This is a genomic window from Streptomyces sp. JW3 (genome assembly GCF_052216785.1).
Taxonomy (GTDB): Bacteria; Actinomycetota; Actinomycetes; order Streptomycetales; family Streptomycetaceae; genus Streptomyces.
On the sequence record NZ_JBQOUX010000061.1, the window covers coordinates 1 to 47,966 of the forward strand.

General features: G+C 73.4%; 46 protein-coding genes and 1 riboswitch. Of the genes, 28 read left to right on the forward strand and 18 right to left on the reverse strand.

The window, feature by feature from the left end; genetic code table 11:
- Positions 1–58 precede the first annotated feature (58 nt).
- Positions 59–346 carry a GlsB/YeaQ/YmgE family stress response membrane protein gene (locus ACTT8P_RS23440; protein WP_442833678.1) on the reverse strand — a complete coding sequence of 96 codons (288 nt, stop codon included), beginning with the start codon at positions 344–346 and terminating at the stop codon, positions 59–61.
- Positions 347–605: 259 nt separating this feature from the next.
- On the opposite strand from ACTT8P_RS23440, the gene ACTT8P_RS23445 reads away from it, so the two are divergent.
- Positions 606–1,004 carry a DUF3099 domain-containing protein gene (locus tag ACTT8P_RS23445; protein WP_442833679.1) on the forward strand — a complete coding sequence of 133 codons (399 nt, stop codon included), beginning with the start codon at positions 606–608 and terminating at the stop codon, positions 1,002–1,004.
- Positions 1,005–1,262: 258 nt separating this feature from the next.
- Positions 1,263–1,478 (forward strand): hypothetical protein, encoded by a 216-nt coding sequence (locus ACTT8P_RS23450; RefSeq protein WP_442833680.1) that lies wholly within the window; start codon positions 1,263–1,265, stop codon positions 1,476–1,478.
- Positions 1,479–1,484: 6 nt separating this feature from the next.
- On the opposite strand, the gene moaA is transcribed toward ACTT8P_RS23450, so the two are convergent.
- The 3 genes from moaA to ACTT8P_RS23465 all read right to left on the reverse strand — a co-directional run bounded on the left by moaA (position 1,485) and on the right by ACTT8P_RS23465 (position 4,612).
- Positions 1,485–2,474: a GTP 3',8-cyclase MoaA gene (moaA, locus tag ACTT8P_RS23455; RefSeq protein ID WP_442833720.1), complete on the reverse strand. Its 990-nt coding sequence runs from the start codon at positions 2,472–2,474 to the stop codon at positions 1,485–1,487.
- Between the two features lie 159 nt (positions 2,475–2,633).
- Positions 2,634–4,259, reverse strand: a complete 1,626-nt coding sequence (locus tag ACTT8P_RS23460) for a solute symporter family protein (RefSeq protein WP_442833681.1) — start codon at positions 4,257–4,259, stop codon at positions 2,634–2,636.
- The gene (locus tag ACTT8P_RS23465; RefSeq protein WP_442833682.1) at positions 4,256–4,612 is read right to left on the reverse strand and encodes a DUF485 domain-containing protein; all 357 of its coding nucleotides are present in this window, start codon (positions 4,610–4,612) and stop codon (positions 4,256–4,258) included. The genes ACTT8P_RS23460 and ACTT8P_RS23465 overlap by 4 nt, the downstream gene beginning before the upstream one ends.
- A gap of 291 nt (positions 4,613–4,903) precedes the next feature.
- Between ACTT8P_RS23465 and ACTT8P_RS23470 the strand changes: the two genes are divergently transcribed.
- From ACTT8P_RS23470 to ACTT8P_RS23500, 7 genes are all read left to right on the forward strand, one after another.
- Entirely contained in the window at positions 4,904–6,421 is a 1,518-nt protein-coding gene (locus ACTT8P_RS23470; protein WP_442833683.1) for a S8 family peptidase, read from the forward strand.
- A gap of 86 nt (positions 6,422–6,507) precedes the next feature.
- The gene (locus ACTT8P_RS23475) at positions 6,508–7,602 is read left to right on the forward strand and encodes a CopD family protein (RefSeq protein WP_442833684.1); all 1,095 of its coding nucleotides are present in this window, start codon (positions 6,508–6,510) and stop codon (positions 7,600–7,602) included.
- 250 nt (positions 7,603–7,852) lie between these two features.
- Positions 7,853–8,842 carry a DEDDh family exonuclease gene (locus tag ACTT8P_RS23480; protein WP_442833685.1) on the forward strand — a complete coding sequence of 330 codons (990 nt, stop codon included), beginning with the start codon at positions 7,853–7,855 and terminating at the stop codon, positions 8,840–8,842.
- 193 nt (positions 8,843–9,035) lie between these two features.
- Positions 9,036–9,269, forward strand: coding sequence for a hypothetical protein (locus ACTT8P_RS23485; RefSeq protein WP_442833686.1), 234 nt, complete (start codon positions 9,036–9,038; stop codon positions 9,267–9,269).
- Between the two features lie 42 nt (positions 9,270–9,311).
- On the forward strand, positions 9,312–10,106 hold the full coding sequence (locus tag ACTT8P_RS23490; protein ID WP_442833687.1) for an SURF1 family cytochrome oxidase biogenesis protein: 795 nt from the start codon (positions 9,312–9,314) through the stop codon (positions 10,104–10,106).
- Positions 10,107–10,164: 58 nt separating this feature from the next.
- Positions 10,165–11,949, forward strand: a complete 1,785-nt coding sequence (locus ACTT8P_RS23495; protein WP_442833688.1) for a glycoside hydrolase family 15 protein — start codon at positions 10,165–10,167, stop codon at positions 11,947–11,949.
- Between the two features lie 4 nt (positions 11,950–11,953).
- On the forward strand, positions 11,954–12,709 hold the full coding sequence (locus ACTT8P_RS23500) for an SDR family oxidoreductase (RefSeq protein WP_442833689.1): 756 nt from the start codon (positions 11,954–11,956) through the stop codon (positions 12,707–12,709).
- A gap of 13 nt (positions 12,710–12,722) precedes the next feature.
- Here the strand turns inward: ACTT8P_RS23500 and amaP are convergent, their stop codons facing one another.
- Genes amaP through ACTT8P_RS23525 form a run of 5 tightly spaced genes read right to left on the reverse strand, consistent with a single transcriptional unit; the run spans position 12,723 to position 15,056 of the window.
- Positions 12,723–13,301, reverse strand: a complete 579-nt coding sequence (gene amaP / locus ACTT8P_RS23505; protein ID WP_442833690.1) for an alkaline shock response membrane anchor protein AmaP — start codon at positions 13,299–13,301, stop codon at positions 12,723–12,725.
- Positions 13,302–13,308: 7 nt separating this feature from the next.
- Positions 13,309–13,953 carry a DUF6286 domain-containing protein gene (locus ACTT8P_RS23510; RefSeq protein WP_442833691.1) on the reverse strand — a complete coding sequence of 215 codons (645 nt, stop codon included), beginning with the start codon at positions 13,951–13,953 and terminating at the stop codon, positions 13,309–13,311.
- Positions 13,950–14,351 carry a hypothetical protein gene (locus tag ACTT8P_RS23515; protein WP_442833692.1) on the reverse strand — a complete coding sequence of 134 codons (402 nt, stop codon included), beginning with the start codon at positions 14,349–14,351 and terminating at the stop codon, positions 13,950–13,952. Before ACTT8P_RS23515 ends, ACTT8P_RS23510 begins: the two co-directional genes overlap by 4 nt.
- A complete protein-coding gene (locus ACTT8P_RS23520) occupies positions 14,348–14,533 on the reverse strand; it encodes a hypothetical protein (RefSeq protein ID WP_361172276.1) in 186 nt (61 codons plus the stop codon). Before ACTT8P_RS23520 ends, ACTT8P_RS23515 begins: the two co-directional genes overlap by 4 nt.
- Positions 14,534–14,570: 37 nt before the next feature.
- Positions 14,571–15,056, reverse strand: a complete 486-nt coding sequence (locus ACTT8P_RS23525; protein ID WP_442833693.1) for an Asp23/Gls24 family envelope stress response protein — start codon at positions 15,054–15,056, stop codon at positions 14,571–14,573.
- 87 nt (positions 15,057–15,143) lie between these two features.
- Between ACTT8P_RS23525 and ACTT8P_RS23530 the strand changes: the two genes are divergently transcribed.
- Positions 15,144–15,875, forward strand: a complete 732-nt coding sequence (locus ACTT8P_RS23530) for a nucleopolyhedrovirus P10 family protein (protein ID WP_442833694.1) — start codon at positions 15,144–15,146, stop codon at positions 15,873–15,875.
- Between the two features lie 109 nt (positions 15,876–15,984).
- Here ACTT8P_RS23530 and ACTT8P_RS23535 read toward each other — a convergent pair whose 3' ends face one another.
- From ACTT8P_RS23535 to ACTT8P_RS23560, 6 genes are all read right to left on the reverse strand, one after another.
- Positions 15,985–16,776, reverse strand: a complete 792-nt coding sequence (locus ACTT8P_RS23535) for an enoyl-CoA hydratase/isomerase family protein (protein ID WP_442833695.1) — start codon at positions 16,774–16,776, stop codon at positions 15,985–15,987.
- Between the two features lie 146 nt (positions 16,777–16,922).
- Positions 16,923–17,144 (reverse strand): helix-turn-helix domain-containing protein, encoded by a 222-nt coding sequence (locus ACTT8P_RS23540; protein ID WP_018567695.1) that lies wholly within the window; start codon positions 17,142–17,144, stop codon positions 16,923–16,925.
- Positions 17,145–17,516: 372 nt separating this feature from the next.
- On the reverse strand, positions 17,517–19,115 hold the full coding sequence (locus ACTT8P_RS23545; protein WP_442833696.1) for an ABC-F family ATP-binding cassette domain-containing protein: 1,599 nt from the start codon (positions 19,113–19,115) through the stop codon (positions 17,517–17,519).
- Between the two features lie 180 nt (positions 19,116–19,295).
- Positions 19,296–20,699, reverse strand: coding sequence for a hypothetical protein (locus ACTT8P_RS23550; protein WP_442833697.1), 1,404 nt, complete (start codon positions 20,697–20,699; stop codon positions 19,296–19,298).
- A gap of 110 nt (positions 20,700–20,809) precedes the next feature.
- The gene (locus tag ACTT8P_RS23555; protein ID WP_442833698.1) at positions 20,810–21,928 is read right to left on the reverse strand and encodes an alpha/beta hydrolase family protein; all 1,119 of its coding nucleotides are present in this window, start codon (positions 21,926–21,928) and stop codon (positions 20,810–20,812) included.
- A 93-nt stretch (positions 21,929–22,021) separates the two neighbouring features.
- Positions 22,022–22,696 (reverse strand): class II aldolase/adducin family protein, encoded by a 675-nt coding sequence (locus ACTT8P_RS23560; RefSeq protein ID WP_442833699.1) that lies wholly within the window; start codon positions 22,694–22,696, stop codon positions 22,022–22,024.
- 201 nt (positions 22,697–22,897) lie between these two features.
- Between ACTT8P_RS23560 and ACTT8P_RS23565 the strand changes: the two genes are divergently transcribed.
- From ACTT8P_RS23565 to cobI, 9 genes are all read left to right on the forward strand, one after another.
- Complete coding sequence (locus ACTT8P_RS23565) at positions 22,898–24,196, forward strand: anion permease (protein ID WP_442833700.1); 1,299 nt, start codon at positions 22,898–22,900, stop codon at positions 24,194–24,196.
- A 32-nt stretch (positions 24,197–24,228) separates the two neighbouring features.
- Positions 24,229–24,450, forward strand: coding sequence for a hypothetical protein (locus ACTT8P_RS23570; protein ID WP_442833701.1), 222 nt, complete (start codon positions 24,229–24,231; stop codon positions 24,448–24,450).
- A gap of 334 nt (positions 24,451–24,784) precedes the next feature.
- Positions 24,785–24,924, forward strand: a riboswitch (cobalamin riboswitch).
- Positions 24,925–25,030: 106 nt separating this feature from the next.
- Positions 25,031–26,020: a cobalamin biosynthesis protein gene (locus ACTT8P_RS23575; RefSeq protein WP_442833702.1), complete on the forward strand. Its 990-nt coding sequence runs from the start codon at positions 25,031–25,033 to the stop codon at positions 26,018–26,020.
- The gene (locus ACTT8P_RS23580) at positions 26,017–27,549 is read left to right on the forward strand and encodes a cobyric acid synthase (protein WP_442833703.1); all 1,533 of its coding nucleotides are present in this window, start codon (positions 26,017–26,019) and stop codon (positions 27,547–27,549) included. Before ACTT8P_RS23575 ends, ACTT8P_RS23580 begins: the two co-directional genes overlap by 4 nt.
- Positions 27,546–31,202 carry a cobaltochelatase subunit CobN gene (gene cobN / locus ACTT8P_RS23585; RefSeq protein WP_442833704.1) on the forward strand — a complete coding sequence of 1,219 codons (3,657 nt, stop codon included), beginning with the start codon at positions 27,546–27,548 and terminating at the stop codon, positions 31,200–31,202. The genes ACTT8P_RS23580 and cobN overlap by 4 nt, the downstream gene beginning before the upstream one ends.
- The gene (locus ACTT8P_RS23590) at positions 31,199–33,211 is read left to right on the forward strand and encodes a putative cobaltochelatase (RefSeq protein WP_442833705.1); all 2,013 of its coding nucleotides are present in this window, start codon (positions 31,199–31,201) and stop codon (positions 33,209–33,211) included. Before cobN ends, ACTT8P_RS23590 begins: the two co-directional genes overlap by 4 nt.
- Complete coding sequence (cobO, locus tag ACTT8P_RS23595; protein WP_442833706.1) at positions 33,211–33,810, forward strand: cob(I)yrinic acid a,c-diamide adenosyltransferase; 600 nt, start codon at positions 33,211–33,213, stop codon at positions 33,808–33,810. Before ACTT8P_RS23590 ends, cobO begins: the two co-directional genes overlap by 1 nt.
- The gene (locus ACTT8P_RS23600) at positions 33,807–35,195 is read left to right on the forward strand and encodes a cobyrinate a,c-diamide synthase (RefSeq protein WP_442833707.1); all 1,389 of its coding nucleotides are present in this window, start codon (positions 33,807–33,809) and stop codon (positions 35,193–35,195) included. The genes cobO and ACTT8P_RS23600 overlap by 4 nt, the downstream gene beginning before the upstream one ends.
- Complete coding sequence (gene cobI / locus ACTT8P_RS23605; protein ID WP_442833708.1) at positions 35,180–35,935, forward strand: precorrin-2 C(20)-methyltransferase; 756 nt, start codon at positions 35,180–35,182, stop codon at positions 35,933–35,935. Before ACTT8P_RS23600 ends, cobI begins: the two co-directional genes overlap by 16 nt.
- A 14-nt stretch (positions 35,936–35,949) precedes the next feature.
- Here the strand turns inward: cobI and ACTT8P_RS23610 are convergent, their stop codons facing one another.
- Positions 35,950–36,675, reverse strand: a complete 726-nt coding sequence (locus ACTT8P_RS23610) for a ZIP family metal transporter (RefSeq protein ID WP_442833709.1) — start codon at positions 36,673–36,675, stop codon at positions 35,950–35,952.
- 86 nt (positions 36,676–36,761) lie between these two features.
- Here ACTT8P_RS23610 and cobM point away from each other — a divergent pair, with 86 nt between their 5' ends.
- The 4 genes from cobM to cobC are packed head-to-tail and all read left to right on the forward strand — an operon-like array spanning position 36,762 to position 41,335.
- Positions 36,762–37,619, forward strand: a complete 858-nt coding sequence (gene cobM, locus ACTT8P_RS23615; protein WP_442833710.1) for a precorrin-4 C(11)-methyltransferase — start codon at positions 36,762–36,764, stop codon at positions 37,617–37,619.
- Positions 37,616–39,307 carry a precorrin-3B C(17)-methyltransferase gene (cobJ, locus tag ACTT8P_RS23620; RefSeq protein WP_442833711.1) on the forward strand — a complete coding sequence of 564 codons (1,692 nt, stop codon included), beginning with the start codon at positions 37,616–37,618 and terminating at the stop codon, positions 39,305–39,307. Before cobM ends, cobJ begins: the two co-directional genes overlap by 4 nt.
- A gap of 35 nt (positions 39,308–39,342) precedes the next feature.
- Positions 39,343–40,248 carry a sirohydrochlorin chelatase gene (locus tag ACTT8P_RS23625; RefSeq protein WP_442833712.1) on the forward strand — a complete coding sequence of 302 codons (906 nt, stop codon included), beginning with the start codon at positions 39,343–39,345 and terminating at the stop codon, positions 40,246–40,248.
- Entirely contained in the window at positions 40,238–41,335 is a 1,098-nt protein-coding gene (cobC, locus tag ACTT8P_RS23630) for an Rv2231c family pyridoxal phosphate-dependent protein CobC (protein WP_442833713.1), read from the forward strand. The genes ACTT8P_RS23625 and cobC overlap by 11 nt, the downstream gene beginning before the upstream one ends.
- Before the next feature lie 136 nt (positions 41,336–41,471).
- On the opposite strand, the gene ACTT8P_RS23635 is transcribed toward cobC, so the two are convergent.
- On the reverse strand, positions 41,472–42,563 hold the full coding sequence (locus tag ACTT8P_RS23635; RefSeq protein WP_442833714.1) for an amidohydrolase family protein: 1,092 nt from the start codon (positions 42,561–42,563) through the stop codon (positions 41,472–41,474).
- 10 nt (positions 42,564–42,573) lie between these two features.
- Complete coding sequence (locus ACTT8P_RS23640) at positions 42,574–43,122, reverse strand: hypothetical protein (protein WP_442833715.1); 549 nt, start codon at positions 43,120–43,122, stop codon at positions 42,574–42,576.
- A 149-nt stretch (positions 43,123–43,271) separates the two neighbouring features.
- Between ACTT8P_RS23640 and ACTT8P_RS23645 the strand changes: the two genes are divergently transcribed.
- The 5 genes from ACTT8P_RS23645 (at position 43,272) to thpD (ending at position 47,920) form a co-directional block, all read left to right on the forward strand.
- Positions 43,272–44,375: a pyridoxal-phosphate-dependent aminotransferase family protein gene (locus tag ACTT8P_RS23645; protein WP_442833721.1), complete on the forward strand. Its 1,104-nt coding sequence runs from the start codon at positions 43,272–43,274 to the stop codon at positions 44,373–44,375.
- Between the two features lie 316 nt (positions 44,376–44,691).
- Positions 44,692–45,204 carry a diaminobutyrate acetyltransferase gene (ectA, locus tag ACTT8P_RS23650; protein WP_442833716.1) on the forward strand — a complete coding sequence of 171 codons (513 nt, stop codon included), beginning with the start codon at positions 44,692–44,694 and terminating at the stop codon, positions 45,202–45,204.
- A 67-nt stretch (positions 45,205–45,271) separates the two neighbouring features.
- Positions 45,272–46,543 (forward strand): diaminobutyrate--2-oxoglutarate transaminase, encoded by a 1,272-nt coding sequence (gene ectB / locus ACTT8P_RS23655; protein WP_442833717.1) that lies wholly within the window; start codon positions 45,272–45,274, stop codon positions 46,541–46,543.
- Positions 46,544–46,603: 60 nt separating this feature from the next.
- Positions 46,604–47,002 carry an ectoine synthase gene (locus ACTT8P_RS23660; protein WP_442833718.1) on the forward strand — a complete coding sequence of 133 codons (399 nt, stop codon included), beginning with the start codon at positions 46,604–46,606 and terminating at the stop codon, positions 47,000–47,002.
- A 6-nt stretch (positions 47,003–47,008) separates the two neighbouring features.
- Positions 47,009–47,920, forward strand: coding sequence for an ectoine hydroxylase (gene thpD / locus ACTT8P_RS23665; protein ID WP_442833719.1), 912 nt, complete (start codon positions 47,009–47,011; stop codon positions 47,918–47,920).
- Positions 47,921–47,966 lie beyond the last annotated feature (46 nt).

A 47,966-nucleotide genomic window follows, 5' to 3' on the forward strand; every position in this document is an offset into this window, starting at 1 on the left:
CCCCGCGTCCTGCGGGGACCGCCCCTCGGATGTCCTGTGTCCTGTGCCGGGTGCCCGGTCAGGCGGTGTGCCGGCGCTGTTTCTTGTTGCCGCGCACCGCCATGTACACCATGTCTCCGACCCCGACGATGATGATCGCGGCGACCAGCTGGAAGAGATGCCGCCACCAGTCGATGCCGGAGGTGGCGTCGACGCCGGCCGCTCGGGCGACCGCGTTGCCGACGATGGCACCGAGCATGCCGAAGATCGTGGTCAGCCACAGAGGGCTGTGCTGCTTGCCCGGAATGATCGCCTTGGCGATCAGACCGAGCACGAATCCGACGATGATCGCCCACAACCAGCCCATGGCTGCCTCCTCGTCCGGCTCTACGTGAGCATTACCGCCACCCTGGGCCCCTACCGCGTACGGCGCACGGTGGGTACGTCCGAACGGGGGACGCACCCGGGCGCCGCGGCGCACTCCGATCGCTCCGGTGCGAGGTCCCCCGGTCTCGTGGGCGGCGCAGCCGCGGCGTACCGTAAGAGCTGTCCTTGGCCCGCCACCCCGAGCGGCCGCGGACGGGTACGGGCGGGGAGGCTCCGATGCGAGCGGGCGGTGGAATGTGATGCGGAAGCGGAGCGGCGGCGGCAAGGCCGAGGTGTTCCGGATCACCGGTGCCCGGACGGGTCTGGAGGAGGACGTTCGCGGCCGGCAGCGCCGGTACGTCATCTCGATGTCGGTCCGCACCCTGGCGGTGATCCTCGCGGCCACCCTGTGGAACGTGGAACGGCACGTCGCGATCGTGGCGCTGGTGCTCGGGGCGGTGCTGCCGTACGTCGCGGTGGTGATCGCCAACGCCGGGCGGGAGAACGCGCCGGGACTGCCGACGACGTTCGTGACCGCGCCGACGCCGCCGATGATCGAGCCGCCGGCCGCGTCGCGCGGCTTCGCGGAATCCGCCCCGGAAGATGCCGACACCGATCGGACCGCGGGTGTACGTCGACCATCGAGTGACTTTTCTTGATCGGAACTAGACGTTACCGAACGGAATCGATCGGCTCGGATGATGGTCAAGTCCTCGCCAAGCCGTCGAGAAGCTCGCTTCAATCATGTTGTTCCGGTCCCGAACGGCGGACCACCCGTGACATACTCGGTAAGCGCTCCGCATCCCCCGTCGGAGCGATGGACCGACGCCGGGCAGCTCCCCCCGTGGCTGCTCGGCGTCGCCTTTTTGCGCGGCTCGTCCGCGCGACCTGTTCCGCACGACTTGCGAGACGAACCTGTGAGTGACGAGACGACCCCGGTCTGCTCCGCCAAGGGCTGCCGCAGCGCCGCCGTGTGGGTGCTGGCGTGGAACAACCCGAAGCTGCACACCCCGGAGCGGCGCAAGACGTGGATCGCCTGTGACGAGCACCGGGAGCATCTGTCCCAGTTTTTGGGCGTACGGGGGTTCCTGAAGGACGTCGTCCCGCTCGCCGACTGGGAAGCCGGTGCTTGACCCGTCCTAACCCCCGATCGCCGACATCGGCCGGTCCGGCTGGACGAAGGTCGGGTCGTCCAGGCCGGCGCCCGCCTTCTTGCCCCACATGGCGAGCTTCCAGACGCGGGCTATCTCCTCGTCCGGCGCGCCGGAACGCAGGGCGGCCCGCAGGTCGGTCTCCTCGCGGGCGAACAGGCAGGTGCGGACCTGGCCGTCGGCGGTCAGCCGGGTGCGGTCGCAGGCGGCGCAGAACGGGCGGGTGACGGAGGCGATGACGCCGACGCGGTGCGGGCCGCCGTCGACCAGCCAGCGCTCGGCGGGGGCCGAGCCGCGCTCCTCGGCGCCCTCCTCGGTCAGCTCGAAGCGGGTGCGCAGCGAGGTGAGGATGTCGCCGGCGGTGACCATGCCCTCGCGCTTCCAGCCGTGCTGGGCGTCCAGCGGCATCTGCTCGATGAAGCGCAGCTCGTAGTCGTGTTCGACGGCCCAGGCGAGCAGGTCGGGGGCCTCGTCGTCGTTGAGCCCCGGCATCAGGACCGAGTTGACCTTGACCGGGGTGAGGCCGGCCTCGCGGGCGGCGTGCAGGCCGTCCAGGACGTCCTTGTGCCGGTCGCGGCGGGTGAGGGTCTTGAAGACGTCCGGGCGCAGGGTGTCCAGCGAGACGTTGACCCGGTCCAGGCCGGCCGCCTTCAGGGCCGCCGCCGTGCGCTTGAGGCCGATGCCGTTGGTGGTCAGGGACATCTGGGGGCGCGGGCCGAGGGCGGCGACGCGCTCCACGATGCCGGGCAGGCCGGGGCGGAGCAGCGGCTCGCCGCCGGTGAAGCGGACCTCCGTGACACCCAGGGAGGTGACCGCGATACCGATGAGTCGGACGATCTCGTCGTCCGTGAGCAGATCGGGTTTGGCCAGCCACTGCAAGCCCTCCTCGGGCATGCAGTACGTACACCGCAGGTTGCAGCGGTCGGTCAGCGAGACCCTCAGGTCGGTGGCCACTCGGCCGTAGGTGTCGATGAGCACGTGGGCCCCCTCCCTCGACGCGGATCGCATGGAGCTCTTGACTCCTCCGATACCTGCGAGCCTACGTGACCCCGCCGACATCGACAGCGGCCGGAAGCCACCAGGTACGCCCCGGCCCCGTCGTAGGGAGCTACGACGGGGCCGGGACGCCAGGGGGAATCAGTGGGCGCCGGTGCCGGTCAGGGACCGGACCTCCAGCTCCGCGTACTTGCCGGTGTCCGGCCCCTCCTTGGACAGGACGGTGCCGAGCCAGCCCATCAGGAAGCCGAACGGGATGGAGATGATGCCGGGGTTCTTCAGCGGGAACCAGGCGAAGTCGACGTCCGGGAACATCGAGGTGGCGTCGCCCGAGACCACCGGCGAGAACAGCACCAGGCCGACGGCGACCACCAGACCGCCGTAGATCGACCACAGCGCGCCCTGGGTGGTGAACCGTTTCCAGAACAGGCTGTAGAGGATGGTCGGCAGGTTGGCGCTGGCGGCGACCGCGAAGGCCAGGGCGACCAGGCCGGCCACGTTCAGGTCGCGGGCCAGGGCGCCGAGCGCGATGGAGACGATGCCGATGAAGACGGTCGCCCAGCGGGCCGCCCGCATCTCCTCCTTCTCGGTGGCCTGGCCCCGGCGGATGACGTTGGCGTAGATGTCGTGCGCGAAGGACGACGACGAGGCGAGGGTGAGACCGGCCACCACGGCGAGGATGGTCGCGAAGGCCACCGCCGAGATGGTGGCCAGCAGGATCGCGCCCCAGGCCGAGTCGACGCCGCCGACGTGCAGGGCGAGCAGCGGGGCCGCCGTGTTGCCGGACGGGTTGGAGTCGGTGATCTCCTTCTGCGAGATGAGCGCGGCGGCGCCGAAGCCGAGCGCGATGGTCATCAGGTAGAAGGCGCCGATGATGCCGATCGCCCAGTTCACGGACTTCCGGGCGGCCTTGGCGTTGGGCACCGTGTAGAAGCGGATCAGGATGTGCGGCAGCCCGGCGGTGCCGAGCACCAGGGCGATGCCGAGCGAGATGAAGTCCAGCTTGGTGGTGCCGGTCGCGCCGTACTGGAGGCCGGGCTCCAGGAAGGCGGCGCCCTTGCCGCTGTTCTCGGCGGCGGTGCCGAGCAGGTCGGAGATGTTGAAGTCGAACTTCAGCAGCACCAGGAAGGTGATCAGGACGGTACCGCTGATCAGCAGCACCGCCTTGACCATCTGCACCCAGGTGGTGCCCTTCATGCCGCCGATGGTGACGTAGACGATCATCAGGACGCCGACCAGGGCGACGATGAGGACCTTGCCGGCGTCGGAGGTGATGCCGAGCAGCAGCGAGACCAGGACGCCGGCGCCCGCCATCTGGGCCAGCAGGTAGAAGATCGACACCACGATGGTGGAGGTGCCGGCGGCGGTGCGCACCGGCCGCTGGCGCATCCGGTAGGCGAGCACGTCGCCCATCGTGTACCGGCCGGAGTTCCGCAGCGGCTCGGCGACCAGCAGCAGCGCCACCAGCCAGGCGACCAGGAAGCCGATGGAGTACAGGAAGCCGTCGTAGCCGAAGATGGCGATGGCGCCGGCGATGCCCAGGAAGGACGCGGCGGACATGTAGTCGCCGGAGACCGCCAGGCCGTTCTGGAAGGCGCTGAACTGCCGGCCGCCCGCGTAGAAGTCGGCGGCGTCCTTGGTCTGCCGGCCGGCCCAGACGGTGATGACGAGCGTCGCGACCACGAAGACCGCGAACAGGGTGATGATCAGCGGCCGGTGCTCGCTGGCCTCGTTGGCCGCCAGGAAGACCTGTCCTGTGGTGCTCACGCGCCGCCCTCCATCCGGGACTTGATGGCCTCGGCCTTGGGGTCGAGCTGGGCGGCGGCGTGCCGCGAGTACCACCAGGCGATGAGGAACGTGGTGAGGAACTGGGCGAGGCCGAACACGAGGGCCACGTTGATGTTGCCGAAGAGCTTGGTGCCCATGAAGCCGCCCGCGTAGTTCGACAGCAGGACGTAGAGCAGGTACCAGGCGACGAAGCCGATGGTCAGCGGGAAGGCGAAGGAGCGGAAGGAACGGCGCAGTTCACCGAATTCCGCGCTCTGCTGCACCTCGGCGAACTCCTCCTGGGAGGGCAGCCGGTGTTGCTCTTGCGAGGGGGGCGGTGCGTCGGTGGCCACGGAGTCTCCTCGTACGACGGACATGACTGCTGTACCTAACGGTGCGGGGGCTGATCGTGCTGGTGCTCCCTGACCAACGACACGGAGCCGCCCGGGGCCCGGTTCACCGCCCGGACCACTTTCCGAAGTCACCCTCGGCCGGGACATTGCTGGCCAGCGGCCGGGGGAGATAACTTCAGCCTGCACACCCGACATGTACCTGCCCGGACGCCCTCGGCCGGGACGCTTCCCTCGGGGCACCCGCACGAACTGCACCGTCCGCACCACGGAAGAGACTGGAGAGTTCTGTACATGACCGTGTCTCACTCGCGTCACCACCGCGCGCTGGCGATCCCGGCGGGCCTGGCCGTGGCGACGGCCCTCGCGTTCCTGCCCAATGTGCAGGCGTCCGCCGCCGAGTCCCCGTCGGCCTCGGCCGACGCGACCTCGCTCAGCTATGTCGTCAACGTCAAGGCCGGCCAGGCTCCCTCGGCCGCCGTCAAGCGCGCGATAGCCGAGGCCGGCGGCACCGTCGTGACGTCGTACGACCGGATCGGCGTCGTCGTCGTGCACTCCTCGAACCCGGACTTCGCCGGGACCGTCCGCAAGGCGCGCGGTGTGCAGTCGGCCGGTGCCACCCGCACCGCGCCGCTGCCGTCGGCCGCCACCACCGACGTGGGCACGCCGAAGGTGCTCAGCGCCACCGAGGCGGCAGCCGCCGAGGCCGTCGCAGCGGGCCAGGACCCGCTGGAACCGCTCCAGTGGGACCTGCCCGCCATCAAGGCGGACAAGGCGCACGAGAAGTCGCTGGGCAGCAGCAAGGTCACCGTGGCCGTCATCGACACCGGCGTGGACGACACCCACCCGGACATCGCCCCGAACTTCGACCGCGCGGCCTCCGTCAACTGCGTGTCGGGCAAGCCGGACACCACCGACGGCGCCTGGCGGCCGACCGCCGAGGAGTCCCCGCACGGCACGCACGTCGCCGGTGAGATAGCCGCCGCGAAGAACGGCATCGGCATGACGGGCGTCGCGCCCGGCGTGAAGGTGTCCGGCATCAAGGTCTCCACGACCGCCGGCTTCTTCTACACCGAGGCCGTGGTCTGCGGCTTCATGTGGGCGGCCGAGCACGGCGTGGACGTCACCAACAACAGCTACTACACCGACCCGTGGTACTTCAACTGCAAGGACGACCCGGACCAGAAGGCGCTGGTCGAGGCCGTCAAGCGGGCCTCGTCGTATGCGGAGAAGAAGGGCGCGGTCAACGTCGCCGCGGCCGGCAACGAGAGCTACGACCTCGCCGCCGACGAGATCACCGACCCGGTCTCCCCCAACGACTCCACCCCCTCCGACCGGGTGATCGACCCGTCCGAGTGCTACGACATCCCGACCCAGCTGCCCGGCGTCGTCACCACCGCGGCGACCGGCGCCAAGGGCCTGAAGTCGTCCTTCTCCAACTACGGCAAGGGCGTCATCGACATCGCCGCGCCCGGCGGTGACTCGACGGCGTACCAGCCGCCGGCCGCGCCCGCCACCAGCGGCCTGATCCTGGGCACGCTGCCCGGCGGCAGGTGGGGCTACATGGCCGGTACGTCGATGGCGTCGCCGCACGTCGCGGGCGTCGCCGCGCTGATCAAGTCCACCCACCCGCACGCCTCGCCCGCGCTGGTGAAGGCGCTGCTGTACGCCGAGGCCGACGCCACCGCGTGCACCGACCCGTACGACATCGACGGCGACGGCAAGGTCGACGCGGTGTGCGAGGGGTCGAAGAACCGCAACGGCTTCTACGGCTGGGGCACGGCGGACGCGCTGGACGCGGTGACCAAGTAGGTACGAGGTCGAGGGGGGCGCGGGGACGTACCGCCGGTCGTCTGCTGGACTTGCCCGGTCGAAGGACGACTGGTGAAGATCCTGAGGTGACCTTGATACGACCCACGCCCCCGTCGGCCGGGGCCCGGGGGCGCCCGCGCCCGGGTCCCGGCACCGGCCGGGCCGTGGCCGTGCTCGCCCTGGTGGCGCTGGCCGCGCTGATCCCCCTGCTCGGCCCGTCCCCGGCGCTGCACGGCACCGGGGAGGCCGAGGCGCCCGGCACCGGCCCCATCGCCCTGCTGCGCGCGGTGCTGTTCGCGGCGCTCGCGGTCCCGCTGGGCGAACTGTTCGCCGGGCGGCAGGCCCGCTCCCTGCCGGGCGCCGCCCCGGTCGCGCCGCGCAGCTGGTCGGTGCCCGCGGCCGTCGTCGGTTTCGGCGCCGCGCTGGGACTGGCCTCGGTGGTGGCCACCGGCAACCTGGTGCCGGACGGCCTCGCCGACATCGACGTGGGCGGGCTCTACGCCACCCGGGACGGCAAGCTCGCGCTCCTGGAGGTCAACGCGTTCCTGGTGGCGGGGCTGTGCGCCGCCTCCGGCCGGCCGGGAACGCAGGTGTGGCCGCTGGCCGCGGTGGTGGTGGCGGAGGCCCTGCGCGCGCATCCCCCGACCGAGCAGAGTCCGCTGCTGGGCTCCGCTCTGACGCTGCTCCACCTCACCTGCGGCTGCTTGTGGGTGGGCGGTCTGCTGCATGTGCTGCGGGTGCTCGCCCGGTGGCGGGGCGCCGGGGCCTACGCCGGGGCGGGTGCCGCGACGGAAGGGGGAGCGGGCGCCGCGACGGATGGGGAAGCGGAGGCCGCGACGGAAGTGGGAGCGGGTGCCGCGCTGCTGGGGCGGTACGCGCGCGTGGCGGCCGTGCTGCTGGCCGTCATCACGGCGACGGGGGTGTGCAGTTCGCTGCGCCGGATGCCGGCGGGCTCGCTCCTCGGCCAGTTGACGGACACGGCCTACGGGCGGGTCCTGCTCGCCAAGGTGCTCCTGGTCGCGGCCGTCGCCGCCCTCGCCCTGTGCGCCCGCGTCCGGCTGGGCCGCGCGCCCGACCCACTGGCCGCCTGCTCCCCCGCCCGCGCGGAGGTCGCCGTCCTGGGCGTGGTGGTCGCGGTCTCCGGGCTGCTGACGGCGCTTCCGGTCCCGATCCGCTGGTGACGAGCCGTGCCGGGCGGACCGGGAACCGCCTTCCCGCGAACGCGGCAACCGTCACCGGCTCCCCGCGCGGCCCGCATCCGGCCGGCCCGTCGGCGGTCCGCTCACCCGCGCGGAGGTCGCCGTCTTCGCGCGGCGCTTCCCGTACGGGGCCGCCGGCGGCCGGGCGAAGGGCTGCGCCCGCGGCGGAAGTTGGCGGCGAGCGGGGGCTCGGGGACCGGACTGTCAGTCGTGGCCCGTATCCTCTGGGACCATGCTCGAAGACCAGACGACGGCGGTGTCCTCCCCCACGGCGTGGCCGGCCGCGTATCCGCAGGGATACGCGGTTGTTGACGTCGAGACCACCGGCCTGGCCCGCGACGACCGGATCATCTCGGCGGCCGTCTACCGGCTCGACGCGCGCGGCGAGGTCGAGGACCACTGGTACACGCTGGTCAATCCGGAGCGGGACCCGGGCCCGGTGTGGATACACGGCCTGACGAGCGAGGTGCTCGAAGGGGCGCCGCTCTTCCGGGACGTCGCCGAGGAGTTCGCGGCCCGCCTCGACGGCCGGGTGCTGGTCGCGCACAACGCGGTCTTCGACTGGCAGATGATCGCCCGCGAGTACGCCCGCGCGGAGCGCGAGGCCCCGGTGCGCCAGCGGCTGTGCACCATCGCGCTCGCCAAGGAGCTGGCGCTGCCGCTGCCCAACCACAAGCTGGAGTCGCTCGCCGCGCACTTCGGTGTGGTGCAGCGGCGGGCGCACCACGCGCTGGACGACGCGCGGGTGCTGGCCGAGGCGTTCCGGCCGAGCCTGCGCGCCGCGGCGGCCGGCCTGGTCCGGCTGCCGCTCCAGGAGTGCCGGCCGTTGACCGAGTGGGCGGACCGCCCCGCGCCCCGGATCGGCCACCAGGCGGGCGGCTCCGGCGGCTACCGGCCCACCAGTTGGCGTCCCGCCCGCAAACGGCCCGCCTGCCCCTATCCCAACCCGGGCCGGTACAAAGACGGCAAACCGCTCAAGCAGGGCATGCGGATCGCCTTCTCGGGTGACACGTCGGTCGAGCGGGAGCTGCTGGAGGACCGTGCGGCCGAGGCCGGTCTGCATGTCGCGACCAGCCTGTCCCGGCTGACCAGCCTGCTGGTCACCAACGACCCCGACTCGGGCACCTCCAAGGTGGTCAAGGCCCGGCAGTTCGGCACGCCGGTGGTGGACGAGGCGGCGTTCGGGCAACTGCTGCGGGACGTCGAGCCGGCCGACGGCTGACCCGTCTGACCCGTACCGACTCGTACTGACCCGTACCGACTCGTACTGATCCGTACCGACTCGTACTGATCCGCACTGACTCGTACAGGCGTGTGACGTCGCTCGGGTGAAAGCCGGACGAGACGGGTGAAAGCCGGGCGACTCGCCCGGCGTCCACTCGCCCGCGCCACCGCGACGGCTCACCCTGTGGCGCATGGCGACATGTGAAGTCTGCGGCAACAACTACGGCATGAGCTTCGAGGTGCACGCGCAGGGCGCGGTGCACGTCTTCGACTGCTTCTCCTGCGCGATCCACCGCATGGCCCCCATCTGCGAACACTGCCGGGTGCAGATCATCGGGCAGGGCGTGGAGGTCGACGGCCACTGGTACTGCGGCGCGCACTGCGCCCGCTCGGAAGGGAGGACGGGCGTCGTCGACAAGGTCTGACCCGGCTGCCGACGCCCCACGACCGAGTTGTACGGTCGTGGGGTGTACCGCTTCCTGTTGTCCCGGCAGTGGGTGATCCTCACGCTGGTCGCCCTGCTCCTCATCCCCACGATGATCAGGCTGGGCTTCTGGCAGCTGCACCGCTACGAGGAGCGCACCGCCCGCAACGACCTGGTCGCCGAGGCGCTCGGCGCCGACCCGGTGCCGGTGGAGCGGCTGACCGCCCCGGGCCAGAAGATCACCACCGACGAGCGGTACCGCACGGTGACCGCCAAGGGCCGCTTCGACACCGCCGACGAGGTCGTCGTCCGGCGCCGCACCAACGCCGACGACGAGGTCGGCTACCACGTGCTCACCCCGTTCGTCCTCGACGACGGCAAGGTGCTGCTGGTCAACCGGGGCTGGATCGCCGCGGACGGCCCCAGCCAGACCGAGTTCCCGAAGGTCCCCGCCCCGCCGTCCGGCGAGGTCACCGTCACCGGGCGGATGATGCCCGACGAGACGACCGAGGCCAGCGGCATCAAGGACCTCAAGGGCCTGCCCGACCGGCAGATCATGCTGATCAACAGTGAGCAGGAGGCCGAGCGGCTGGACGCGTCGGTGCTCGGCGGGTACGTCGTGCTGACCGCGCCGGAGCCGAAGGGCGGCACCCCGGAGCTGATCGGCAGGCCCGGCAACGAGGACGCGGCGCTGAACTTCGCGTACGCCATCCAGTGGTGGCTGTTCTCCGCGGCCGTCCCGGTCGGCTGGTGGTTCCTGGTCCGCCGCGAGGTGCGCGACCGCGCCCAGGCGACCGAGGACACCGAGGCCGAAGCGGCACAACCGGCGGCCGTGTAGCCCCACCGCGCCCCACCGCCGCTTGATTGCGGGGCACCCTCTTGGGAAGACGGTCCCCGTGCACCCCCGTATCGAGGACTACGCGATCATCGGTGACGAGCAGACCGCGGCGCTGGTCGCCGCGGACGGCTCGGTGGACTGGCTGTGCCTGCCCCGCTTCGACTCCGCCGCCTGCTTCGCCAAGCTGCTCGGCGACGAGGACAACGGCCACTGGCGCATCGCCCCCGAGGGCGCCGGGCGCTGCACCCGCCGCGCCTACCGCCCCGACACCCTGGTCCTGGACACCGAGTGGGAGACCGCGGCCGGCTCGGTCCGGGTCACCGACCTGATGCCGCAGCGCGACCGCGCCCCCGACCTGGTCCGGGTGGTCGAGGGGATCAGCGGCGAGGTGACCGTGCGCAGCACGCTGCGGCTGCGCTTCGACTACGGGTCCGTGGTGCCGTGGGTGCGCCGGTCCGACGGGCACCGGGTGGCCGTCGCCGGGCCGGACTCGGCGTGGCTGCGCAGCGAGCCCGAGGTGCGCACCTGGGGCGAGGACTACGGGACGCACTCCGAGTTCACCGTCAGGGCGGGCGAGAAGGTGGCGTTCGTCCTCACCTGGCACCCCTCGCACGAGCCCCGGCCGCCGCTGGTGGACCCGTACGAGGCGCTGGAGCACAGCGTCGCCGACTGGCGGTCCTGGGTCGCGCGCTGCCGCTACGACGGCCCCTACCGGGACGCGGTGGTCCGCTCCCTCATCACGCTGAAGGCGCTCACGTACAAGCCGACCGGCGGCATCGTGGCCGCCGCCACCACCTCGCTGCCGGAGGAGCCGGGCGGGGTGCGCAACTGGGACTACCGGCACTGCTGGCTGCGCGACTCCACGCTCACCCTGGGCGCGCTGCTTGCGGCGGGCTATGTGGACGAGGCCGAGGCATGGCGGAACTGGCTGCTGCGCGCGGTGGCCGGCTCCCCCGCGGATCTCCAGATCATGTACGGGCTGGCCGGTGAGCGCCGGCTGCCCGAGTCGGAGCTGCCCTGGCTGTCCGGTTTCGAGAACTCGACGCCGGTGCGGATCGGCAACGACGCGGTCAATCAGCTCCAGCTGGACGTGTACGGCGAGGTGATGGACACGCTGTCGCTGGCCCGGGCGGCGGGGATGCCGGCCGAGCGCCAGATGTGGCAGTTGCAGCGGGCCCTGCTGGACTTCCTGCGCACCGCGTGGCGCCGCCCCGACGAGGGGCTGTGGGAGGTGCGCGGCGGGCGCCGCCAGTTCGTGCACTCCAAGGTGATGGCATGGGTCGCGGCGGACCGCGCGGTGCGCACCCTGGAGGACGAGCCGGAGCTGGGCGGCGACCTGGACGGCTGGCGGGCGCTGCGCGACGAGATCCACCGGGAGGTGTGCGAGAAGGGCTACGACCCCGAGCGCAACACCTTCACCCAGTACTACGGCTCCCGGGAGCTGGACGCCGCGCTGCTGTTCATCCCCCGGGTCGGCTTCCTGCCGCCGGACGACCCCCGGGTGACCGGCACCATCGACGCGGTCTCCCGGGAGCTGACCCGCGACGGGCTGGTGCAGCGCTACAGCACCTCGGGCAGCACGGTGGACGGGCTGCCGGGCGACGAGGGCACCTTCCTGGTGTGCTCGTTCTGGCTGGCGGACGCGCTCCAGCTGACCGGCCGCACCAAGGAGGCGCGGGACCTGTTCGAGCGGTTGGTGGGGCTCGCCAACGACGTGGGGCTGCTGGCGGAGGAGTACGACCCGGTGGCCGGCCGGCAGCTCGGCAACTTCCCGCAGGCGTTCAGCCACATCGGCCTGGTGCACACCGCCCTCGCGCTGGCCGGGGACGAAGAGGCAGGATAGGCGCATGGATCTTGGACTGAGGGACCGGGTGTACGTCGTCACCGGGGCCACCCGGGGCCTGGGCAACGCCACCGCGCGGGCACTGGTCGCCGACGGGGCGAAGGTGGTCGTCAGCGGCCGGGACGAGAAGAGCGTCGCGGACGCGGCCACGGCTCTTGGACCGAACGCGGTCGGGGTGGCCGCCGACAACGCCGACCCGGCGACCGCGGAGCGGCTGATCGGCGCCGCGCGGGAGCGGTTCGGCCGGTTCGACGGCGTGCTGATCAGTGTGGGCGGGCCGCCGGCCGGGTTCGCCGCCGACATCACCGACGAGCAGTGGCAGGGCGCGTTCGAGTCGGTCTTCCTCGGCGCGGTGCGGCTGGCCCGGACGGCGGCGGCCGAACTGGGCCCCGGCGGCGTCATCGGCTTCGTGCTGTCCAGCTCGGTGCACGAGCCGGTGCCGGGCCTGACCGTCTCCAACGGGCTGCGGCCGGGGCTGGCCGGCTTCGCCAAGTCCCTCGCCGACGAGCTGGGCCCGCACGGCGTCCGGGTCGTGGGCGTGCTGCCGGGCCGCATCGACACCGACCGGGTCCGCGAGCTGGACGCCCGGTCCGCCGACCCGCAGGCCACCCGCACCGCCTCCGAGTCCCGTATCCCGCTGCGCCGCTACGGCGCCCCCGAGGAGTTCGGCCGCGCGGCCGCGTTCCTGCTCTCCCCGGCGGCGTCGTACGTCACGGGCGTCATGCTGCCGGTGGACGGCGGCTCACGGCACGGTTTCTGACCACGGGAACCGGTCAGCTCACCCGCTCCGCCCGGTGCCCCACGCCCTTGAGCCGGACCTCGGTCGGCAGCGCTTCGAGACCGGCCGAGGCACGGGCGTGCGCGAGGGCCCCGGTGGTGAGGCCGTCCAGGGCGGTGCCGGGGTCCACGTGCGGTTCCAGGCGGAGCCGTACCCGGGCCCTGGGGGCGCTGCGCCGCCCGGTGAGCCGTACGTCGGCGCGGGCCACGCCGTCCAGCCGGCCCGCGTCGGCGGCGCACGCGTCCTCCAGCGCCCGGCCGCGCAGCACCGCGCCCTCGCCGTCGCCGGTGTCGACGAGGATCTCGCCGAGCCGGCGCCGGCGCAGTACCGCGACCAGCCACCACAGGGCGAGCAGCAGCAGGACGGCGAGCGCGGCGATCAGCACCGGCCACCACCAGCCGGCGTCCCGCCACCGGGTCCGCTCGGCCTGGCTGAGCAGCACGTCGTGGCGCGAGTCGTGGATCCACCAGGAGGGCGCCTTCACCCCGAACCCGACGGCGAGCACCGAGCCGCCGAGCACCAGCAGTACCAGCCCGACGAGCGCGAGCAGCACCCGGTCGACAGTCCTGAGCACCGTTGCCTCACCCCTTCCGTCCGGGCCGCCGCACCTTCACCGACAGGCGGGGCGGCCGGGCCAGGCCCAGCCCCCGCACCGTGTCGCCGAGCGCGGTGTCCAGATCGGCGCGTACGTCGTCCAGTTCACGGAAGTGCGCCACCGCGCGCGCCTTGGCCTTCGACCGGCGGACGCGGACCTTCGCCGACTGCACCCCGGCGACCTCCATCGCCCGGTCGCGCAGCACCGTCGCGGCGGCGTCCCGGTGCAGTCCGGCCCGGACGTCGGGGTGCGTGCGGCGCATCGGCAGCACGGCGCGCAGACCGGGCGTGAGCGCGAGCAGCAGCAGCCAGAGGCCGAGGGCGGCGGCGAGGCCGGCGCCGACCAGCACCCAGGTGTCGTCCAGCGGGCGGCGGGCGAGCTGCCGGGCCAGTTCGCGGCGCCAGGCCATGCCGGGCCGGTCGGCGCGCACGGCCACGATGTCGTACAGGAAGAGCACGGCGAGGGCCAGGAGCAGCAGGGCGACGATGCCCGCGGGGACCCGCCGCGCCGACCAGAAGCGGTGCGCCCGGCCGCCGGCTTCGGGGGCCGGGGCCGGCGGCTCGTCGTCGTGGCTCTTCTCCAGGACCGGCAGCCGGGCCGTGCTGCCCTGGGGATCGGCTGGTTGGCTCATCGCGTCCTTCCCTGTGCCGCGCCGTACTCCGCCGCCGGGTGCAGCCGCTCGACCCGCACGGCGACCTCCGGCACCTTCATGCCCGTCAGCGTGGACACCCGCTCGGCGACCCGGTGCCGGACCCGGCCGCAGCGGGCGCCGACGTCGCAGGGGTAGTCGAGTTCGAGGTGGACCCGGACGCGGGCCACCTCGTGGCGCACCACGACGGTCGCGTGCGGGCGCTCGGCGTCCGGCGGCAGTTCGCCGACCGCCTCGCGCGCCGCCTGGGCGGCCACCTTGGCGACGACCCGGTCGGCGATCCGGGTGGCGCCGCGCTCGCCGGGCGGTACGGCGTCCTCGGGTGCGGCGGTGTCCTCGGCCGCGTGCGGCTCGGTGGCCGCGCCGCTCACGCCGGTCACCGCCGGCGGTCGTCGCGGCTGCGGAAGAAGTCGCCCAGCTCCATGTCGCCCTCCAGGAGCCGGCCGACCACGAAGCCGACGGCGCCCAGGGCGGCCACCAGCAGGAAGGCGCCGAATCCGCCGAAGTATCCGGCGAAGCCGAGCGCCATGCCGGCGATCATGCCGACCACGGCCATGTTCATGGTGCGCTCTCCTCAGTCCGGAGCTGTCGGGGCCCGCTCACTGGATGCGTGGCTCCGGCTGCTCCTCGTCCTCTTCGTCGGGCAGTTTGACGTCACTGACCGCGATGTTGACCTCGACGACCTCAAGGCCGGTCATCCGCTCCACCGCCGCCACGACGTTCTCCCGCACATCGCGGGCCACGTCGGCGATCGACACGCCGTACTCGACGACGATCTCCAGATCGAGCGCCGTCTGCTTCTCGCCGACCTCGGCCTTCACGCCGCGCGTCACGCCCGACTTGGAGCCGCCGGGCACCCGGTCGCGTACCGCGCCGAAGGTGCGTGACATGCCGCTGCCCATGGCGTGCACACCCGCCACGTCGCGTGCCGCCATTCCGGTGATCTTCTCCACCACGCCGTCCGCGATGGTGGTCCGGCCCCGGCTGCCGGGGTCGCCGCCGCCTCGCCTGACCGACTGTCCCTTGCCCAGGCCCTCGGTCCCGACGTCCTGCCCGGACCGGCCTCGCTCCGTGGTCTCACTCATCGCCGTACGTCCCTTTCGGTCGTCGTCCTGAGACCACGTTAAGTGTGGTGGCGCGCTCGCGCGCCGGGGATGCGGCAGGCTGGACGAATGACGACGGCCGACCGGTGGACACGGACAGTACGGGAGCAACTGGGACTGGGCAGGTTCCTGCCCCTGGGCGGTCCGCCGGACGGGGCCTGGATCGCCGAACGGGCGGCGCGCGAGGTGCTGCTGACCGCGGTGGCCGGCCTGCCGGGGGTACGCCTTGACCGGCTGCGGATCGCGGCGGCCGATCCGGACGCCGCGCCCGAGCCGGCCGTACCGGCGCCGCCGAGCGCGCTGCCGCCGGGGCCGCTGCGGGTGACGGCCGACCTGGCGGCGACCGCGGCGGAGCCGTTGCCGGCGGTGGCGGCGCGGGTGCGGGCCACGCTGGCACAGGCGGCGGCGCTGCGGCTCGGGCTGACGGTCGGCGAGGTGGATCTGCGGGTGGTGGCGCTGCTGGACACCGACCCGGAGCCGGCCGCGCCGGACTCCCGGCCCACGGAGGCCGCCGGGAGCGGGGCGGGTGGCGCGGACGGCGCGGATTCCGACGAGGGCCGGGCCGGGCGGGCCGTGCTGGCGGTGGCGGGGGTGACGCGGCTGACCGGCACGCTGGGGCGTCCCGTGCACTTCTCCGCGCCGGCGCAGGGGGCGGTGCTGCCCCGGCGGCATGTGCGGGTGGAGTGCGCGGTGGGCGCGGGGCACCGGACGGTGGAGGTGGCCCGGCGGGTGCGGGCCGCGGTGGCGGACGCGGTGCCGGATCATCCTTCGGTGGCGGTGCTGGTGACTGCCGTCGAGTGACCGCGGGGGCCGGTCGGGTCCGGTTTTCGGGTGCGGGTGCGTCGTGGCTGGTCGCGCAGTTCCCCGCGCCCCTTGAGGGACGTTCCCCCACCGTTCTTTCCGGGGGCCGTTACTCGCCGAGTCCGGCCAGGTCGCGCAGGCGGCGGGCCTGGGCGGCGCGTTCCGCCGCGCGCTGGGCCTCCAGGTCCCTGGAGAGGGCGCCCTGGAGCAGCGCCTTGGTCTCGATCACCGCGTCGCGCGGTGCCGCCAGTACGGCCGACGCCAGGTCGCGTACGGCGTCCGTCAGCTGGTCGGCGGGCACGGCGAGGCTGGCCAGTCCGCTGCTGACCGCTTCCTCGGCCAGGACGAAGCGGCCGGTCACGCAGATCTCCAGGGCGCGCGCGTATCCGACCAGGCCGACGAGCGGATGGGTGCCCGTCAGGTCGGGGACGAGACCGAGCGAGGTCTCGCGCATGGCGAACTGCGCGTCGTCGGCGATCACCCGCAGGTCACAGGCGAGCGCGAGCTGGAAGCCCGCCCCGATGGCATGTCCCTGCACGGCGGCGATCGACACGATGTCGCTGCGCCGCCACCAGGTGAACGCCTCCTGGTACTCGGCGACGGCCGCGTCCAGTTCGGCGTCGCTGCCGCGCGCGAGGTCCAGGAACGACGGTTCGCCGTCGAAGCCCTCGGGCGTGAACGCCTGCCGGTCGAGCCCGGCCGAGAACGACTTGCCCTCGGCCCGCAGCACGACGACCCGCACGGAGCCCGGCAGCCGCCGTCCGGCCTCGGTGAGCGCCCGCCACAGAGCGGGGCTCTGCGCGTTGCGCTTGGCCGGGTTGGTCAGCGTCACCGTGGCGATCGCGTCGTCGACGGTGAGCCGTACGCCGTTCTGGTCGAGTACGGGGTGCTGCGCGGCCATGAGGCGCCTCCGATGCGTGCGGTCGGCTTGGTAGGCCGTACGGAGATCCGTACGGCGCACTTAAGTGACTGCACAGTAACCACCCGGTCGGTCATGTGTCCGACCGGGTGGCCACCATCGGAGAGCCGAGGGGCCGCCCGGGGAAATCAGGCCGAAGCGGCCTTCTTGCCCCGGGTCGCCCCGCCACGCCCTCGCAGCGTGACGCCCGACTCACTGAGCATGCGGTGCACAAAGCCATACGAGCGGCCGGTCTCCTCGGCCAACGCCCGGATGCTCGCACCGGCGTCGTACTTCTTCTTCAGGTCTGCCGCGAGCTTGTCGCGCGCGGCGCCGGTAACCCGGCTGCCCTTCTTCAGAGTCTCGGCCACCCGTGCCTCCTCATGGGAAGTGCGCTCTGGTTCTCCTCATGATCACCCCTCCGGGCCCCGATGGCCACCCATTCGGCAAGGTCGATGAGACAAGGTTGTGACGACAGGAGTGGTTCCGCACAAGCGGAACAACGAATTCCAAGACTTCTCGTCCGTACACCCGAACGGGTTGCTCCGAAGAAGTGGCTGGTCAGAAAGACGAAACGGCCGAGCCCCCGGGGACGGGCGGCTCGGCCGGGAAATCGATGTATGACACACCTCGGTACGAGGAGATCTCACACAGATGGTGGATCACGGATCGGCTGAATGATCCATACGCCGTGGATCATTCATTCGATCAAGCAAGGGCGACGGTCGGAGAAGAGACGACGATCAGGCGAGTGCGACGAGGTCCGCGTAGTCGGCGCCCCAGAGGTCCTCGACGCCGTCCGGGAGCAGGATGATCCGCTCCGGCTGGAGCGCCTCGACGGCGCCCTCGTCGTGGGTGACGAGGACCACGGCGCCCTTGTAGGTGCGCAGCGCGCCGAGGATCTCCTCGCGGCTGGCCGGGTCGAGGTTGTTGGTGGGCTCGTCGAGCAGGAGGACGTTGGCCGAGGAGACGACCAGGGTGGCCAGTGCCAGGCGGGTCTTCTCGCCGCCGGAGAGGACCCCGGCCGGCTTGTCGACGTCGTCGCCGGAGAACAGGAACGAGCCGAGCGTCTTGCGGACCTCGACCAGGTCCAGGTCGGGGGCGGCGGAGCGCATGTTCTCCAGGACCGTGCGCTCCGGGTCGAGGGTCTCGTGCTCCTGCGCGTAGTAGCCGAGCTTGAGGCCGTGGCCCTCGATGACCCGGCCGGTGTCGGGCTTCTCCGCGCCGCCCAGGAGGCGCAGCAGGGTTGTCTTGCCCGCGCCGTTGAGGCCGAGGATGACGACGCGGGAGCCCTTGTCGATGGCCAGGTCGACGTCGGTGAAGATCTCCAGCGAGCCGTACGACTTCGACAGGCCCTCGGCCATCAGCGGGGTCTTGCCGCACGGCGAGGGCTCGGGGAAGCGCAGCTTGGCGACCTTGTCGGACTTGCGCTCGGCCTCCAGGCCGGCCAGCAGCTTGTCCGCGCGGCGGGCCATGTTCTGCGCGGCGACCGTCTTGGTGGCCTTGGCGCGCATCTTGTCGGCCTGCGAGTGCAGCGCGGACGCCTTCTTCTCGGCGTTCTGCCGCTCGCGCTTGCGGCGCTTCTCGTCGGCCTCGCGCTGCTGCTGGTAGAGCTTCCAGCCCATGTTGTAGACGTCGATCTGGGCGCGGTTGGCGTCCAGGTAGAACACCTTGTTCACGACCGTCTCGACCAGGTCGACGTCGTGGGAGATCACGATGAAGCCGCCGCGGTAGGTCTTCAGGTAGTCCCGCAGCCAGATGATGGAGTCGGCGTCGAGGTGGTTCGTGGGCTCGTCGAGCAGCAGGGTGTCGGCGTCCGAGAAGAGGATGCGGGCCAGCTCGATCCGGCGGCGCTGGCCGCCGGAGAGGGTGTGCAGGGGCTGGCCGAGCACCCGGTCGGGCAGGTTGAGCGCGGCGGCGATGGTGGCGGCCTCGGCCTCGGCGGCGTACCCGCCCTTGGTGAGGAACTCGGTCTCCTGACGCTCGTACTGCCGCATCGCCTTGTCCCGAGTGGTGCCCTGGCCATTGGCGATGCGCTGTTCGTTGTCGCGCATCTTGCGGATCAGGGTGTCCAGGCCGCGCGCGGACAGGATGCGGTCGCGGGCCAGCACGTCGAGGTCGCCGGTGCGGGGGTCCTGCGGGAGGTAGCCGACCTCGCCGGAGCGGGTGATGGCGCCGGCGGCGGGGATGCCCTCGCCGGCCAGGCACTTGGTGAGGGTGGTCTTGCCGGCGCCGTTGCGGCCGACCAGGCCGATGCGGTCGCCCTTGGCGACCCGGAAGGTGGCGCTCTCGATGAGGACGCGGGCACCGGCGCGCAGCTCGATGCCGGAGGCGGAGATCACGGACAGACTCCAGGGCGGGTTGAGGAGGGCGGGATGGGCGGCTGCGGACGTGCCCGCCGTCTAATGCGCGAGGAGAATGGCCATGGGGCCAGTCTAACGGTGCCGTGCAACCACTTTTTCCTGCGTCGCCGCGGTCCCCGGGGGCCGGCGCCGGGGCCCGCCGACGGCAGGCCGGGGCGGTCAGCTGCCTCCCGTGTGCACCTGGAAGGCGGCCCGGCGCACCGCCTTGGCCAGCGCCGGGTCGGGGTGCGCGGCGGCCAGCGCCACCAGGACCTGCACGGTCCGGGGGTGCCCGACCGCCTGCACCTCCTCCAGGAGCATCGGGACGGTGGGCTGGACGGCCGCCTCCAGGTGCCGCACCAGCAGCGGGGCCTCGCCGTGGTCGGCGACGGCGGCGGCGGTGTCCACCCACAGCCAGGTGGCCTCCTGGCGGGTGAGCACCTCGTGCGCGTCCTCCGGGTCGGCGCCGTCGTGCTCGGCCAGCCACAGCAGGGCGTACGGCCGCAGAGTCGGCTCGTCGGCCACCGCCCGTACGTCGGGTTCGGCGGGGGCGCCGACGACCCGCAGCGCCTCGAAGGCCAGGCCGCGCAGCAGGGCGTCCTCGCCGCGGGCCGCCTTGAGGAGCTGGGCGACGGCGCTGCCGACCGGGCGGGCGGCGAGCCAGGCGCGGTACTCGGCACGGGCCGCGTTGGGGCGGAGCTGGGCGCAGCCGCGCAGCATGTCCTCGGCGGCCTGCTCGATGTTGCCGGCCGGGCTCTGCGCGGCGACGCAGATCTGCTCCAGCTTGACCCAGACCGCCCAGCTGCCGAGCGGGGTGAGGGTGGCCTGGCCGGCGCCGTAGGTGAGGGCACCGACGGAGGCCAGGGCGCCGAGGGCCCAGTCCAGCAGCGGCGGCAGCGGGGTGTCGTCGCTCTCCGGCCGGCCCGGGGGTTCCGGCTGGGGGCCGTCGTAGGGGACCTCGCAGCGTTCGGTGCGCAGTTCGGTGACGCGCTGCTGGAGGAGGTCGAGGAGCTGGGCGACGGGTACCGGGCCGGCGGACAGCTGGAGGAAGGAGAGCACCTGGGGCATGGCCGAGACGACCTCGGCGACGGCGGCGGTCTGCTGCCCGGCGGGGTCGGGGTGGGCGAGCGACCAGGCGTCGAACAGGGCGACCCAGCCGCGCAGTACGGCGCTGTCGTCCCGGTCCCAGGCGCGCAGCCGCCAGCCGGGGCGGGCGCTGCCGCCGTGCACCTCGACCAGTCCGGCGAGGCGGGCGATGTCCCAGTCGGCCTGCACCTGATCCGCGGTCAGGCCCAGCTGCCGGGCGGCGCGTTCGGCGGAGGTGACGGAGAGGGTGGCCTTGCCGTCGGCGGTGCCGCCGGACCGGCCGGGGCCGAGGGCGGTGTCGGCCCAGCGGGCGACGCGGGCCGCGTCGGCCAGGACGGAGCGTGCCATGCGGGCCAGCTCCGACCGTGCGGGGGTGCCCTCCGGGGGGCGCGGCGCGGTGCGGCGCGGTGGCCGCTGGTTCATCGCTCTGGGGGCGGCGGCCAGGGGTCGCGGGCGGACGAGTCGGAGCCTGGAGTCGCGCGGGATACGGGACGTCACGGGTGCAGTCTTCCGGTTGACGGTCCGAAAACCCAAACGGACAGCTTCGACGGACCACGGACAAGTCCGGGGGCGGCTCCGGCGCGGCGGGCCGCGCGAGCGGCCCGGGGTTACATCAGCGGGGTCAGGAAGCGGCGCAGGGTCTCTTCGTAGCTGTCCGGGGCGGCGTTCCACATCGCGCCGTGCGTGGCGTGCGGGACGGTGTGCAGGGCGACCAGGCGGGGGTGGGCGTCGGCGAATCGCCGGGAGAGCTGCCAGGGGGCGACGCTGTCGGCGGGGCCGTGGAAGACGAGGGCCGGGACGGCCAGGCGGCCGTGGCCGGCGGCGGGCCCGGAGTCGAGTCCGGTGCGGCCCTGCGCGGCGCGGACCGCGAGCGGCAGCAGCGCGCCCGGGGTGCGGCGGGCCGCGGCGAGGGAGCGCACCGTCGTCTGCCAGTCAAGCACCGGGGAGTCCAGGACCAGCCCGGAGATCCGGTCCCGCAGCCGGGAGCGGGTGGCGGTGCGCAGCGCCATGGTGGCGCCGGTGGACCAGCCGAGCAGCACGACCTTGCGGGCGCCGTGGCCGACGGCGTACCGGACGGCGGCCTCCAGGTCGCGCCACTCGGTCTCGCCGAAGTGCCGCAGGCCGTCCGGCGGCCGGGGCGCGCCGACGTCGCCCCGGTAGGCGAGGGCCAGGAGCGGGAACTCCAGGCCGTTCAGGAGGCCCATGAGGTTCATGGTGTGCTCCCGGGTGGTGCCCAGGCCGTGCACCGCGATGATCCAGGTGCCGCGCGCGCCGGGCAGGAACCAGGCCGGCAGCGCGCCGAGGTCGCCGGGGACCTCGACGTCGGCATGGCGCAGGCCGAGGGCGGTGCCCGGGTTGCCGACGTACAGGTTGGCGGTCAGCCAGGCCCGGTCGCCGGGTCCGAGGGTGCCGTGCGTGACGCCTTCGAGGCGGCGGACGACGGTGTCGGCGGGGTGCCGGTCGCCGGGCAGCACGGGGCCCACGACGGCGTGCGAGCCGTCGCCGGCCAGCCCGTACCGGCCGGGCCGCAGTGCGGCCAGATGCCGGGTGAGGGTGATCTGTCCGGCGGCGGTGCCGTGCACCGTCAGCCTCGGTTCGGTGGGCAGGGGCCGGCCGGGCGTCGCCTTGAGGGCGGCGTCGCTGGCGAGGCGGCCGGCGGCGACGCTCGCGGCGCCTGCTGCCAGGGCCGCGGTGACGGCGGCGGTCGTTGCGGTGACGGTGCGCACAGCTCCCAGTTTCCCGGCGTGCTCCGTCGTAAGCCACCGGAAGGACGACTCGGGGTGACGGACGGGTGGCGGGTGCGGGCGCCGGGCTCGTCCTCAGCCCTGCTGCCCGTAGCCGCGCAGCCGCTCCGCCACCTGGGCGAGCTGGTCCTCCGTCAGCAGGGACGGGGTCCGGCCGGGGACCGAGGAGGCGGTCAGCCACAGCCGGCACATCCACTCCAGCTGGGCGGTGCGGTCGTAGGCCTGGTCGAGGCCGGCGCCGTAGGTGAGGGTGCCGTGGTTCTGGAGGAGGCAGCCGGAGCGGCCGTCGAGGGCGCGGAGCATGTGCGCGGCCAGTTCGTCGGTGCCGTACGTCGCGTACGGGGCGACCCGGACCGGGCCGCCGAGGGCCGCGGCCATGTAGTGCGCCAGTGGCAGTTCCGCGACGAGGGTGGAGACGGCCGTGGCGTGCACGGCGTGGGTGTGCACGACGGCGCCCGCGTCGGTGTGCCGGTACACCGCGAGATGCATGGGCAGTTCGCTGGTCGGCACCAGGGTGCCGAGCACCTGCCGTCCGCCGGCCAGGGCGACGCCGGTGACGTCGTCCGCCGTGAGCCGGTCGTACGGCACGCCCGAGGGCGTGACCAGGACGGTGTCGCCGACCCGGACCGAGACGTTGCCGGAGGTGCCGACCACCAGTCCGTCGGCGACCGTGCGGCGGGCGGTGGCCACCAGCGCCGCCCAGGCGCGCGCCTCTTCGGGGCGTACGTCCCTCCCCCGCGGCTCGGACACGATGCCGCCCTCCTTTCGCCCGGTGGTTCCCGCCCCGGCGATCCTGCCAGGCGGGGGCGGACCGGGGAAGCTGGGACCGAAGGATCGAGGGGAGCGGTGGCTTCGATTCCGGACACCGTGAAGCCCCCCTCAGTTCATCTTCCGTTCACCCTGGTTGCCTACGTTCGTCCAGCCAATGACCTCGAACGATTGCCTGGGTAAATGGAAAGCTTCTCGCTGATCCTCGCGATTGTGGTGGTGACCGCACTCGCGTTTGATTTCACGAACGGTTTCCACGACACCGCGAACGCGATGGCAACGACCATTTCGACCGGTGCGCTCAAGCCCAAGGTCGCGGTGGCCATGTCCGCCGTGCTGAACCTCGTGGGCGCCTTCCTCTCCGTGGAGGTCGCCAACACGATCTCCAAGGGTCTCGTCGACGAGAGCGGCATCCGTCCCGAGGTCATCTTCGCCGCCCTGGTCGGCGCGATCCTCTGGAACCTGCTGACCTGGCTGGTCGGGCTGCCGTCCAGTTCCTCGCACGCCCTCATGGGCGGTCTGATCGGCGCCGCGATCGCCTCGGCGGGCGTCGGCGCGGTGCACGGCGACGTGCTCGTCACCAAGGTGCTGCTCCCGGCGGTCGCCGCCCCGGTGGTGGCGGGCGTCGCCGCCCTGGTCGCCACCCGGCTGTCGTACCGGCTGGGCCGCGGGGCCGACGGCAAGGCGGCCGAGAAGGGCTACCGGGCCGGGCAGATCGCCTCGGCCGGGCTGGTCTCGCTGGCGCACGGCACCAACGACGCCCAGAAGACGATGGGCATCATCACCCTCGCCCTGGTGGCCGGCGGCGCTCTCGCCCCGGACTCCGACCCGCCGGTCTGGGTCATCCTGTGCGCGGGCCTGGCCATCGCGATGGGCACCTACCTCGGCGGCTGGCGGATCATCCGCACCATGGGCAAGGGCCTGACCGACCTCCAGCCGCAGCAGGGCTTCGCCGCCCAGACCAGCGCCGCGACGGTCATCCTGGCCTCCTCCCACCTCGGCTTCTCCCTCTCCACCACGCACTCGGTCTCCGGTTCGGTGATGGGCGCGGGCCTCGGCCGCAAGGGCGGTGTGGTGCGCTGGTCCACGGCGACCCGGATGGTCGTCGCCTGGGTGCTGACGCTGCCGGCCGCGGCCCTGGTCGCCGCGCTCGCCGAGTGGGTCTGCTCGCTGGGCGACTGGGGCACGGCGCTGGTCGCGGTGCTGCTGGTCGCCGCGAGCTTCGCGATCTGGCGGATCTCCCGGCGCGAGGTCGTCGACCACACCAACGTCGCCGTCCCCGACGGCGCGGAACCGGCCGGCGTGCTGACCGCGGCGGTGGCCGCCGTGGCCCCGCCGCCGGTGGGCACTCCGGCCGACGGTCGCGACGGTCTCGACGCCCCCGGTGGTCTTCCCCCGGTCGAGGGCCTCGCGGCGGCCATCCCGGCCCAGCCCACCGACGTCCCCGACGCCCCGGCCCGTTCGGCCGCCACCCCCGTCTGAGTCCCGGCCGGGCCGGAAGGAAGAGAAGCAGCATGCACATCGACTGGGCAGCCCTCGGCTCCGTCTTCGGCGTCGGCCTCGTGGCCACCGTCGCCCTGGTGGCCCTGTTCACCCTCGGCATCGCCGGTCTCTCCCGCCAGGAGCGGGCCGCCGCGCAGGGCGGCTCGGCGGGCCTCGCGGTCACCGGCGCGTACGTCTGCTTCGCGGCGTGCGCGGCGGCGGTGGCGTACGGGATCTATCTGATCGTGGCCTGAGGGCAAGAGCAGCCCTCGGCCGGACCGCGACACTCGACGGAACCGCACAGCGCCCGGCGCACCCCGCGTGCGCCGGGCGCTGACGCGTTCCGGGGCGTGCGACCGCCCTGCCGGGGCCCTGTCGCTTCCCCCGCCACGGGGCCGACCGGCGGTGACGGCCCGGCTCCGGATGTGTCGTCGGCCACCCCGACCCCCTCAGCGGCGGATCCGGCTCCCGTCGTCATGTCCGAGTCCAGGCAGGGGAATCCGGACCCGCACCGGGCTGTTTCGGCCCGCACCGGCCGCCGTGCGGCCGCCCGCGCTCCTCCGTCGCAGGTCAACGGCAAGTTGACGGGTGTTCTCGGCACGTGGTGGACTTCCGGGGCCATGTACGGCGGCAGGAGAGGAAGCCCGGTGCGAATCCGGCGCGGTCCCGCCACTGTGACCGGGGAGTGCTCCCCGGGAGTCAGGAACTCTCACCGCCGGTCTCGTCGAACCAGGGCGTGGACACCCTGAGTGAGGACATAACGCGATGCTCGGCTGCCGTTCAGACCACAGGCCCGGTTCCTCCGTCTCCGATCGTGTGACCGGCTGACGCCCCGTGCGTGCCGGACGCGTCTTCGCGTACGGCGCCACCGCCGGCCTCCTCGGTGACCTGCTCCTCGGCGATCCCCGCCGCGGGCATCCGGTCGCCGTGTTCGGCCGCGCGGCCGGTGCCGTCGAACAACTGCTGTGGCGGGACCACCGGGGCGTGGGCGCCCTGCACACCGCCGTGTGCGCCGGTGGCGCGGTCGCCCTGGGCGCCGTGGCCGCCCGCGCCGTACGCCCCTCCCCCACCGCCGCCCTCACGCTGACCGCCGCCGCGACCTGGGCCGTGGTCGGCGGCACCTCGCTGGCCCGGGAGGCGTCCGCGATCGGACACGCGCTGGCCGCCGGGGACGTCGAGGGCGCCCGGGAGCGGCTGCCGCACCTGTGCGGGCGGGACCCGCAGGCACTGGACGCCGACGGGATCGCCCGGGCGGTGGTGGAGTCCGTCGCCGAGAACACCTCCGACGCGGTGGTGGGCGCGCTGGTGTGGGGGGCCGTGGCCGGGGTGCCGGGACTGCTCGGCTTCCGGGCCGTCAACACCCTCGACGCCATGGTCGGCCACAAGTCGCCGCGCCACCGGCGCTACGGCTGGGCCTCGGCCCGGCTGGACGACGTGGCCGGCTGGCCGGGCGCCCGGCTGACCGCCGTACTGGCCGCCGTGGCCGGCGGCGATCCCCGGGGTGCCGTACGGGCCTGGCGGGCCGACGCCGGCCGGCATCCGAGCCCCAACGCCGGGCCGGTGGAGGCGTCGTTCGCGGGCGCCCTCGGGGTGCGGCTGGGCGGGACGCTGGCGTACGGCGGCCGGGTCGAGCACCGGCCCGTCCTCAACGGGGCGCACGGCCGGGCTGTGCGCGCCGCTGACATCGACCGGGCGGTACGGCTGTCCCGGCGCGTGAGCTGGCTCGCGCTCGGCGTGTGCGCGGGGGCACGGATCGCGGGCGCACGGATCGCAGGGACACGAATCGCAGCGGCACGGCTGCTGTTGAAAGGACGTGCCGCGTGAACGGCGGTCTGCTCGTCGCCGGTACCACCTCCGACGCCGGCAAGAGCGTCGTGACCGCCGGGATCTGCCGGTGGCTGGTGCGGCAGGGCGTGAAGGTGGCGCCGTTCAAGGCGCAGAACATGTCGCTCAACTCGTTCGTGACCCGGGAGGGCGCGGAGATCGGGCGGGCGCAGGCCATGCAGGCGCAGGCGTGCCGGGTGGAGCCGACCGCGCTGATGAACCCCGTGCTGCTCAAGCCCGGCGGCGAGCAGAGCAGCCAGGTCGTGCTGCTCGGCAAGCCGGTCGGCGAGCTGAGCGCCCGCGGCTACCACGGCGGACGGCAGCGGCAGTTGCTCGGCACCGTGCTGGAGTGCCTGGCCGAACTGCGGGGCACGTATGACGCGGTGATCTGTGAGGGGGCGGGCAGCCCGGCGGAGATCAACCTGCGCCGGACCGACATCGTGAACATGGGGATCGCGCGCGGCGCCGGGCTGCCCGTCCTCGTCGTCGGGGACATCGACCGGGGCGGTGTCTTCGCCTCCTTCTTCGGCACCGTCGCGCTGCTCGCGCCCGAAGACCAGGCGTTGGTCGCGGGGTTCCTGGTGAACAAGTTCCGGGGCGATGTGTCGCTGCTGGAACCGGGCCTCGACATGCTGCACGGGCTCACCGGGCGGCAGACGTACGGAGTGCTGCCGTACCGGCACGGGCTCGGCATCGACGAGGAGGACGGGATGGCGGTGTCGCTGCGCGGTGCCGTCCGGGAGTCCCGGGTCGCCGCCCCGGTCGGCGCGGACGTGCTGCGGGTCGCCGTCTGCGCGGTCCCGCTGATGTCCAACTTCACGGACGTGGACGCGCTCGCCGCCGAACCCGGGGTCGTGGTGCGGTTCGTGGACCGGCCGGAGGAACTGGCCGACGCGGACCTGGCCGTGGTGCCGGGGACGCGGGGGACGGTCCGGGCCCTTGCGTGGCTGCGGGAACGGGGGCTCGCGGACGCGCTGGCCCGCCGGGCCGCCGAGGGCCGCCCCGTGCTCGGCATCTGCGGCGGCTTCCAGCTCCTCGGGGAGCACATCGAGGACGACGTCGAGTCGCGCGCCGGGCACGTGGCCGGGCTCGGCGTGCTGCCGGTGCGGGTGCGGTTCGCCCGCGCGAAGACCCTCACCCGGCCGGTGGGCGAGGCCCTCGGGGAGCGGGTCGAGGGGTACGAAATCCATCACGGGGTCGCGTCCATAGAGGGCGGTGACCCGTTCATCTCCGATGACCAAGGACACAGCCTCGACGGCTGCCGGGTCGGCCAGACCTGGGGCACGCACTGGCACGGTTCGCTGGAGTCGGACGGGTTCCGGCGGGCGTTCCTGCGCGAGGTGGCCGCCGCCGCGGGCCGCCGCTTCGTGCCCGCGCCGGACACGAGCTTCGCCGCGCTGCGCGAGGAGCAGCTCGACCGGCTCGGCGACCTGATCGAACAGCACGCGGACACGGACGCGCTGTGGCGGCTCATCGAGTCCGGCGCGCCACAAGGACTGCCTTTCATTCCACCGGGAGCGCCCGCATGAGCACTGTCTTGTTGTTGTCGACCGCCGACACGGATCTGCTGGCGGCCCGGGCCGCGTCCGGCGCCACCTACCGGATCGGCAACCCGAACCGGGTCGACGTCCAGGCGGAACTGCCCGCGCTGCTGGCGGGCGCCGACCTCGTCGTCGTACGGCTGCTCGGTGGGAAGCGGGCCTGGGAGGACGGGCTGGCCGCGCTGAAGGCGTCCGGGGTGCCGACCGTGCTGCTCGGCGGGGAGTCGGTGCCGGACGCGGAGCTGATGGCCGAGTCGTCGGTGCCGGCCGGTGTGGTGGCGCAGGCGCTGCGCTACCTGGTCGAGGGCGGGCCGGACAACCTCGCCCAGCTCGCCCGGTTCCTCTCCGACACCGTGCTGCTGACCGGCGAGGGCTTCGAGGAGCCGCACAAGATGCCGGAGTACGGCGTGCACGGCGAACGGCCGTGTGCGCAGGGCCGCCCGACCGTGGGGGTGCTCTTCTACCGCGCCCATGAACTGAGCGGCAACACCGGCTTCGTCGACACGCTGTGCGACGCGATCGAGGCGAAGGGCGCCAACGCCCTGCCCGTGTACTGCGGTTCGCTGCGCGGCGCGGACGCCGGGCTGTACGAGATCCTCGGCCGGGCCGACGCCCTGGTCGCCACCGTGCTCGCGGCCGGCGGCACGCACGCCTCGCAGGCGTCGGCGGGTGGCGACGAGGAGGCGTGGGACATCGGCGCGCTGGCCGACCTGAACATCCCGGTGCTGCAAGGGCTCTGCCTCACGTCGTCCAAGGCGGCCTGGGAGGCGTCCGACGCCGCGCTCTCCCCGATGGACGCGGCGATGCAGGTCGCGATCCCGGAGTTCGACGGCCGGCTGGTCACCGTGCCGTTCTCCTTCAAGGAGCAGGGCCCGGACGAGGTCCCGGTCTACGTCGCCGACCCCGAGCGGGCCGGGCGGGTCGCCGGCATCGCGGTGCGGCACGCGGCGCTGGGGCACAAGGCCAACGCCGAGAAGAAGATCGCGCTGGTCTTCACGGCGTACCCGACCAAGCACTCGCGGGTGGGCAACGCGGTGGGGCTGGACACGCCCGCGTCGGCGGTCCGGGTGCTGGACGCGCTGCGGGACGCGGGGTACGCGGTCTCCGGCTACCCGTCCGGCGGCGACGAGCTGATCCACCGGCTGATCGAGGCCGGCGGGCACGACGTGGAGTGGCTGACGGAGGACCAGTTGGCGGCGGCGCCCGCGCGGGTGCCGCTGGCGGACTACCGGGCCTGGTTCGAGACGCTCGACCCGGCGCTGCGGGACGGCATGGTGGAGGCGTGGGGCGAGCCGCCCGGCTCGCTCTACGTGGACGGCGACGACATCGTGCTGGCGTCCCTCCAGTTCGGGAACGTGGTCGTGATGATCCAGCCGCCGCGCGGCTTCGGGGAGAACCCGATCGCGATCTACCACGACCCGGACATGCCGCCGTCGCACCACTACCTGGCCGCCTACCGCTGGCTGGACAACAGCTTCGGCGCCGACGCGGTGGTGCACATGGGCAAGCACGGCACGCTGGAGTGGCTGCCGGGCAAGGGCCTCGGGCTGAGCGCGGGCTGCGCGCCGGACGCGGTGCTCGGCGACCTCCCCCTCATCTACCCGTTCATCGTCAACGACCCGGGCGAGGGCACCCAGGCCAAGCGGCGCGGCCACGCCACGGTCGTCGACCACCTCGTGCCGCCGATGGCCCGCGCCGACACCTACGGCGACCTGGCCAAGCTGGAACAGCTGCTGGACGAGTACGCGCTGGTGTCGGACCTTGATCCGACCAAGGCACCGGCCGTGCGGGCGCAGATCTGGACGCTGGTGAAGGCGGCGGAACTGCACCACGACCTGCACGTGGACGACCAGCCGGACGACGACGCGTTCGACGAGTTCGTCATGCACATCGACGGCTATCTGTGCGAGATCAAGGACGTGCAGATCCGCGACGGGCTGCACATCCTGGGCGGCGGTCCGCAGGGCGAGCCCCGCGTCAACCTGGTGCTGGCCGTGCTGCGCGCCTCGCAGGTGTGGGGCGGGCAGGCCAACGCGCTGCCCGGTCTGCGGGCGGCGCTGGCCGCGCACTTCGGACTGGTGGAGAAGGACCTGCTGGCCGAGCCGGGCGCGCCGGTGAAGGTGCCGGTGGAACTGACCGAGCTGGTGGCCGGCCCGGCCCGGACCGGCGCCGACGCGATCGACCTGCTGGAGCAGTTGTGCCGGCGGTTCGCGGAGGGCATGGAGGCGCGGGACTGGGCGGCGGCGGCCGTCCCCGCTCTGGTGCGGGAGGTACTGGGCGGCGAGCTGCCCGAGGCGGTCGCCGTGCTGGAGTTCGCCTGCGTGGAGGTGGTGCCGCGGCTGGCCCGGACCACGGACGAGATCGGGCACATCCTGCGGGCGCTGGACGGCGGTTACGTGCCGGCCGGGCCGTCGGGTTCACCCACGCGCGGGCTGGTCAACGTGCTCCCCACCGGCCGGAACTTCTACTCCGTCGACCCCAAGGCGATCCCGTCCCGGCTCAGCTGGGAGGTGGGGCAGTCGCTGGCGGACTCACTGATCCAGCGGTATCTGGCCGACACCGGGGAGTACCCGAAGTCGGTCGGCCTGACGGTGTGGGGCACGTCCGCGATGCGCACCCAGGGCGACGACATCGCCGAGATCCTGGCGCTGCTGGGCTGCCGCCCGGTGTGGGACGACGCCTCGCGGCGGGTGACCGGCTTCGAGGTAGTGCCGGTGGCCGAGCTGGGCCGGCCGCGCATCGACGTCACGGTGCGGATCTCGGGCTTCTTCCGGGACGCCTTCCCGCACGTGGTGGGGCTGATCGACGACGCGGTACGGGCGGTGGCGGAGCTGGCCGAGCCGGCCGAGTCCAACTACGTACGGGCGCACGTGGAGGAGGACGCCGCCGCGCACGGTGACCGGCGGCGCGCCACGGCCCGGATCTTCGGCTCCAAGCCGGGGGCGTACGGGGCGGGGCTGCTGCCGCTGATCGACGCCCGCAACTGGCGCTCCGACGCGGACCTGGCCGAGGTGTACGCGGTGTGGGGCGGCTACGCCTACGGGCGGGGGCTGGACGGGCGGGCGGCCCGGGGGGACATGGAGACGGCGTTCCGGCGGATCGCGGTGGCGGCGAAGAACGTCGACACCAGGGAACACGACTTGGTCGACGCGGACGACTACTTCCAGTACCACGGCGGGATGGTCGCGATGGTGCGGCATCTGACGGGGGCGAGTCCGCAGGCGTACGTCGGGGACTCGGCGACTCCCGACCAGGTGAAGACCAGGACGCTGGGCGAGGAGACGCACCGGGTGTTCCGGGCCCGGGTGGTGAACCCGCGCTGGATGGCGGCCATGCGGCGGCACGGCTACAAGGGCGCCTTCGAGATGGCGGCGACCGTGGACTACCTGTTCGGGTACGACGCGACGGCCGGGGTCGTGGACGACTGGATGTACGAGAAGTTGTCGGCCGAGTACGTCTTCGACCCGGAGAACCGGGAGTTCATGAAGAAGTCCAACCCCTGGGCGCTGCGCGGCATCACGGAACGGCTGCTGGAGGCGGCGGACCGGGGGCTGTGGGCGGAGCCGGACGCGGAGACGCTGGAGCGGCTGCGTGCCACATATCTGGAGCTTGAGGGCGACTTGGAGGGTGACGACCAGTGACCACGACCCCGTTCCCGTTCACGGCCGTCGTCGGCCAGGACGACCTGCGGCTCGCGCTGCTGCTGAACGCCGTTTCCCCGGCGGTCGGCGGAGTGCTGGTGCGCGGTGAGAAGGGCACCGCGAAGAGCACGGCCGTGCGCGCGTTGTCGGCGTTGTTGCCCGCGGTGGATGTGGTCTCCGGGTGCCGTTTCTCCTGTGACCCCGGCTCCCCCGACCCCGGCTGCCCGGACGGGCCGCACGAGCCGGGGGGTGGCGAGGCGCGGCCGGCCCGGATGGTGGAGCTGCCGGTCGGGGCCTCCGAGGACCGGCTGGTCGGGGCCCTCGACATCGAGCGGGCGCTCGCCGAGGGTGTGAAGGCGTTCGAGCCGGGGCTGCTGGCCGCCGCGCATCGCGGAATTCTGTACGTCGACGAGGTCAACCTTCTGCACGACCATCTCGTCGACCTGCTGCTGGACGCGGCGGCGATGGGCGCCTCGTATGTCGAGCGCGAGGGTGTGTCCGTACGGCACGCCGCCCGCTTCCTGCTGGTGGGGACCATGAACCCCGAGGAGGGCGAGCTGCGGCCGCAGCTCCTCGACCGGTTCGGGCTGACCGTCGAGGTGGCCGCCTCGCGCGAACCCGACCAGCGGGTGGAGGTCGTGCGGCGGCGGCTCGCCTACGACGACGATCCCGCCGGTTTCGCGGCGCGCTGGGCCGACGAGGAGACCGCCGTACGGGCCCGGATCGTCGCGGCGCGCGCACTGCTGCCGTCGGTGCGGCTCGGGGACGGGGCGCTGCGGCAGATCGCGGCGACCTGTGCCGCGTTCGAGGTGGACGGGATGCGGGCCGACATCGTGATGGCGCGGACCGCTACCGCGCTGGCGGCGTGGGCCGGGCGGACGGAGGTGCTGGCGGAGGACGTGCGGCAGGCCGCGCTGCTGGCCCTGCCGCACCGGCGGCGGCGCAATCCGTTCGACGCGCCGGGGCTCGACGAGGACAAGCTCGACGAGACGCTGGAGGAGTTCGGCGGGCAGGACAATCAGGGGGGCGACCAGGGGGGCGACCAGGGGGGCGACGATCCGGATCCTGACGGGCCCGGCGGGGGCGGTGGGCAGCCGGCTCCCGATGACGGTGGTCCCTCGGCTCAGCCCGAGGCGGGTGAGGGCGGCGAACCGCAGCCGTCGTCCGGTGGCGCCGGTGAGCAGCAGCCCGCACGGGCCGCGGAGCCGTTCCGTACCAAGGTGCTGAGCGTGCCGGGCTTGGGTGAGGGCAGTGCCGGGCGGCGGTCGCGGGCGCGGACCGAGCACGGGCGGACCACCGGGGCCCGGCGGCCCCGGGGCGCGCTGACCAAGCTGCATCTGGCCGCGACCGTGCAGGCGGCGGCGCCGCATCAGCGGGCGCGGGGGCGGTCGGGGCCGGGACTGGTGGTCCGGCGGGACGATCTGCGGCAGGCGACGCGGGAGGGGCGGGAGGGCAACCTCGTGCTGTTCGTGGTGGACGCCTCCGGGTCGATGGCGGCGCGGCAGCGGATGAGTGCCGTGAAGGGGGCGGTGCTGTCGCTGCTGCTCGACGCCTATCAGCGGCGGGACAAGGTGGGGCTGGTGACCTTCCGGGGGTCGGCGGCCGAGGTGGCGCTGCCGCCGACCTCGTCGGTGGACGCGGCGGCGGTCCGCCTGGAGTCGCTGCCCACGGGTGGCCGTACGCCCCTGTCCGCCGGGCTGCTGCGGGCGCACGAGGTGCTGCGGGTGGAGCGGCTGCGGGACCCGGCGCGGCGGGCGCTGGTCGTGGTGGTGACGGACGGACGGGCCACCGGGGGTCCGGAGCCGGTGGCGCTGGCCGGGCGGGCGGCGCGGCTGTTCGCGGCCGACGGGGTCGCCTCGGTGGTCGTGGACTGCGAGACCGGGCCGGTGCGGCTGGGGCTCGCCGGGCAGCTCGCGGGCGAGCTGGGCGGTACCGCCGTGACGCTGGACGAACTGCGGGCGGATTCCATCGCCGGCCTGGTGAAGGACGTACAGAGGAGGGCGGCCTGATGCCGCAGGGGCAGCCGAGTGTCGTGCCGGACGACGGACTGACGACCCGTCAGCGGCGTAACCGGCCGTTGGTGGTCGTGCACACCGGGGTCGGCAAGGGGAAGTCGACGGCCGCGTTCGGGCTGGCGCTGCGGGCCTGGAACCAGGGGTGGCCGATCGGGGTGTTCCAGTTCGTCAAGTCGGCGAAGTGGAAGGTCGGCGAGGAGAACGCGCTGCGGGTGCTGGGCGCCAGTGGCGAGGGCGGGTCCGTGGACTGGCACAAGATGGGTGAGGGCTGGTCCTGGGTGCAGCGCGACGCGCAGATGGACAACGAGGAGAAGGCCCGGGAGGGCTGGGAGCAGGTCAAGCGGGATCTCGCGGCCGAGCGCTACCGGCTGTACGTGCTGGACGAGTTCGCCTATCCGATGCACTGGGGGTGGGTGGACACCGACGAGGTGGTCTCCGTGCTGCGGGACCGGCCGGGGACCCAGCATGTCGTGATCACCGGGCGGAACGCGCCCGAGAAGCTGGTGGACTTCGCCGATCTCGTGACCGACATGTCCAAGGTCAAGCATCCGATGGACGCCGGGCAGAAGGGGCAGAGGGGCATCGAGTGGTGACCTCCCCTTCGTCCGTGCCTCGGCTGGTCGTCGCCGCGCCCTCGTCGGGGAGCGGGAAGACCACCGTCGCCACCGGGCTGATGGCCGCGTTCGCCGGGCGGGGGCTCGCCGTGTCGCCGCACAAGGTGGGGCCGGACTACATCGATCCCGGGTACCACGCGCTGGCCACGGGGCGTCCGGGGCGCAACCTCGACGCGTATCTGTGCGGGGCGGAGCTGGTCGCTCCGCTGTTCCTGCACGGGGCCTCGGGGTGTGACATCGCCGTGGTCGAGGGTGTGATGGGGCTGTACGACGGGGCCGCCGGGGAAGGTGAACTGGCGTCCACCGCGCAGGTCGCCAAGCTGCTGGGGGCGCCGGTCGTGCTGGTGGTGGACGCGTCCTCGCAGTCGCGGTCGGTGGCGGCGCTGGTGCACGGGTTCGTGTCGTGGGATCCGGGGGTCCGGGTCGGGGGCGTGATCCTCAACAAGGTCGGGTCGGACCGGCATGAGGCGTTGCTGCGGGAGGCGCTGGACGCGGCCGGGGTGCCGGTGCTGGGGGTGGTGCGGCGGGCCGCGCCGGTCGAGGTGCCGTCTCGGCATCTCGGGCTGGTGCCGGTTGCCGAGCGGGGCGGTCAGGCTGTCGATGCCGTTGCCGCGATGGCGGGGTTGGTGGCGGGCGGGTGTGATCTCGACGCCCTCATGGCGCTCGCTCGGTCCGCTGGGCCGCTGCCAGGGGGCTCCGCCCCCTGGACCCCCGGACCTGTGCCCACCTACCGCCCGACTCGGCCTGCTGACAAGTTGCCCAAGCCGCGCGTCGCCGTCGCCGGTGGGTCCGCGTTCACCTTCTCCTACGCCGAGCACACCGAGCTGCTCGCCGCCGCCGGTGCCGAAGTCGTCCCCTTCGATCCGTTGCGGGACGAGGAGTTGCCCGAGGACACGGCGGGGTTGGTGATCGGTGGCGGGTTTCCCGAGGTGTACGCCGCCGAGCTGTCCGCCAACGAGACGCTGCGCAAGTCGGTCGCGGAGCTCGCGGTGCGCGGAGCTCCCGTGGCCGCCGAGTGCGCCGGGCTGCTGTATCTGTGCCGGGAGCTGGACGGGATGCCGATGTGCGGGGTGCTGGACGCGACCGCGCGGATGGGCGAGCGGCTGACGCTCGGCTACCGGGACGCGGTGGCCGTCTCCGACAGCGCGCTGGCCGCCGCCGGGACGCGGCTGCGCGGGCACGAGTTCCACCGGACGGTCGTCGAACCGGGGGCCGGTGCGGCGGCGGCGTGGGGGATGCGGGCGCCCGAACGGCGCCTGGAAGGTTTCGTGCAGCAGGGCGTGCACGCGAGTTATCTGCACACGCACTGGGCGTCCGAGCCCGGTGTGGCCCGTCGGTTCGTGGAGAGGTGCCGGACGTCATGAGCAGCCATCAGGGCAGCCAGCTGGTCGGAGTCGGGGTGGGCCCCGGAGATCCGGAGCTGGTGACCGTCAAGGGGGTCAACGCGCTGCGGGCCGCCGAGGTCGTCGTCGTACCGGTCATGGACACGGGGGAAAGGGGACGGGCCGAGGCGACCGTGCTGCACTACGTGGCCGCCGAGAAGATCGTCCGGGTCGTCTTCGCGCTGAACGAGCGCAGTGACCGGGCGCGGCGGGAGGCCGCCTGGGACGCCGCCGGTGAGCGGGTGGCCGGGTTGCTGCACGCCCACGGGAGCGTCGCCTTCGCCACCATCGGGGATCCCAACGTGTACTCGACGTTCACGTATCTCGCGCAGACCGTCGCCGCTCTGGTGCCGGGGACGGTGGTGGAGACGGTGCCGGGGATCACCGCCATGCAGGATCTGGCGGCCCGCTCGGGCGCGGTGCTGACGGAGGGCACCGAGCCGCTGACGCTCGTGCCCGTCACCGCCGGGGCCGCCGCGCTGAAGGACGCGCTGAACGGGCCGGGGACGGTGGTGGCGTACAAGTTCGGGCGGCAGGCGGCCGAGGTGGCCGAGGCGTTGCGGGAGACCGGGCGGCTGGCCGACGCCGTGTGGGGATCGGCGCTCGGCCTCGAGCGGGAGTCGATCCGGCCGGCCGCCGATCTCGACGGCGGTCCGCTGCCGTATCTGTCGACGCTGATCGCGCCCGCGCGGCGGGACGGCGGACGGGGCGGCAAGCTGTGAGCGCGGTGAGCGGCTCATTCGGCGATGCCGACCACCAGCCAGATGAACCCCGCGCCGGCCACCGTGCACAGCAGGGTGGAGCGGGCCGGGTGGTCGTGGTGGGCTTCGGGGAGGATCTCGGCGGCGGCGAGGTAAAGCAGGACGCCGCCGAAGAGGCCGAGATAGCCGCCGAGGGCCTGTTCGGGGATGGTGAAGAACAGGGTCGAGGCCGCGCCCAGGACGGGCGCGCAGGCGTCGGCGACCAGCATGGCGACGGCCCGGCGGCGGGCGTTGCCGTACAGGCTGGTGAGTGTGTAGGTGTTGAAGCCGTCGGCGAAGTCGTGGGCGATCACCGCCATCGCGACCGCCGCGCCCATGCCGCCGCCGACCTGGAAGGCCGCGCCGATCGCCACGCCGTCCATCGCGCTGTGCCCGACCATCGCGGCGGCGGCCGTCAGGCCCACCTCCGGGGCCCGCGCGTGTTCGTCGGCGCCGTGTGCGGCGCGGCGGGCGGCCAGCAGGCGTTCCACCAGGTGGGCGAGGAGGAAGCCGGCGACGAACAGCAGCAGGGCGGCCGGCACGCCGAACACCTCGGTGCCGGCCGCCTCCAGCGCCTCCGGGAGCAGATCGAGGCCGACCACGCCGAGCATCAGGCCGCCGGCCAGGCCCAGCACCAGGTGGCGGCGGTCGGTCACGCGCTGTGCCGTCCAGCCGCCGGCCAGCGTCATCAGGAACGCGCCGAGCGCGACGAGAACCGCCATGTGCCCTTGCTATCCGATCGGGCCGCCTGCGCGCGCGTCCGACAGCGGCAACCGCAGTAAGTATGAGCAGGAGAGGACCCCACCCCATGCCACCCGAACCCGAGGGCGACGTGCCCGCCGGCAAGGTGACCTTCGTCGGCGCCGGTCCCGGTGCCGCCGATCTGCTGACCTTCCGGGCCGCGCGGGCCATCGCCGAGGCCGATGTCGTGATCTGGGCGGCGAGCCTGGTGCAGGCGGAGGTGCTGGAGCACGCGCGCGCGGACGCGGAGGTGCTCGACTCGGCGGCGATGTCGCTGGAGGACGTCGTCGCCGTCTACGCGCGGGCCCGCCGGGAGGGGCTGGCCGTGGCCCGGGTGCACTCCGGTGACCCGGCGCTGTGGGGCGGCACGCAGGAGCAGCTCGACCGGTGCGCGGAGCTCGGCATCGCGACGGAGATCGTGCCCGGGGTCTCCTCCTTCTCGGCCGTCGCCGCGCTCGCGCAGCGGGAGCTGACGATTCCCGAGGTCGCGCAGTCGGTGATCCTGACCCGGCTGGGCGGCGGGAAGACGCCGATGCCGCCCGGCGAGGAGGTCCGGGAGTTCGCCAGGCACGGCACGACGATGGCGGTGTTCCTGTCGGCGGCCCGCAGCGGTCAGCTGGTGCGGGAGCTGCTGGAGGGCGGCTATCCGACGGACACCCCGGTGGTGGTGGCGTACCAGGTGACGTGGCCGGAGGAGCTGGTCGTGCGGTGCACGGTCGGCACGCTGGAGGAGACGGTCAAGGAGCACAAGCTGTGGAAGCACACGCTGTTCCTGGTCGGTGCGGCGCTGGACGCGCGCGGCACCCGCTCGCACCTGTACCACCCGGGGCACTTCCACGGGTTCCGCAAGGCCGACCCGGAGGCCCGCCGGGCGCTGCGCGCCGCCCGCCGGGCCGACGACCGCAATGAAGGAGTGACCCAGTGATCGGCATCGTCTCCGCGACGGCGGCGGGTGCGGCGGCCGGTGCCCGGCTGGCCGCCGCGTGGCCGCAGCGGACGCGGGGGTACGGGGGTCCGGTCGCGGACGCCGTGCGGGCCGCGTTCGCCGAGTGCGAGCAGGTCGTGTGCTTCCTGGCGACGGGGGCCGTGGTGCGGCTGATCGCCCCGCTGCTGGGCGACAAGCGGACCGATCCGGGGGTCGTCTGCGTCGACGAGGCGGGGCGGTTCGCCGTGTCGCTGGTCGGCGGGCACCGCGGCGGGGCCAATGACCTGGCCCGGGAGGTGGCCGAGGTGCTGGGCGCCGAGCCGGTGGTGACCACCGCGACGGACGCGGTGGGGGTGCCGGGACTCGACACCCTCGGGCTGCCCGTCGAGGGCGATGTGGCCGGGGTGACCCGGGCGTTGCTGGACGGGGCGCCGGTGGCGCTGCGGGCCGAGGTGGCCTGGCCGCTGCCGCCGCTGCCGGTCGGCGCGGCCGGGCAGTACACGGTCCGGGTGACGGACCGGCTGGTCGAGGGGGCCGCGCGGGAGGTGGTGCTGCGGCCGCCGTCGCTGGTGGTCGGGGTGGGGGCCTCCCGGGGCGCGCCCGCCGAGGAGGTCGTCGGGCTGGTCGAGGGGGCCCTGGCGGAGGCCGGGCTGTCCCCGGCCTCCGTGGCCCGGCTGGCCACCGTGGCCGCCAAGGCGGAGGAGCCCGGCATCGTGGCCGCCGCCGAGCGGCTCGGGGTTCCGCTGGTGACGTACTCCGCCGAGGAACTGGCCGAGGTGGCGGTCCCCCATCCCTCCGACGCGCCGCTGGCCGCCGTCGGCACCCCGTCGGTCGCGGAGGCCGCCGCGCTGCTGGCGGGCGGTGAACTCCTCGTCCCCAAGCGGAAGTCGGTACGGTCCGACGGCCGGCCGGCGATGGCGACCTGCGCGGTGGTACGGCGGCCCGGACGCGGCCGGCTCGCGGTGGTCGGGCTCGGACCCGGCGCCCGGGACCTGCTCACCCCGCGCGCGGCGGCCGAGCTGCGCCGGGCGTCGGTGCTGGTCGGATTGGACCAGTACGTCGACCAGATCCGCGACCTGCTGCGGCCCGGCACCCGGGTGCTGGAGTCGGGGCTCGGCGCGGAGGAGGAGCGGGCCCGTACGGCGGTGGAGGAGGCCCGGCGCGGGCACGCCGTCGCGCTGATCGGCAGCGGCGACGCGGGGGTCTACGCGATGGCCTCGCCGGCGCTGGCGGAGGCGTCCGACGACATCGACGTGGTCGGGGTGCCGGGCGTGACGGCGGCGCTGGCGGCCGGGGCGGTGCTGGGCGCGCCGCTCGGCCACGACCACGTCTCCATCAGCCTGTCCGACCTGCACACGCCGTGGGAGGTCATCGAGCGCCGGGTACGGGCCGCCGCCGAGGCCGACCTGGTGGTGACGTTCTACAACCCGCGCAGCCGGGGCCGCGGCTGGCAGCTGCCCAAGGCGCTGGGAATCCTGGCGGAACACCGCGCGCCGACCACCCCGGTGGGCGTCGTGCGCAACGCCTCCCGCGCCGACGAGTCCGCCCGGCTGACCACACTGGCCGCCCTCGACCCGGCGTCCGTCGACATGATGACGGTCGTCACGGTGGGCAACACCGCCACCCGCGAGATCGCCGGGCGGATGGTGACGCCGCGCGGCTACCGCTGGCAGGAGAGCGCCCGATGACCCCCGTACCGAACCCTTCTTCCCGAGGAGAGACCTTGACCACCCCGCCCGCCCTGCTCATCGCCGGACACGGCACCCGGGACGACGCCGGGGCCGAGGCGTTCCGGGACTTCGTGCGCGAGCTGGGCCGCCGCCACCCCGAACTGCCGGTCGCCGGCGGGTTCATCGAGCTGTCCCCGCCGCCGCTGGGCGACGCGGTGACCGAGCTGGTGGAGCGGGGGGTGCGGCGGTTCGCGGCGGTGCCGCTGATGCTGGTGTCCGCCGGGCACGCCAAGGGCGACATCCCGGCGGCGCTGGCCCGCGAGAAGGAACGGCACCCGGGGCTGACGTATACGTACGGCCGTCCGCTGGGGCCGCATCCGGCGCTGCTGCGGGTCCTTGAGCGGCGCCTCGCCGAGGCCGTCGATCCGGGCTGGGACCCGGCCGAGGTGACCGTGCTGCTGGTCGGGCGCGGGTCGACCGACCCGGACGCCAACGCCGAGGTGTTCAAGGCGGCCCGGCTGCTGTGGGAGGGCCGGGGCTGGGCGGGCGTGGAGACGGCGTTCGTGTCGCTGGCGAAACCGGACGTGCCGGGCGGTCTGGAGCGGTGTGCGCGGCTCGGTGCCCGGCGGGTCGTGGTGCTGCCGTACTTCCTGTTCACCGGCATCCTGCCGGACCGGGTGCGGGAGCAGACCGAGCAGTGGGCCGCCGCGCACCCGGAGACCGAGGTGCGGGCGGCGGACGTCATCGGGCCCGAGCCGGAGCTGCTCGACCTGGTGTGGGAGCGGTACGAGGAGGCGGTGCGCGGCGATCTGCGGATGAACTGCGACTCGTGCGTGTACCGGATCGCGCTGCCGGGCTTCGAGGACAAGGTGGGGGCGGCGCAGCAGCCGCACTTCCACCCCGACGACGACGGCCATCACCACCACGGGCACGGGCAGGTCCACTCCCATGCCCACTGAGGGCGCTGAGGGCACTGAGGGCACTGAGGGCACTGAGGGCACTGAGGGGCACGACCTGCGGCACCACGGGGACGCCGAGGTGCGCGACGACGGCTCGGCGCTGGTGGACTTCGCGGTCAACGTCCGCGCGGGCACCCCGCCGGCCTGGCTGCGCGAGCACCTCGCTCAGTCGCTCGGCTCCCTCGCCGCCTACCCGGACGGGCGGGCGGCGCGGGCGGCGGTGGCGGCGCGGCACGGGCTGCCGGTGGACCGGGTGCTGCTGACGGCGGGTGCGGCGGAGGCGTTCGTGCTGCTGGCGCGGGCGCTGAAGGTGCGCCGGCCGGTGGTGGTGCATCCGCAGTTCACCGAGCCGGAGGCGGCGCTGCGGGACGCCGGGCACACCGTGGACCGGGTGCTGCTGCGGGCCGGAGGGGGCTTCCGGCTCGACCCGGCCGCCGTGCCCAAGGACGCCGACCTGGTGGTGATCGGCAACCCGACCAATCCGACGTCCGTGCTCCACCCGGCCGACGTGCTCGCCGGGCTGGCCCGTCCTGGGCGGACGCTGGTGGTGGACGAGGCGTTCATGGACGCGGTGCCGGGCGAGCGGGAGGCGCTGGCCGGGCGGACGGACGTGCCCGGTCTGGTGGTGCTGCGCAGCCTGACCAAGACGTGGGGGCTGGCCGGGCTGCGGATCGGATACGTGCTGGCCGCGCCGGAGACGGTCGCGGAACTGGAGCGGGCCCAGCCGTTGTGGCCGGTGTCCACGCCCGCGCTGGCGGCGGCCGAGGTGTGCGTGGCGCCGCCCGCGCTGGCGGAGGCCGCGCACGCCGCCCACCATGTGGCCGTCGACCGGGAGCGGCTGGTCGCCGGGCTGAAGGAGTTCGCCGGGCGCGGGCTGCGGGTGGTGGAACCGGCCGAGGGGCCGTTCGTGCTGGTCCGGCTGCCGGACGCGGCCGGGGTGCGGCGGCGGCTGCGGGAACTGGGGTACGCGGTCCGGCGCGGGGACACGTTCCCGGGGCTGGGCGACGAGTGGCTGCGGCTGGCGGTGCGGGACCGGGGGACGACGGACGGGTTCTTGGCGGCACTGGACGCGGCGACCGGCGGCTGAGGGGCGCTGGACGCTGCGGGCGGCGGCTGAGGGGCGCTGGGCGGGGCGGCGACTGAAGGGCACCCGCGCCGGCGCGGCCCCTTCCACGGGAGGGGTTCAGCCCACCACCCGCCCGTTCAGCACCACCCGAGGAGATTCAACCCACCACCCGCCCGTTCAGCACCACCCGCGACGGCGCCCCCAGCACCCGTACGTCCGCCCGGGGGTCCCGTTCGTACACCACCAGGTCGGCCGGGGCGCCCTCGGCCAGGGCGGGGCGGCCGAGCCACTCGCGGGCCGCCCAGGTGGCCGCCGACAGGGCGGGCAGCGGCGGGATGCCCGCCGTGACCAGTTCCGCGACCTCCGCCGCCACCAGCCCGTGCGGCAGCGTGCCGCCCGCGTCGGTGCCGACGAAGACCGGGAGGCCGGCGTCGTAGGCGCCCCGGACGGTGTCGTAGCGGCGGGCGTGCAGCCGGCGCAGGTGGGCGGACCAGCGGGGGAACTTGGCCGCGCCGCCGGCCGCCAGGTCCGGGAAGGTGGCGATGTTGACGAGGGTGGGGACGATCGCGACGCCCCGGGCGGCGAACAGCGGGATCAGGTCGTCGGTGAGGCCGGTGGCGTGTTCGACGCAGTCGATGCCCGCCTCCACCAGGTCGCGCAGCGAGTCCTCGGCGAAGCAGTGCGCGGTGACCCGGGCGCCCAGCCGGTGCGCCTCGGCGATGGCCGCCTCGACCGCGCCGCGCGGCCAGCAGGCGGACAGGTCGCCGAGGTCGCGGTCGATCCAGTCGCCGACCAGCTTGACCCAGCCGTCGCCGCGCCGGGCCTCCTGGGCGACGTAGGCGGGCAGGTCCGCGGGCTCGACCTCCCAGGCGTAGTTCCGGATGTAGCGGCGGGTGCGGGCGATGTGCCGGCCGGCCCGGATGATCTTCGGCAGGTCGGCGCGGTCGTCCACCCAGCGGGTGTCGGAGGGCGAGCCGGCGTCCCGCAGCAGCAGCGCGCCCGCGTCCCGGTCGGTCAGCGCCTGTTTCTCGGCGGCCTGGGCCGGGATCGCCCCGTGCCGGTCCAGGCCCACGTGGCAGTGGGCGTCGACCAGGCCGGGCAGGGTCCAGCCGGTGACGGTCCGGACGTCCCGGGCGGTGGCCGGGCGGTCGTAGGTGATCCGGCCGTCGATCACCCACAGCTCGTCGCGGACCTCCTCGGGTCCGACGAGCACCCGGCCCTTCACGTGCAGCACCGTGCCATCGCTCATGTCCGGCAGCCTAATCACGCCGTCCGGCCGCGCGGGCGGCCACCGCCCCGGCGCCGCAGGCCAGGGCGAGGGCGGTGACGCCGGGGTTCACGTAACCGGGCACGGCGTCCGTGGTGCAGTCCGCGCCGTCGGTGGTCACGCAGCGGAAGCGGAGGGGGAGGAAGGAGACCGCGTAGTCGACGACCCGTTCCCAGCGGGCTTCGAGTCCGGGGGTGCGGCACGGGAGAAGGGGTGCCGAGTCCGCGCCGCTGTCGTCCGCCGTCAGCACCGCGAGGCCCAGGCCCAGCAGGCCCCAGAGGTAGAGGACGGCAGCCGCCGCGCCCGTGGTCCGGGCGAGGGCGCGCAGCCCGGCGCCGGGGCGCGGCGGGGTGACGGCAGCGGGCCCGGGTGCTCGCGGGCCCGGGTGCTCGCGGGCCCGGGTGCTCGCGGGCCCGGGTGGTCGCGGGCGCGGCGGGCCAGCGCGACGCCCGTCACCACCGCGACGAGGACCAGCAGCAGAACGGCGTACACCGGGCGAGTCAATCAGCCCGGCGATCACCTCCGCTGTGGCGGAAGCCATGATTCCGGGCGTGACCATGTCGCAACGGAGGGACTCCGGCGCGAGTCGGGCGGCGCGCCGCGGTTACTCTCGACCCGTACGCCCGCACACCACCGCCCGCGTACGTCCGCCCGTGAGCAGTGCCGTGTGTGAGTGAAGAGAGCGCCGCCGTGACCCACCCCTTCCTGGACCTGCCGCCGCTGACCGCCGGCCGTTTCGCCGCGATCGAGGACCGGGTGGCGCGGCTGCTCGGTACCCGGCGGGACGTGGTGATCGCGCAGGGCGAGGCACTGCTGCCGCTGGAGGGGGCGATCCGGGGGACGGCCGGGCCGGACACCGTGGCGCTGAACGTGATCACCGGGCCGTACGGGCAGACTTTCGGGGACTGGCTGCGGGACTGCGGCGCGACCGTGCACGACCTGGCGGTGCCCTTCCACGAGGCGGCGGACGCCCAGCGGGTGCGGGAGGCGTTCGCCGAGCACCCGGAGATCGGTTTCGTGTCGCTGGTGCACGCCGAGGCGGCGACCGGGAACACCAACCCGGTCGCGGAGATCGGCGCGGTGGTGCGGGAGCACGGCGCGCTGTTCTACCTGGACGCGGTGGCCTCGGTGGGCGCCGAGCCGGTGCTGCCGGACGCCTGGGGCGTGGACCTGTGCGTGATCGGGGCGCAGAAGGCGATGGGCGGTCCGGCCGGGGTGTCGGCGGTGTCGGTGAGCGAGCGGGCCTGGGCCCGGATGGCCGCTAACCCGGGGGCGCCGCGCCGGTCGTACCTCTCCCTGCTGGACTGGAAGGAGCGCTGGATCGACGGCGGGCGCCGGGCGCTGCCGCACGCTCCGGCGCAGTTGGAGATGCTCGCCCTGGAGGCGTGTCTGGAGCGGATCGAGGCGGACGGCCCGGCCGCGGTGATGGCGCGGCACGCGGCGGCCGCGGCGGCCACCCGCGCGGGCGCGCTCGCGCTGGGCGGCGGGCTGGCGCCGTACGTGCGCGAGGCGCGGGACGCGGCGCCGGTCGCGACGACGCTGCGGGCGCCGGCCGGGGTGGACGCCTCGGAGCTGGTGGCACGGGCCCTGGAGCGGGACCCGGCGCTGCCGCTGGCCGCGGGCGGGGGCGCGCTGGCCAAGGAGATGATCCGGGTCAACCACTACGGGCCGCACGCGGCCCCCGGGGCGGTGCGCGACTGTCTGGCGGCGCTGGGCGCCGTACTGGCGGACAAGGGTCTGCCGACGGATCCGGAAGGCGCCCGGCGGGCCGCCGAGGACGCCTGGCGAGCATAACGGGACCTGAATTCCAGGTTTCTTCGAGAATATCAACTGAATCAATTCGGGAATTCTTTTCGGGGCAGCTTCCCGTATTCTTCTGCCCGCTTTCCCGAAGGCTAAACACTAAGATTTCACGGAGGCTTCCGACGGGTTACCCGATTGTGACCCGTTACACAAGCGGTCCGTTTTGCGTAATAAATACCGGGCATATCGCCCCAAATCCTGGACCTTTCGTGCGGTCACTCGCGCCCGCGTGATAACACACGACATCTTCATTCGTAACCCCACCCGGCGATGCAATTTTCAATTTCGCTGGGTAAGTTCAATTTGCATGACTGCCGCACAAGCAGACCTGGAGATCGACCGACCGAGAGTGGCCGACGGAGCCGCGCTGTGGCGGATAGCGAAGGATTCGAAGGTCCTGGACCTGAACTCGTCCTACGCCTATCTGCTGTGGTGCCGGGACTTCGCCGCGACCTCGGCCGTCGCTCGCGCGGCGAGCGGCGAAGCGGTCGGATTCGTCACCGGCTATGTGCGGCCGGACCGTCCCGGCACCCTGCTGATCTGGCAGGTGGCGGTGGACGAGGCGTACCGCGGCCGCGGACTGGCCGCGACGCTGCTCGACGGTCTGGTCGCGCGCACCGTGACGGAGCAGGCGCTGACCACGCTGGAGACGACCATCAGTCCGGACAACCTTCCCTCCCAACGGCTGTTCACCTCGTTCGCCGAGCGGCACGGCGCCGCGCTGGAGCGCGAGACGCTGTTCGACGCCGGCCTGTTCCCCGACGGACCGCACGAGCCCGAGGTCCTCTACCGCATCGGCCCCCTGTCGGCGACCCGCTGACACCGGACCCCCCGCCGACTTCGACTTCCCTCACCTCACCCCTCACCGCATCGAGGAGCGATTCGTCGTGACCATCACCCAGCCCGACCTGAGTGTCTTCGAGACCCTGGAGTCCGAGGTACGCAGCTACTGCCGCGGCTGGCCCACCGTCTTCGACCGCGCGCGCGGCAGCCGCATGTACGACGAGGACGGCCACGAGTACCTCGACTTCTTCGCCGGAGCCGGGTCGCTCAACTACGGGCACAACAACCCCGTGCTGAAACGGGCGCTGATCGACTACCTGGAGCGGGACGGCGTCACGCACGGTCTCGACATGTCGACCACCGCCAAGCGGCGCTTCCTGGAGACCTTCCAGAACCTGGTGCTGCGCCCCCGTGACCTGCCGTACAAGGTCATGTTCCCCGGCCCGACCGGCACCAACGCGGTGGAGTCCGCGCTGAAGCTGGCCCGCAAGGTCAAGGGCCGCGAGTCCATCGTGTCCTTCACCAACGCCTTCCACGGCATGTCGCTGGGCTCGCTCGCGGTGACCGGCAACGCCTTCAAGCGGGCCGGCGCCGGCATCCCGCTGGTGCACGGCACGCCGATGCCGTTCGACAACTACTTCGACGGCGCGGTCGAGGACTTCCTGTGGTTCGAGCGGCTGCTGGAGGACCAGGGCTCCGGCCTCAACAAGCCGGCCGCGGTGATCGTGGAGACCGTGCAGGGCGAGGGCGGCATCAACGTGGCCCGGCCCGAGTGGCTGCGCGCGCTGGCCGCGCTGTGCGAGCGGCAGGACATGCTGCTGATCGTCGACGACATCCAGATGGGCTGCGGCCGTACCGGGGCGTTCTTCTCCTTCGAGGAGGCGGGTATCACCCCGGACATCGTCACCGTGTCGAAGTCCATCAGCGGCTACGGCCTGCCGATGTCGCTGTGCCTGTTCAAGCCGGAGCTGGACGTCTGGGAGCCGGGCGAGCACAACGGCACCTTCCGCGGCAACAACCCGGCCTTCGTCACCGCGACCGCCGCCCTGGAGGCGTACTGGGCGGACGGCTCCGCGATGGAGAAGCAGACCCGCGCCCGCGGCGAGCAGGTCGAGCAGCACCTGATCTCCATCACCGAGGAGAACCTCGCCGACATCAAGGAGTACCGGGGCCGCGGCCTGGTCTGGGGCCTGGAGTTCCACGCCAAGGACCGGGCCGGCCAGGTCGCCAAGAAGGCCTTCGAGCACGGGCTGCTGATCGAGACGTCCGGCCCGGAGAGCGAGGTCGTCAAGCTGCTCCCCGCGCTCACCCTCACCCCCGACGAGCTGGACGAGGGCATGAAGACCCTCGCCCGCGCCGTCCGCGAGACCGTCTGAGACGGTCCCGCGCCCCCTGTAACACCCGAGCAGCACCCGAGTAGGAGGCATCGCCACACCGTGATCGTCCGTTCCTTCGACGAATTCAAGGGCACCGACCGGCACATCAAGTCCGAGGGCGGGACGTGGGAGAGCACCCGCATCGTCCTCGCCAAGGAGGGCGTCGGCTTCTCCGTCCACGAGACCATCCTGTACGCGGGTACGTCGACGGACATGTGGTACCAGAACCACATCGAGGCCGTCGTCTGCACCAAGGGCGACGCCGAGTTGACCGACCGCGAGACCGGGAAGACGTACCACATCACGCCCGGCACCATGTACCTCCTCAACGGCCACGAGCGGCACACGCTCAAGGTCAAGGAGGACTTCCACTGCATCTGCGTGTTCAACCCGCCCGTGACCGGACGGGAGGACCACGACGAGAACGGCACCTACCCGCTGCTCACCGAGGAGGTGTGAGAACCCGTGACCACGACCACCGACACCACCGCCACTGCTGTCACTGATCTCTACCCGACCCGAGGCGCCACCGAGGTGGCCACTCCCCGGCAGGACCCGGTCGTCTGGGGCGCGCCCGACGCGCCCGGGCCGTTCGGGCCGGGTGACCTCCAGTCCTTCGAGCGCGACGGCTTCTTCGCCATCGACCAGCTCATCGGTCAGGACGAGGTCGCCGTCTACCGGGACGAGCTGGACCGCCTGGTGACCAGCCCGGAGATCCGCGCCGACGAACGCTCGATCGTCGAGCCGCAGTCCAAGGAGATCCGGTCCGTCTTCGAGGTGCACAAGATCAGCGAGGTCTTCGCCGCGCTGGTGCGCGACGAGCGGGTGGTCGGCCGGGCCCGGCAGATCCTCGGCTCGGACGTCTACGTCCACCAGTCGCGGATCAACGTCAAGCCGGGCTTCGGCGCCAGCGGCTTCTACTGGCACTCGGACTTCGAGACCTGGCACGCCGAGGACGGGCTGCCCAACATGCGCACGGTGTCGGTCTCGATCGCGCTGACCGAGAACTACGACACCAACGGCGGCCTGATGATCATGCCGGGGTCGCACAAGACGTTCCTCGGCTGCGCGGGCGAGACGCCGAAGGACAACTACAAGAAGTCGCTCCAGATGCAGGACGCGGGCACGCCCTCCGACGCGGGCCTGACCAGGCTGGCCTCGGAGTACGGCATCAAGCTGTTCACCGGCAGGGCCGGCTCGGCGACCTGGTTCGACTGCAACTGCATGCACGGCTCGGGCGACAACATCACGCCTTTCCCCCGCTCGAACGTCTTCATCGTGTTCAACAGCGTGGAGAACGCGGCGGTGGAGCCGTTCGCGGCGCCGGTACGGCGCCCCGAGTTCATCGGCGCGCGGGACTTCACGCCGGTGAAGTGACCGGGTGACCCCGCCTTCCGGGCCGGTGCCGCGTTCCGTACGGGAC

What these genes read in the sequence shown, in the direction of transcription:
- ACTT8P_RS23440 (WP_442833678.1), bottom strand. Translation starts at nt 346, where the DNA reads ATGGGCTGGTTGTGGGCGATCATCGTCGGATTCGTGCTCGGTCTGATC.
- ACTT8P_RS23445 (WP_442833679.1), top strand. Translation starts at nt 606, where the DNA reads ATGCGGAAGCGGAGCGGCGGCGGCAAGGCCGAGGTGTTCCGGATCACC.
- ACTT8P_RS23470 (WP_442833683.1), top strand. Translation starts at nt 4,904, where the DNA reads ATGACCGTGTCTCACTCGCGTCACCACCGCGCGCTGGCGATCCCGGCG.
- ACTT8P_RS23480 (WP_442833685.1), top strand. Translation starts at nt 7,853, where the DNA reads ATGCTCGAAGACCAGACGACGGCGGTGTCCTCCCCCACGGCGTGGCCG.
- ACTT8P_RS23485 (WP_442833686.1), top strand. Translation starts at nt 9,036, where the DNA reads ATGGCGACATGTGAAGTCTGCGGCAACAACTACGGCATGAGCTTCGAG.
- ACTT8P_RS23500 (WP_442833689.1), top strand. Translation starts at nt 11,954, where the DNA reads ATGGATCTTGGACTGAGGGACCGGGTGTACGTCGTCACCGGGGCCACC.
- ACTT8P_RS23510 (WP_442833691.1), bottom strand. Translation starts at nt 13,953, where the DNA reads ATGAGCCAACCAGCCGATCCCCAGGGCAGCACGGCCCGGCTGCCGGTC.
- ACTT8P_RS23520 (WP_361172276.1), bottom strand. Translation starts at nt 14,533, where the DNA reads ATGAACATGGCCGTGGTCGGCATGATCGCCGGCATGGCGCTCGGCTTC.
- ACTT8P_RS23525 (WP_442833693.1), bottom strand. Translation starts at nt 15,056, where the DNA reads ATGAGTGAGACCACGGAGCGAGGCCGGTCCGGGCAGGACGTCGGGACC.
- ACTT8P_RS23530 (WP_442833694.1), top strand. Translation starts at nt 15,144, where the DNA reads ATGACGACGGCCGACCGGTGGACACGGACAGTACGGGAGCAACTGGGA.
- ACTT8P_RS23535 (WP_442833695.1), bottom strand. Translation starts at nt 16,776, where the DNA reads ATGGCCGCGCAGCACCCCGTACTCGACCAGAACGGCGTACGGCTCACC.
- ACTT8P_RS23565 (WP_442833700.1), top strand. Translation starts at nt 22,898, where the DNA reads ATGGAAAGCTTCTCGCTGATCCTCGCGATTGTGGTGGTGACCGCACTC.
- ACTT8P_RS23570 (WP_442833701.1), top strand. Translation starts at nt 24,229, where the DNA reads ATGCACATCGACTGGGCAGCCCTCGGCTCCGTCTTCGGCGTCGGCCTC.
- cobN (WP_442833704.1), top strand. Translation starts at nt 27,546, where the DNA reads ATGAGCACTGTCTTGTTGTTGTCGACCGCCGACACGGATCTGCTGGCG.
- cobO (WP_442833706.1), top strand. Translation starts at nt 33,211, where the DNA reads ATGCCGCAGGGGCAGCCGAGTGTCGTGCCGGACGACGGACTGACGACC.
- ACTT8P_RS23610 (WP_442833709.1), bottom strand. Translation starts at nt 36,675, where the DNA reads ATGGCGGTTCTCGTCGCGCTCGGCGCGTTCCTGATGACGCTGGCCGGC.
- cobM (WP_442833710.1), top strand. Translation starts at nt 36,762, where the DNA reads ATGCCACCCGAACCCGAGGGCGACGTGCCCGCCGGCAAGGTGACCTTC.
- cobC (WP_442833713.1), top strand. Translation starts at nt 40,238, where the DNA reads ATGCCCACTGAGGGCGCTGAGGGCACTGAGGGCACTGAGGGCACTGAG.
- ACTT8P_RS23635 (WP_442833714.1), bottom strand. Translation starts at nt 42,563, where the DNA reads ATGAGCGATGGCACGGTGCTGCACGTGAAGGGCCGGGTGCTCGTCGGA.
- ACTT8P_RS23640 (WP_442833715.1), bottom strand. Translation starts at nt 43,122, where the DNA reads ATGGCTTCCGCCACAGCGGAGGTGATCGCCGGGCTGATTGACTCGCCC.
- ectA (WP_442833716.1), top strand. Translation starts at nt 44,692, where the DNA reads ATGACTGCCGCACAAGCAGACCTGGAGATCGACCGACCGAGAGTGGCC.